The 57,671-nt window shown below is 58.8% G+C and carries 47 protein-coding genes and 3 pseudogenes (1 of these 50 running past the window's edge); 30 read left to right on the top strand and 20 right to left on the bottom strand.

The genetic code is table 11. The annotated features are described in order from the left end of the window. The 5 genes from WCA85_RS28520 to WCA85_RS28500 form a co-directional block, all read left to right on the top strand. Window positions 1–537, top strand: partial view of a histone deacetylase family protein gene (locus WCA85_RS28520; protein WP_424068216.1) — the 3' portion only. It extends 495 nt beyond the left edge of the window; the window shows 537 of its 1,032 coding nt (coding positions 496–1,032); its start codon lies off the left edge, out of view; it ends in the stop codon at window positions 535–537. A 217-nt stretch (window positions 538–754) separates the two neighbouring features. Next, window positions 755–1,132 (top strand): VOC family protein, encoded by a 378-nt coding sequence (locus WCA85_RS28515; RefSeq protein WP_424068215.1) that lies wholly within the window; start codon window positions 755–757, stop codon window positions 1,130–1,132. Window positions 1,133–1,460: 328 nt separating this feature from the next. Then, window positions 1,461–3,257, top strand: a complete 1,797-nt coding sequence (locus tag WCA85_RS28510) for a S9 family peptidase (RefSeq protein ID WP_424068214.1) — start codon at window positions 1,461–1,463, stop codon at window positions 3,255–3,257. Between the two features lie 144 nt (window positions 3,258–3,401). Beyond that, a complete protein-coding gene (locus WCA85_RS28505) occupies window positions 3,402–5,075 on the top strand; it encodes an FAD-dependent oxidoreductase (protein ID WP_424068213.1) in 1,674 nt (557 codons plus the stop codon). Window positions 5,076–5,295: 220 nt separating this feature from the next. Next, window positions 5,296–5,604 (top strand): DUF4148 domain-containing protein, encoded by a 309-nt coding sequence (locus tag WCA85_RS28500; RefSeq protein ID WP_424068212.1) that lies wholly within the window; start codon window positions 5,296–5,298, stop codon window positions 5,602–5,604. Between the two features lie 27 nt (window positions 5,605–5,631). Here the strand turns inward: WCA85_RS28500 and WCA85_RS28495 are convergent, their stop codons facing one another. Next, window positions 5,632–7,272: an AMP-binding protein gene (locus WCA85_RS28495; protein ID WP_424068211.1), complete on the bottom strand. Its 1,641-nt coding sequence runs from the start codon at window positions 7,270–7,272 to the stop codon at window positions 5,632–5,634. A gap of 260 nt (window positions 7,273–7,532) precedes the next feature. Here WCA85_RS28495 and WCA85_RS28490 point away from each other — a divergent pair, with 260 nt between their 5' ends. After that, complete coding sequence (locus tag WCA85_RS28490; protein WP_424068210.1) at window positions 7,533–8,666, top strand: AraC family transcriptional regulator; 1,134 nt, start codon at window positions 7,533–7,535, stop codon at window positions 8,664–8,666. A gap of 95 nt (window positions 8,667–8,761) precedes the next feature. Here the strand turns inward: WCA85_RS28490 and WCA85_RS28485 are convergent, their stop codons facing one another. Further along, window positions 8,762–9,973, bottom strand: a complete 1,212-nt coding sequence (locus WCA85_RS28485) for an MFS transporter (protein WP_424068209.1) — start codon at window positions 9,971–9,973, stop codon at window positions 8,762–8,764. A 62-nt stretch (window positions 9,974–10,035) separates the two neighbouring features. Continuing rightward, window positions 10,036–10,344 carry a putative quinol monooxygenase gene (locus tag WCA85_RS28480; RefSeq protein WP_424068208.1) on the bottom strand — a complete coding sequence of 103 codons (309 nt, stop codon included), beginning with the start codon at window positions 10,342–10,344 and terminating at the stop codon, window positions 10,036–10,038. A 280-nt stretch (window positions 10,345–10,624) separates the two neighbouring features. Between WCA85_RS28480 and WCA85_RS28475 the strand changes: the two genes are divergently transcribed. From WCA85_RS28475 to WCA85_RS28465, 3 genes are read left to right on the top strand one after another with little or no spacing between them, the layout of a single operon-like run. Beyond that, window positions 10,625–11,404, top strand: coding sequence for an acetoacetate decarboxylase (locus WCA85_RS28475; protein ID WP_424068207.1), 780 nt, complete (start codon window positions 10,625–10,627; stop codon window positions 11,402–11,404). Between the two features lie 22 nt (window positions 11,405–11,426). Then, window positions 11,427–12,209, top strand: a complete 783-nt coding sequence (locus WCA85_RS28470; RefSeq protein WP_424068206.1) for a 3-hydroxybutyrate dehydrogenase — start codon at window positions 11,427–11,429, stop codon at window positions 12,207–12,209. An 11-nt stretch (window positions 12,210–12,220) separates the two neighbouring features. Further along, on the top strand, window positions 12,221–13,474 hold the full coding sequence (locus tag WCA85_RS28465) for a DUF3734 domain-containing protein (RefSeq protein WP_424068205.1): 1,254 nt from the start codon (window positions 12,221–12,223) through the stop codon (window positions 13,472–13,474). A 92-nt stretch (window positions 13,475–13,566) separates the two neighbouring features. On the opposite strand, the gene WCA85_RS28460 is transcribed toward WCA85_RS28465, so the two are convergent. After that, window positions 13,567–14,868, bottom strand: a complete 1,302-nt coding sequence (locus tag WCA85_RS28460) for an Nramp family divalent metal transporter (protein WP_424068204.1) — start codon at window positions 14,866–14,868, stop codon at window positions 13,567–13,569. 251 nt (window positions 14,869–15,119) lie between these two features. On the opposite strand from WCA85_RS28460, the gene WCA85_RS28455 reads away from it, so the two are divergent. After that, the gene (locus WCA85_RS28455; RefSeq protein WP_424068203.1) at window positions 15,120–15,653 is read left to right on the top strand and encodes an ankyrin repeat domain-containing protein; all 534 of its coding nucleotides are present in this window, start codon (window positions 15,120–15,122) and stop codon (window positions 15,651–15,653) included. A gap of 110 nt (window positions 15,654–15,763) precedes the next feature. On the opposite strand, the gene WCA85_RS28450 is transcribed toward WCA85_RS28455, so the two are convergent. Further along, window positions 15,764–16,123, bottom strand: a complete 360-nt coding sequence (locus WCA85_RS28450) for a hypothetical protein (protein ID WP_424068202.1) — start codon at window positions 16,121–16,123, stop codon at window positions 15,764–15,766. A 205-nt stretch (window positions 16,124–16,328) separates the two neighbouring features. Further along, window positions 16,329–17,777: a catalase gene (locus WCA85_RS28445; protein WP_424068201.1), complete on the bottom strand. Its 1,449-nt coding sequence runs from the start codon at window positions 17,775–17,777 to the stop codon at window positions 16,329–16,331. A 333-nt stretch (window positions 17,778–18,110) separates the two neighbouring features. On the opposite strand from WCA85_RS28445, the gene WCA85_RS28440 reads away from it, so the two are divergent. Further along, on the top strand, window positions 18,111–20,990 hold the full coding sequence (locus WCA85_RS28440) for a sensor domain-containing phosphodiesterase (RefSeq protein WP_424068200.1): 2,880 nt from the start codon (window positions 18,111–18,113) through the stop codon (window positions 20,988–20,990). An 89-nt stretch (window positions 20,991–21,079) separates the two neighbouring features. Next, the gene (gene copM, locus WCA85_RS28435; RefSeq protein WP_424068199.1) at window positions 21,080–21,514 is read left to right on the top strand and encodes a CopM family metallochaperone; all 435 of its coding nucleotides are present in this window, start codon (window positions 21,080–21,082) and stop codon (window positions 21,512–21,514) included. Window positions 21,515–21,592: 78 nt separating this feature from the next. On the opposite strand, the gene WCA85_RS28430 is transcribed toward copM, so the two are convergent. After that, complete coding sequence (locus WCA85_RS28430) at window positions 21,593–22,903, bottom strand: MFS transporter (protein WP_424068198.1); 1,311 nt, start codon at window positions 22,901–22,903, stop codon at window positions 21,593–21,595. 261 nt (window positions 22,904–23,164) lie between these two features. Beyond that, a complete protein-coding gene (locus WCA85_RS28425) occupies window positions 23,165–24,259 on the bottom strand; it encodes a tartrate dehydrogenase (RefSeq protein WP_424068197.1) in 1,095 nt (364 codons plus the stop codon). Window positions 24,260–24,368: 109 nt separating this feature from the next. Between WCA85_RS28425 and WCA85_RS28420 the strand changes: the two genes are divergently transcribed. Continuing rightward, on the top strand, window positions 24,369–25,295 hold the full coding sequence (locus tag WCA85_RS28420) for a LysR substrate-binding domain-containing protein (protein ID WP_424068196.1): 927 nt from the start codon (window positions 24,369–24,371) through the stop codon (window positions 25,293–25,295). Window positions 25,296–25,391: 96 nt separating this feature from the next. On the opposite strand, the gene WCA85_RS28415 is transcribed toward WCA85_RS28420, so the two are convergent. Continuing rightward, complete coding sequence (locus WCA85_RS28415) at window positions 25,392–26,093, bottom strand: FadR/GntR family transcriptional regulator (RefSeq protein ID WP_424068195.1); 702 nt, start codon at window positions 26,091–26,093, stop codon at window positions 25,392–25,394. Between the two features lie 357 nt (window positions 26,094–26,450). Between WCA85_RS28415 and WCA85_RS28410 the strand changes: the two genes are divergently transcribed. The 4 genes from WCA85_RS28410 (at window position 26,451) to WCA85_RS28395 (ending at window position 31,550) form a co-directional block, all read left to right on the top strand. Then, entirely contained in the window at window positions 26,451–27,461 is a 1,011-nt protein-coding gene (locus tag WCA85_RS28410) for a zinc-binding alcohol dehydrogenase family protein (protein WP_424068248.1), read from the top strand. Between the two features lie 16 nt (window positions 27,462–27,477). After that, a complete protein-coding gene (locus WCA85_RS28405) occupies window positions 27,478–28,611 on the top strand; it encodes a mannitol dehydrogenase family protein (RefSeq protein WP_424068194.1) in 1,134 nt (377 codons plus the stop codon). A gap of 98 nt (window positions 28,612–28,709) precedes the next feature. Next, window positions 28,710–29,996, top strand: coding sequence for an MFS transporter (locus WCA85_RS28400; protein ID WP_424068193.1), 1,287 nt, complete (start codon window positions 28,710–28,712; stop codon window positions 29,994–29,996). A gap of 6 nt (window positions 29,997–30,002) precedes the next feature. Then, the gene (locus WCA85_RS28395; RefSeq protein WP_424068192.1) at window positions 30,003–31,550 is read left to right on the top strand and encodes a UxaA family hydrolase; all 1,548 of its coding nucleotides are present in this window, start codon (window positions 30,003–30,005) and stop codon (window positions 31,548–31,550) included. A 23-nt stretch (window positions 31,551–31,573) separates the two neighbouring features. Here WCA85_RS28395 and WCA85_RS28390 read toward each other — a convergent pair whose 3' ends face one another. Continuing rightward, complete coding sequence (locus WCA85_RS28390; RefSeq protein ID WP_424068247.1) at window positions 31,574–32,497, bottom strand: alpha/beta fold hydrolase; 924 nt, start codon at window positions 32,495–32,497, stop codon at window positions 31,574–31,576. Between the two features lie 393 nt (window positions 32,498–32,890). Here WCA85_RS28390 and WCA85_RS28385 point away from each other — a divergent pair, with 393 nt between their 5' ends. From WCA85_RS28385 to WCA85_RS28375, 3 genes are all read left to right on the top strand, one after another. Further along, window positions 32,891–33,532: a DsbA family oxidoreductase gene (locus tag WCA85_RS28385; protein ID WP_424068191.1), complete on the top strand. Its 642-nt coding sequence runs from the start codon at window positions 32,891–32,893 to the stop codon at window positions 33,530–33,532. 140 nt (window positions 33,533–33,672) lie between these two features. Beyond that, window positions 33,673–34,779, top strand: a complete 1,107-nt coding sequence (locus WCA85_RS28380) for an FAD-binding oxidoreductase (RefSeq protein ID WP_424068190.1) — start codon at window positions 33,673–33,675, stop codon at window positions 34,777–34,779. Between the two features lie 14 nt (window positions 34,780–34,793). Next, complete coding sequence (locus WCA85_RS28375) at window positions 34,794–35,489, top strand: M24 family metallopeptidase (protein WP_424068189.1); 696 nt, start codon at window positions 34,794–34,796, stop codon at window positions 35,487–35,489. A gap of 67 nt (window positions 35,490–35,556) precedes the next feature. Here the strand turns inward: WCA85_RS28375 and WCA85_RS28370 are convergent, their stop codons facing one another. Beyond that, window positions 35,557–37,041: a PLP-dependent aminotransferase family protein gene (locus tag WCA85_RS28370; protein ID WP_424068188.1), complete on the bottom strand. Its 1,485-nt coding sequence runs from the start codon at window positions 37,039–37,041 to the stop codon at window positions 35,557–35,559. 136 nt (window positions 37,042–37,177) lie between these two features. Here WCA85_RS28370 and WCA85_RS28365 point away from each other — a divergent pair, with 136 nt between their 5' ends. The 3 genes from WCA85_RS28365 (at window position 37,178) to WCA85_RS28355 (ending at window position 40,098) form a co-directional block, all read left to right on the top strand. Next, entirely contained in the window at window positions 37,178–38,602 is a 1,425-nt protein-coding gene (locus WCA85_RS28365) for an APC family permease (RefSeq protein WP_424068187.1), read from the top strand. A gap of 3 nt (window positions 38,603–38,605) precedes the next feature. Next, window positions 38,606–39,310, top strand: coding sequence for a glutamine amidotransferase (locus WCA85_RS28360; RefSeq protein WP_424068186.1), 705 nt, complete (start codon window positions 38,606–38,608; stop codon window positions 39,308–39,310). 113 nt (window positions 39,311–39,423) lie between these two features. Further along, a complete protein-coding gene (locus tag WCA85_RS28355) occupies window positions 39,424–40,098 on the top strand; it encodes a VOC family protein (protein WP_424068185.1) in 675 nt (224 codons plus the stop codon). Between the two features lie 59 nt (window positions 40,099–40,157). Here WCA85_RS28355 and WCA85_RS28350 read toward each other — a convergent pair whose 3' ends face one another. The 3 genes from WCA85_RS28350 to WCA85_RS28340 all read right to left on the bottom strand — a co-directional run bounded on the left by WCA85_RS28350 (window position 40,158) and on the right by WCA85_RS28340 (window position 42,971). Next, complete coding sequence (locus WCA85_RS28350) at window positions 40,158–40,526, bottom strand: nuclear transport factor 2 family protein (protein WP_424068184.1); 369 nt, start codon at window positions 40,524–40,526, stop codon at window positions 40,158–40,160. Window positions 40,527–40,856: 330 nt separating this feature from the next. After that, window positions 40,857–41,228, bottom strand: coding sequence for a response regulator transcription factor (locus tag WCA85_RS28345; RefSeq protein ID WP_424068183.1), 372 nt, complete (start codon window positions 41,226–41,228; stop codon window positions 40,857–40,859). A 342-nt stretch (window positions 41,229–41,570) separates the two neighbouring features. Next, window positions 41,571–42,971 (bottom strand): amidase family protein, encoded by a 1,401-nt coding sequence (locus WCA85_RS28340; protein WP_424068182.1) that lies wholly within the window; start codon window positions 42,969–42,971, stop codon window positions 41,571–41,573. A 298-nt stretch (window positions 42,972–43,269) separates the two neighbouring features. Between WCA85_RS28340 and WCA85_RS28335 the strand changes: the two genes are divergently transcribed. After that, on the top strand, window positions 43,270–44,301 hold the full coding sequence (locus WCA85_RS28335) for an alpha/beta fold hydrolase (RefSeq protein ID WP_424068181.1): 1,032 nt from the start codon (window positions 43,270–43,272) through the stop codon (window positions 44,299–44,301). Between the two features lie 81 nt (window positions 44,302–44,382). Here WCA85_RS28335 and WCA85_RS28330 read toward each other — a convergent pair whose 3' ends face one another. Continuing rightward, entirely contained in the window at window positions 44,383–45,216 is an 834-nt protein-coding gene (locus WCA85_RS28330) for an enoyl-CoA hydratase/isomerase family protein (RefSeq protein WP_424068180.1), read from the bottom strand. Window positions 45,217–45,783: 567 nt separating this feature from the next. Here WCA85_RS28330 and WCA85_RS28325 point away from each other — a divergent pair. From WCA85_RS28325 to WCA85_RS28300, 6 genes are all read left to right on the top strand, one after another. Further along, window positions 45,784–46,152: a BON domain-containing protein gene (locus WCA85_RS28325; protein ID WP_424068179.1), complete on the top strand. Its 369-nt coding sequence runs from the start codon at window positions 45,784–45,786 to the stop codon at window positions 46,150–46,152. A 184-nt stretch (window positions 46,153–46,336) separates the two neighbouring features. After that, the gene (locus WCA85_RS28320; protein ID WP_424068178.1) at window positions 46,337–47,377 is read left to right on the top strand and encodes a TIGR03571 family LLM class oxidoreductase; all 1,041 of its coding nucleotides are present in this window, start codon (window positions 46,337–46,339) and stop codon (window positions 47,375–47,377) included. A gap of 11 nt (window positions 47,378–47,388) precedes the next feature. Next, window positions 47,389–47,787 (top strand): DUF3331 domain-containing protein, encoded by a 399-nt coding sequence (locus tag WCA85_RS28315; protein WP_424068177.1) that lies wholly within the window; start codon window positions 47,389–47,391, stop codon window positions 47,785–47,787. 159 nt (window positions 47,788–47,946) lie between these two features. Then, window positions 47,947–48,606 carry a response regulator transcription factor gene (locus WCA85_RS28310; RefSeq protein ID WP_424068176.1) on the top strand — a complete coding sequence of 220 codons (660 nt, stop codon included), beginning with the start codon at window positions 47,947–47,949 and terminating at the stop codon, window positions 48,604–48,606. Window positions 48,607–48,781: 175 nt separating this feature from the next. Next, window positions 48,782–49,123 (top strand): response regulator transcription factor, encoded by a 342-nt coding sequence (locus WCA85_RS28305; RefSeq protein WP_424068175.1) that lies wholly within the window; start codon window positions 48,782–48,784, stop codon window positions 49,121–49,123. 517 nt (window positions 49,124–49,640) lie between these two features. Further along, window positions 49,641–50,681 carry a LysR family transcriptional regulator gene (locus WCA85_RS28300; RefSeq protein ID WP_424068174.1) on the top strand — a complete coding sequence of 347 codons (1,041 nt, stop codon included), beginning with the start codon at window positions 49,641–49,643 and terminating at the stop codon, window positions 50,679–50,681. A gap of 97 nt (window positions 50,682–50,778) precedes the next feature. On the opposite strand, the gene WCA85_RS28295 is transcribed toward WCA85_RS28300, so the two are convergent. The 5 genes and pseudogenes from WCA85_RS28295 to WCA85_RS28275 form a co-directional block, all read right to left on the bottom strand. Further along, a complete protein-coding gene (locus WCA85_RS28295) occupies window positions 50,779–54,657 on the bottom strand; it encodes a trifunctional serine/threonine-protein kinase/ATP-binding protein/sensor histidine kinase (RefSeq protein ID WP_424068246.1) in 3,879 nt (1,292 codons plus the stop codon). A gap of 246 nt (window positions 54,658–54,903) precedes the next feature. After that, window positions 54,904–56,193, bottom strand: a pseudogene (locus WCA85_RS28290) (serine/threonine protein kinase); the annotation flags it as partial. Window positions 56,194–56,605: 412 nt separating this feature from the next. Then, a complete protein-coding gene (locus WCA85_RS28285) occupies window positions 56,606–56,878 on the bottom strand; it encodes a hypothetical protein (protein ID WP_424068173.1) in 273 nt (90 codons plus the stop codon). A 71-nt stretch (window positions 56,879–56,949) separates the two neighbouring features. Further along, window positions 56,950–57,066: pseudogene (locus tag WCA85_RS28280) on the bottom strand (peroxiredoxin); the annotation flags it as partial. Window positions 57,067–57,249: 183 nt separating this feature from the next. After that, window positions 57,250–57,671, bottom strand: a pseudogene (locus WCA85_RS28275) (epoxide hydrolase); the annotation flags it as partial.

Genomic DNA, 57,671 nt, shown 5'->3' with positions numbered 1-57,671 from the left:
TTCTGCTATCTGAACAACGCAGCAGTCGCGGCGCAGGTGTTACGGGAACGATTTGGACGTGTCGCGATTCTCGATACGGACATGCATCATGGCCAAGGTGTGCAGGAAATCTTTTACGGCCGCGATGACGTACTGTATGTATCGATACACGGCGACCCCACCAACTTCTATCCGGTCGTGGCGGGTTACGAAGACGAGCATGGTGCGGGAGCAGGCGATGGCTACAACGTCAACCTGCCAATGCCGCACGGCTCCGGCGAAGAGGTGTTTTTCGAGAATCTGAATTCGGCATTGCGCAGTGTCCAGCGTTTTAAGCCGGATGCGCTGGTGCTGGCGCTTGGTTTCGATATTTACAAGGAGGATCCGCAAGCGATGGTTGCCGTGACGACCGAAGGCTTCGGACGGCTTGGCGGAGCCATTGGTGCGCTCAAACTGCCAACCGTGATCGTTCAGGAAGGGGGTTATCACATCGACAGCCTCGAGGCGAATGCGCAATCGTTTTTTACTGGCTTCGATTCACCAGCGGCCGATTTCTAAAAGAAGGTGGCCAGGTCGATATGAATCAAACGTAGCATGCAGCACTCGGGCGATAGCGGTCTTTCGTCACGGTCTGCGTGCCCGAGCAACTCCTGAACCGTGCGAGTGTCATCCCCTGACTTCCACCGGTGGCTACTTGTGGCTACGTGTGGCAACATCGCTGTGATCTCTAAGTCACGTTAGACCTCGCACAGGCCCACACACTTCAGGAGAGCTCATGTTCGACCACGTCAAATTCGGAGTCAGCGACTATGCAGCGAGCAAAGCGTTCTTCCTCAAGGCACTCGAACCGCTCGGCGTAGCTGTTGTCTCGGAGGGGCAGCCGACGTACGGTGTCGAGCTAAGCCCACCGGGGGGCAAAGCTTCATTGTGCCTGTACCAGACTGAGGAGAAGCCGGCGCATCTTCACCTGGCGTTCATGGCTGAGAATCGCCAGCAAGTCGACGCTTTCTATCGGGCGGCTCTTGAGGCGGGTGGCAAGGACAATGGTGCGCCTGGTCCGCGCCCGCGCTACCATGCGAACTACTATGCAGCTTTCGTCATTGATCCGGACGGGCACAACATCGAAGTGGTTTGCCACCAACCCGAGGCCTAGTCCTTCCATCGAGCGGACTCGCGAGGCGAGGCCGCCTCTCCAGAGCCAGGATCACTGCGTAACAAAGATTTCACCGAGCGTGACAATCTACCGCTAGCCGGTCATTTATTCCCTTTCTCCCACCTTTCTCCTTGCCATGAATTCAGATTATTCAGCCTCCTCGCCGGCAGCAGAATCCCCCAGTTGTGCTCCTTTTGGCAGCTGGAAGTCGCCCGTTACCGCCCAACTGGTCGTTGGTGAATCGATCCGGCTCGGGCAGCCCCGCATCGGCAGCGACGGCGTTTACTGGACCGAGGGGCGTCCGCAGGAAAAGGGCAGGAATGCAGTAGTGCGGCTTCGTCCCGATGGCGAGCTGGAAGAACTGACGCCGGCACCCTTCGATGCAGCAACGCGTGCCCACGAATACGGCGGCGGGGCACTTGCGGTGACTGCGGCTGGCGTTTTCTTCAGCAACTTCAAGGATCAGCACGTCTATACGGTCGATACCTCCGGCCAGCCGAAAGTGGTGACGAAGACCGATGGCCTTCGCTACGCGGACCTGATCGCCGATCAGGCTCGCGGACGTTTGATTGGCGTATGTGAAGACCACCGTCAAGCTGGCCACGAACCCGTCAATACATTGGCCAGCATCGATCTTGCGACGGGCGCGACCGAAGTCATGGCAGACGGTCACGATTTCTTTTCGTCGCCTTGCATGAGCCCCGACGGAACGCAGCTTGCATGGTTGACCTGGGATCACCCCAACATGCCGTGGGACGGCACGGAACTGTGGGTCGCGGCGATTGCGGCCGATGGCACACTCGGCAAGCCGCGTAGGGTTGCGGGTGGCAAGGCCGTGTCGCTGTTTCAGCCCGCATGGTCACCGGCTGGCGATCTGTATGTCGTATCGGACCGCAGCGGTTGGTGGAATCTGTATCGGGTACGAGGCGGCTCGTTCGACGCCGGACTCGCGGATGACGCGCTTGAGACCCTTCATCCGTTGGATGCCGAATTCGGCAAGCCGCAATGGATCTTCGGGATGACTACCTACGGCTTTACGCCAGACGGCCGCATCGTGTGTCTTTACCAGCAGGACGGCGTCACGCATCTGGCCGTTTGTGATCCGTCGACCGGCGCGTTCGAGGAGATTCCGACGCCGTACAGCACGATGCGCGACCTGCAGGTCAACGGGGAAAAGGTGATCTTCGTCGGCAGCTCACCGACCACCGGGGAAGCGATTGTCGGTCTCGATCTAGGCACTCAGACGTATCAGGTGCTGCGCAACTCGGACCGTGCCGAGGTTGACGCCCGCTACGTGTCAGTGGCCGAGCCGATCCGCTTTCCGACCGAAGGGGGGCTGCACGCACATGCGTTCTTCTATCCGCCTGCGAACCCCGACTTCAAAGGTCCGGAGCGCACCTTGCCGCCGCTCCTCGTGATCGCCCACGGGGGTCCGACCTCGGCCACCCATTCGGGGCTCAGGTGGCCGGTCCAGTACTGGACCAGTCGTGGCTTTGCCGTTGTCGATGTCGACTATGGCGGCAGCAGCGGACACGGCCGCGCTTATCGGCAACGCCTCGACGGGCAATGGGGCATTACGGACGTCAACGACGCGATCAATGCCGCGCGTTACCTGATCGAGCAGGGCCGTGTGAATCCGGACGCGCTTGCAGTTAGGGGCGGCAGCGCAGGGGGTTATCTGGTGCTGTGCGCGTTAGCCTTCCACGATTTTTTCAAGGCGGGCGCCAGCTACTACGGGGTGGGCGACCTCGAAGCCTTGGCACGAGACACCCACAAATTCGAATCGCGCTATCTGGATCGGCTGGTTGGCCCATACCCCGAAGCGCAAACCCTTTATCAGGCGCGTTCGCCGATCCATTTCGTCGAGCAGATGTCGAGCGCGATCATCCTGTTCCAGGGCGGAGACGACAAGGTAGTGCCGCCCAATCAGGCCGAATCGATCTATCAGGCGGTGCGCGCGAAGGGGCTGCCGGTCGCCCATGTGCTGTATGAGGCGGAAGGCCACGGCTTCAAGCGTGCCGAGAACATCAAGCATTCGCTGGAAGCTGAATTGTTTTTTTACGGAAAGATCTTTGGATTCGAGCCCGCTGACAAGATTGAACCGTTGGCGATCGAGAACATCTGAGGTAGCGGTCAGACCGTCGCGCTGCGTGTGCCGAATACGCGTATCGTGCTGAGTGAATGGTGCCCCGCAACTGGCGATATCATATCCACCGTGGATGCGATAGCTCTACGACGAGGCACGCGTATTGACTCGATGGAATCCGCCATGACCAAAGACTCTTCAGGTAAGCCCCACGAGCTGTCGTCAGGCGGCAGCCGCCACCATCAGATCTATCCCACGCTGGACGAAAAGCAGCTGGCGATACTGGAACGGTACGGCGAGCGACGCAAGCTTAAAGCCAACGACATCCTCTATTCCGAAGGCGACCGTCATACCGGGATGTTCGCCATTCTTTCCGGAACGATCGAGTCGACCAGAGGGTCCGTTCACGGCTCCCAATCGCTTGGCATCCATGGCCCCGGCAGTTTCACCGGCGAGGTTGGCACGCTCGCCGGGCGGGCTGCGGTGGCAACGACACGCGCTACCTCCGATTGCGAGGTCATCGACATCGATGAGGACTCCCTCCACGCGCTCGTGATCGCAGAGGCGGAGCTGAGCGAAACCATCATGCGCGCCTATATCCTGCGCCGGGTCGCTTTCATTCAAGGGCCACAAGTCGGCTTGATGGTGATTGGCAGTACGTCCTCGGCGCCGACACTACGCCTGCGCCACTTCCTGAGCCGCAACGCTCAGCCTTCGGCCTACTTCGATATCGTTGCGCACACCGAAGCCAAAGAACTCCTGACGCGCTATGGCGCAACGGAAGCCGACATTCCGGTGGTGATCACCTTGCAAGGCGTCGTGCTGACGCAACCCAGTCATAGAGCCGTCGCGGATGCAATCGGCTTGAGTCCGGACCGGCTCAATGGCGAGCACTTCGACCTCATTGTGGTGGGGGCGGGGCCAGCAGGGCTCGCTGCCGCGGTTTATGCCGCATCTGAGGGGCTAAAGGTGGCGGTTCTGGACGCCAAGGCGCCGGGAGGACAGGCAGGCACGAGTTCGAAGATCGAGAATTACTTTGGCTTTCCGACCGGTATATCGGGGCAGGCGCTAGCCGGCCGCGGCCTGTCTCAATGTCGCAAGTTCGGTGCCGAGGTCGGCGTGCCGATCGAAGCACTGACGATAGACTGTACGGACACCGAATCGTTTCACATTGGCCTGAGCGAGAGTGAGTCCGTCTACGCTCGCGCTGTAGTCATTGCCACGGGCGCGCGTTACCGGAAGCCAGACCTTCCTCGTCTTGAGCATTTTGAGGGCCGTGGCATCTACTACAGTGCGACCTTCATGGAGGGTGGGTTTTGCAACAACGAAGAGTTGATCGTGGTGGGCGGCGGCAATTCAGCCGGACAGGCCGCGGTATTCCTCGCGAGGTTCGCGCGTCATGTCCACGTCGTTGTCCGTGGCGACGGACTCAGTGCAAGCATGTCGGCGTATTTGATCAGGCGGATTAACGCGGCGGCCAATATCACGCTTCACACGCGCACGCAGATCGTCGAGTTATGCGGCGAGTCGAGACTTGAAGCGATACGGTGGGACCGGCAGGGGCAGAACGAATACAAACCCATTCGGCACGTTTTTCTGTTTCTCGGCGCCGAGCCCAATACGCGGTGGCTCGGCGATTGTGTCACCCTGGACAAGGATGGGTTTGTGCTGACAGGTGGCGACACCGGAAAGAACTGGACAGCAGAGCGGCCGCCGCATGATCTCGAGACCAGCCGGCCCGGCGTCTTTTCAGCGGGTGACGTGCGCAGTGGCTCCGTCAAGCGCGTGGCGGCTGCCGTCGGGGAGGGCGCGGCCGCCATTCAGGCTGTGCACCAATATCTTGCACGGGACCGGTGAGTGTCCGGACGCGTGGAAGCCTTGTCGCCCGTTCAATTGCTGGCCGTTTCCTTGGCGAGATTCGCCGCTAGTCAGTCGCTTTCCAGGGTTTACCCAAATACAGGAACAATCCCTTCCAGCCGCCCCCATTAATCTTAAACGCTCGCTTACCTACACTGTCGTTACTGATTTACGAACAGGGCTGTTCGTAGCAGGACAAAACATCTGGAGGTAAGAAATCATGAAGTCGCTCATTCAAGCTGTTGTGGTAGCCGCTGCCCTCGTCGCTCCGGCTATCTCGTTCGCGCAGACAAACGGCCCGCTCACCCGCGCGCAAGTGCGCGCTGAACTGGTTCAACTCGAACAAACCGGATGGCGTCCCGCCTCCGGCGCAGATCCGCGCTACCCGGATGACATCGAGGCCGCAGAAGCCAAGGTGGCTGCGCAGAACAATGCGACCGGCGTCGGTGGCGTGGTGAGCGGTTCGTCGGAAGCAGGGCGCCCGGCAGTGTCGAAGGCCGACTGGAACGCAATGTACAGCCACCCGTAACGGGTTGATCCGACGTACGGGCAAGCATCAAAGGTGACGAAGCTCTCGCCGCAAGATCTTGCCCACCACCGATTTGGGCAGGGCATCCACAAAGCGGACGATTTTCGGCACCTTGTAGCCAGCCATGCCGGCGCGACAGTGCGCAATGAGCGCTTCCGCTGTTACGTCGGCCCCTGGTGCTTTAGTGACGAAGAGCGTCAGCGCCTCACCCGTCTTGTCGTCCGGCACGCCGACGCAGGCGCATTCGGCCACGCCGGGGAACGCTGTCGCAACCGCTTCCACTTCGTTCGGGTAGACGTTAAAGCCTGAAACGATGACCATGTCCTTCTTGCGGTCGACGATCCTCAGGAAACCCTGTGCGTCGAAGACGCCGATGTCTCCGGTGCGGAAATAGCCATCCTCGGTAAATGCCGTCGCATTAGCCTCGGGGTTTTGCCAGTAGCCAGGCATGACCTGTGGCCCCTTCGCGCAGATCTCGCCAGGCTCGCCAATGCCGACCTCACGGTCCTCATCGTCCAGTAACTTCACATCGGTAGAGGGCACGGGAAGCCCGACCGTCCCGGTGAATCCGGAGACGAACTGCGGGTTGAACGTGAGAATGGGCGAAGTCTCGGACATGCCATAGCCCTCGCGGATAAAGTTGCCCGTTGCGCACTTCCACCGCGCCGAGACCACTTCGATGATGGCAGAGCCGCCGCCTGCGCATAGCTTCAGACGCGACCAGTCGACCTCCGCGAGACGCGGGTTGGCGACGAGACCGGCGTAAAGCGTGTTCACGCCGGTGAAGATCGTCGGCCGCGCGGCCTTCAGTGTTTCGATGAATGCGTCGCCATCTCGCGGATTGGCCACGAGCCAGTTCTCTGCACCGACCGAGAAGAAGGCGAGGAAATTCACCATCAGCGCGAAGATGTGATATAGCGGGATCGCGGTGACGATGACCTCTTCGCCGGGTCGCTGCGCATCGGGCATGAAAGCCTTGAATTGCTCGATGTTAGCGATGAGATTGCGGTGCGACAACGCGGCGCCCTTTGAGGCGCCGGTCGTGCCGCCGGTGTATTGCAGGAACAGCAGGTCATCGCCGTTGACGTCTACCGGATCCAGCTGAAGCGTCTCGCCCTGAGCGATTGCAACTGGGAATGCGATCGCATCGCGCAACGATGCATCGACCAGGGGCCCCGGGATCGCGGGGCCACCGCTCTTGCCACTGTCACCAAGGCCGACGGTGATGACCGTCCTGACACCCGTCTTACCGATTACTTGCGCCAGCGTGGGCGTGGAGCCGTTGTAAGCCACGACGACTTCTGCACCCGCATCGTTGAGTTGATGTTCGAGTTCGCGCGCCGTATAGAGCGGATTGACGTTCACCTGTACGCCGCCGATCCTGGCGATGGCTATGAACGCGATCGGAAACGCCAGCAGGTTGGGCAGCATCACGGCCACGCGGTCGCCTTTTTTGACGCCGACTACTTTCTGAAGATAAGTGGCGAACGCTAACGATGCGTGGGCGACATCCGCAAAGCTCAGTGTCTGGCCAAACGCGCGGAAGGCTGGCTTGGCGGCGAACTGGCGCATCGCCTCGTCCAGCAGCGCATTCACGGATGGATAACGGTCGGCGTCGATATCGGCGGGGACCGAGCCATAGGACTGGCTCCAGTGTCTCTTGATCATATTGGTTTCTCGCGCTAAGGCAGAGCATCTCATGGGGTACAACTATGGAGTGATAGTCGCACCTTGGAAATGCTCTACGCGGCCAAAACCATGATTGAAATGGACAAGCAGCGTCGTCGCGCGCAACGGCCAAGGTTCTGGACGGGCACTGCAAGCGAACGCCCGCGCTGTCTGTCAGGGTGAACCCTATGGCAGACACGGGTGATCGAGCGCAAAATCTCATACCCAGATTGGGTATCGTTTCGGACACAGGGCTCCCCATGCAGCGCAGCGCGGTTGGTCAAGCGCCGGCAATACGACATCACAGCAATCGATGGACGCAGGCGTCGTTCGCCATCGTCTTGCGCGAAAAACGTTTCTCTCCGGCCAAGCTCGCCGCGCTGATCGAGGTCGCCTCGCAAGCCGGCCTGGAAGCCAGCGTGGTGCTTGCCGGCACCGATCTGGACATCAACTCAATCGCCGACCCGTTCACGCTGACTTCGCCGCTGCAGTTTCTGAGCGCCGCGCGCAACGCGCTTCGCGAGTACAAGAAGTCGGACCTGGGCGTCCAGGTCGGCCGCCAGATGCATGCATCCAGCTACGGGATGTACGGTTATGCACTGCTATGCGCCGACACGATGGCCTCTGTGTTCGATACGGCAGTCAAATACTTCGAGCTTGCCAATGGAATGCTTGACCTTTGCTGGGAGACCCGCGAAGGCGTGGCGTCGTGGCTCTTTCCTCAGCAGGGAGAACTCCTGTTACCCGAGGTGGACGAACAGCTTTATCACTTCCTGGTCGACCTGCAATTTGCGGTGCATGTGACAGTAACCAAGGATGTGATGGGAACATGGTGCGTACCGGCTCACGCGGCCTTCACGCAGGCAGAGCCTCCACACGCCGCTGTGTTGGCCGAGGTGCTGGAATGTCCGCTTGCCTTCGGCCAGTCGCGCAACACGCTCAGCTACCCGGCGGCGTGGTTATCGCGCGCTCCTCAACTTGCCAACCCCATCACAGCGGCGCAGGTATCCACGGAGTGTGCCCGTCTGCTTGAAACATTGCGCTGGCAAGCAGGGGTGAGCCGGCGTGTCTATCAGGAGCTGATTAGAACGCCGGGTCAGTTCCCCGCAATCGAACAGATCGCAGAGAGCCTTTGTATGACTTCACGCACGCTTCGTCGCAAGCTGGAGGCTGAGGGAATGTCTTATAGTGAACTGCTGACGAGCGTGCGAAAAGCGCTCGCCATCGACTATCTGACCACCACCACGCTTAGCACCGAGGACATCGCCTTGACGTTGGACTTTAGCGATGCTGTGAGCTTTCGGCATGCCTTCAAACGGTGGACAGGAAAAACGCCAACTGAAGTCCGGCAAAATCGGCTGACTTTAGTTGGCGGACGGGAGGACGATCGGTGACTAAAGGTGATTACCGAAAACGCTCGAGCGTCTGCCCGAGCAGTTCCAGTCCCAGGTCAATCTCGTCCTCGTCATTGAGCAAGGCGCGTAAGGCCTCACACTGCGTCGGTCATTGCAGACCCGCGAGCTTCCCCGCGCACGAGTAGCAGCAGCGCGATCAGCACAAGCAGGATCGTCAGACCGGCGAAGAGGAGGGTAGCGCGCTGGATACCGGCGAACTGGACGGCTATGCCCAGTCCGATCACCGGAAGCGAGATTGCGACATAGAGTACGACGAAAAAGCTCGATGTCACTTCGGCTCGCCGGTCCGGTGGGCTCTTTGTCGTGAGTTCGCCCAGCCCCGCGCGCAGGCTGATTCCCTGTCCGATTCCAGCTAACGCGGTACCTATCAGCAGGGCGGCCAGCGAGCGTTCCGGGACACACAGTGCCACGCCCATCAAACCGGTAAGCAGACCGAAGCACCCGAAGGCTTGCCGCCAGTGCGGCGCAATGTACGCCTGTACGATTTGCCCAAGCGCCGAACATGCAAACAGCAAAAATACAATCGCGCCGACTACTACGCCACTGTGGTAGCCGAGCACGACCCGGATCAATTGTGGCGCAACGGCTGCAAAGAAGCCCACCACGACGAAGCCTGCGAATCCGGCTAACGCGGCAGGCATGAACACGCCACGTACCTCGGCGGGTAACGAGATTCTTTGAACGCCGAGTTTCACCCGCTGCGGAAGCTTCGCCGTTTCAGGCGCACTCCATACGCCAAATATGGCAAGTGCCACGAGCAGCAAATGCACGACATAAGGGGTCTGCGTTGGATGTGGCAGAAGTTCGACGAGTATGCCGCTCAACAATGGACCGCAGCCCAAACCCAACATGTTGGAAGCGGTCGCCGCGAGGGTGGCGTGCTTGCGCCACGCTGGAGGCGCCAGTTCAATCACCGCGACGGTTGCGGTTCCGGTAAAAATCCCAGCCGAGACACCCGATAGCAATCGGCCCAGCATGAGGCCGGATTGCCCGTGGCTCAGGAGAAACGTGACCGCCGACGCCGCTGACGCACACAAGCCGGCCAGCAGCATGCGCCGGCGCCCCAGTTGATCCGACCAGTTGCCGACAATTAGAAGCGCACCCAGGACACCAATTGCATAGCAGGCGTAAATCACCGTGATGACGGTTGCTGTGAAGCCATACTGCAGTTGATAGTATCGATAGACCGCCGTCGGCAGGGTGGTGCCCATCATGTTGATCAAAAACGCCATGACGACCGCCAGAAAGGCGGTGACCGATTGCTGCCCGGGATTGCTGGTATTCATCAAACTGTCCATTCATGCCTTGCTGGGATCCGGCTCACTTTCAAATACGCGAGTCGTAGCACCTAGCAGGCGTGGAGGACGTTGATGGCTCGCTTCGCGAGCAGTGGGGCGGTCTTGCGGGCGTATTCGGCCATATGCGAAGAGGCTGCATGCGCTTTCAACGCTTCAGCGTTTTCCCAGCGCTCGACTACGGCAAACGTATCGTTGCCGAGCGGCGTCTGAAAACCACCAAAATCGGGCACATCGACGACCGCTTCGTAACTGATGCAACCAGTCTCCGCCAGCACCGCAGGAAGGTTCTGGGCAAATAGCGCGAGCACAGCCTCCCGTTGACCGGGTTGAGCAGTGATGGTGGCAAAGACATGGATCATTTGGGCGTTCTCCGGTTATGGTTCGGCGGCATATCGCCGGCTGCCATGATAGCCGGGTTCGCTCGTGCATGCTGCGGAGCGGACTCGCGAGGATTCGTGGGCGCCGAACGAATTCATACCAAACGAAAATCCACACGCGGTCGCGCAATGCGCCCTTAGTTCCCTCGTCAGTGTTGCGTTCTCGTTAATAGTCTTTTTGAGAAATTTGCGTCCCTTTGCCGCTGCATTGCCGCTAGTATTCCTCGGCGCGGTATGCGCTCGCTAGTCAATAGGGATTTTCATGAACCTTGCTTCGATCCGCAAAGACGCCTTTGCGATGCCCGTTCACAATCCGGCTTATCCTCGGCCACCTTATCGCTTTTTGAATCGGGAATATTTCATCATTTCGTATGAGACCGATTTCGATGCCTTGCGTGCAATCGTGCCGGAACCACTCTATCCGGAGAATGATCTGGTGCATTACGAATTCATTCGCATGCCCGACTCTTCCGGTTTCGGTGACTACACCGAGAGCGGTCAAGTCATTTCCGTGCGCGACCAGCAAGGGCGCCTCGGCAACTACACCCATTCGATGTACCTCGACGACGAAGGCCCGATTGCTGGCGGTCGCGAGATCTGGGGATTCCCGAAGAAGCTCGCGCGGCCGACGCTAAGCGTCGACGGCAACGACACCCTGCTTGGCACGCTCGACTACGGCACGCAGCGCATTGCGACCGGCACAATGGGCTTTAAACATGTACCGCTCGATATCGAAACCGAGCGCAAGAAGCTTGCGGACACACCTAACTATCTGTTGAAGGTGATCCCGCACGTCGACGGTTCGGCGCGTATCTGCGAACTGGTGCGCTTCTATCTGCGTGATGTCTCTGTGCTCGGTGCCTGGACTGGCCCGGCCGCACTCGAACTCCATCCACACGCATTGGCGCCGATCGCTGATTTGCCGGTCAAGCGTGTGGTGTCCGCGCGCCATGTGATCGCCAATCTGACGCTGGATATCGGCGAAGTCGCGTTTGATTATCTAGCCACGACCGAGAGCATGAAGCTCGCGGCCAATCTATAAGTCTGCTGAAGAGGTAACGAAGATGTCGTTGAAGAATAAAGTCGCTCTCGTGACGGGCGCAGCAAGCGGTATTGGCGAACAGTGCGCGCGTAAGCTCGCGAGCCTTGGCGCCGCCGTGGTGATCGCCGATCTGAATCTGGAGAACGCGCAGAAGGTGGCGAGCAGCATCGTCGCAGAAGGCGGCAAGGCATTGGCCGTGACGATGGACGTCACGAACGAAGAAGCCGTGAATAGCGGTATCGAGCGTGCGGTGAAAGAGTTGGGCAGCATCGATGTGCTGGTGTCGAATGCGGGCATCCAGATCGTTGCGCCGATCGAAGACTATGCGTTCTCCGACTGGAAGAAAATGCTGGCCGTCCATCTGGACGGCGCCTTCCTCACCACCAAGGCTGCCATCAAGCATATGTATGCGGGCGGCAAGGGCGGCTCGATCGTCTATATGGGCTCCGTGCATTCGCACGAGGCATCGAAGCTCAAGTCCGCTTACGTGACCGCCAAGCACGGTTTGCTGGGTCTTGCGCGTGTCGTTGCGAAGGAAGGCGGTTCGCGCGGCGTGCGCGCGAACGTGGTGTGCCCCGGTTTCGTGCGCACCCCGCTCGTCGACAAGCAGATTCCCGAGCAGGCCAAGGCACTGGGTATCTCCGAAGAAGAAGTGGTGAAAAACGTGATGCTGAAGGAAACCGTCGATGGCGAATTCACGACGGTTGAAGACGTCGCCAATACGGTGGCGTTCCTTGCAGGCTTCGAGTCGACGGCGTTGACCGGGCAATCAGTCATCGTCAGCCACGGCTGGGCGATGCAATAAGGAGTTCGTGTATGCGCAGCAGCACAAAAAGAACAGACCGGCAGCCGGGCGCATTTGAGCTGCCGCGCTACGACGAAATTGCACTCGTGCTTCAGGGCGGCGGTGCGCTTGGCTCCTATCAGGCGGGCGTCTATGAGGGTTTGACGCAAGCCGGTGTAGAACCGCACTGGATTGCCGGCGTATCGATTGGCGCGCTGAACACTGCGATCATCGCCGGTAACGCGCCAGAAAAACGCGTGGAGGCACTACGCGGATTCTGGAATGCGATCTGCCATCCGCTTGACTGGTTGGGTAGCCTGGGCGCCTGGACGTTGCCCGGATTGGGCATGGAAGAAGCGTCGCGCAAGTGGGCCAGCATGTGGGCCGCAGGGCGTGCGCTGACGGAAGGTCAGCCAGGGTTTTTCTCGCCGCGCTTTCCGCTGCCTATGGCCGGATTCGGCAAGACAACGCCTAATGCCGTGAGCTATTACAACACGGCAGCGCTGCGGGAAACCTTGTTGAAGTTTGCCGACTTCGACCGTATCAACGATGGCGAGGTCCGGGTTTCAGTCGGCGCGGTGAACGTGCGGACCGGCAACCTGGTGTACTTCGACAACAGAAAGATGCGGCTCGCGCCGGAGCATTTCATGGCCTCCGGTGCGTTGCCGCCGGGCTTCCCTGCGGTTGAAATCGACGGCGAATACTACTGGGACGGCGGTCTCGTTTCCAACACGCCGCTCACTGAAGTGCTTCGCGACGCAGAGCACAAGGACACCCTGGTGTTTCAGGTGGACCTGTGGAGTGCGCGTGGCAACGCGCCGGGCGATTTCCTTGATGTCTCGGAGCGCGCCAAAGACATTCAGTATTCGAGCCGCACGCGGGCGATTACCAGCATGCTGGCTGACCGGCAGAAACATGCCCGTTTCATCAAGGAACTGCTGGCGCACGTCCCGCCGGAGGTGCTGAAATCAGACCCGTTGTTCCGGCTGGCTGAAGAGGTCGCGGACGGCAGCGCAATCAATGTCGTGCATCTCATCTACAAGAACAAGCCGTACGAGGGGCATTACAAAGACTATGAGTTCAGCGTCGATACGATGCAGGGGCACTGGGAGAGTGGTCTGGAAGATATCCGCGACTCGCTCTCGCATCGCGAGTGGTTCGACGTGCCAAGCCGCGAACAGGGCTTCGTGACGCATGACGTGCATCGTCCGGCGGATTCGGTGCCGCAGTCGGATCGTGACACGCTTGAACTGCCAACCGCAGTGGAAAAGAAACTCGCGGCTTGAGTGCCGGGTCTAGCCGTCCATCCTGAAGCGACTTTCAAATGATGGACGGCGGTGAGTGCGTGGCCATGAACCTGCGGCCGGTATTGACCGCCTCACAACCCGGGTATTGCGACACCAAAGGTCTGCAATAGCAACACCACATTCAGCGCCAGAATAACCACGGTTCCAAGGATCGCTGCGCCGGTCACCCATCTACGATTCGCAAACGGACCCATCACATCGCGGCGTGAGGTCAGGATCACCAGGGCGATCATGGGCACGGGTAAGGCGAAGCTCAACACGACCTGGCTATAGACGAGCGCGTTGGTAGCGTTCACACCTAGCGCGATCACGATGAAGGACGGCACCATCGTGACGAGTCGGCGAATCCAGACTGGCAGGTGCAGGCCCGTGAAGCCTTGCATGATCATTTGCCCTGCCATCGTTCCCACCACGGAGCTGGATACGCCAGATGCCAGCAGCGAGACGAGAAAAATGCCCGCCGCTGCAGTGCCGACCAGCGGCGTCAGGCTGTGATAAGCGGTTTCTATTTCGGCGACATCGGGATGGCCCGCGTGAAATGCACCCGAAGCCATGATTACCATCGCCATATTGACGAGCCCCGCTACCGTGAGGGCAATCAACACCTCAGCGTTCGAAAAACGCACCAGCTTGTGGCGTGCCGAATGACTTTGTGCCCGCGCGCGATTTTGCGTGAGCCCCGAGTGCAGGTAAATGGCATGCGGCATGACTGTCGCCCCGAGGATACCCACAGCGACAGACAGCGCGCCAGCACCGTGCAGTTGAGGTATCAAGCTCCCCGCTGCGACAGCCGACCAGTTGGTATGCACGATCAGCAGTTCGAGCACGTAAGACAATGCGACCGCCGCCACGAGGCCGCCAATGATCAGTTCGAGAGGGCGGAAGCCTTGCTTCTCGCCTGCAAGAATGGCATACGTCACGATTCCGGTGATGACCATCCCGAGCAGCAAGGGAATGTGAAACAGCAGTGAGAGGCCGATTGCGCCGCCGAGAAACTCGGCGAGATCAGTCGCCATCGCCGCGATTTCGCTCACGCCCCACATCCCATAGACCACAGATGCCGGAAAATGCTGACGGCTTAGCTCGGCGAGGTTGCGGTTCGTGACGATGCCGAGTTTGGCTGAAAGCGCCTGAAACAACATCGCAATCAGGTTTGCACCAAGCACCACCCAAAGTAACGAATAGCCGTACTTTGCGCCCGCCTGAATATTGGTGGCGAAATTGCCGGGATCCATGTACGCGATGGAGGCGACGACAGCGGGTCCGGCAAACAGCAGCTTTGAACTCCAGCGATGGTTGCGCCCGGCCAGCACGTCGGCGATGGCTCGCGATGTGCTCTCGCTCATTCCCAATTGTCCTTCAGCAGTGCTCATCTCGATCCTCCAGCCCAGGCAAGCGCACCAACGCTTTGGCACGAGCAAATAGTGCCGGGAATCCTGCGGAAAGAACAATTGATCCTTCCAATAATGTCGATTAGGGTTTCTCGCGTTCTCGAAGCAAATGAGAGGTATAAATGCTATCTATTGGAAAGAAACAGGCGCCGTTGCTATGATTTTCGGACCACTCGCGATTCACGGTAACTCGTGTCGTCATAGCGGGTTTTGTCGAAAACTCAGGAGGACACATGGAAGCTGCAGGTGACATGGCGGGGCATACAACACCCACTAACGATGAGATGCGTGAGGTGGCAGCGAGAATATTCGACTTCGCCCGCAACGGCGAAACGGATGCGTTACAGACTGTCATTGAACGGGGCGTGCCTCCGAATCTGCGTAACGAGCGGGGCGACAGTCTCATCATGCTGGCTGCCTATCATGGACACGCTGCGACGGTCGGCAAGCTGATGGCGCTGAAAGCAGATCCCAACCTGACGAATTCGATGGGACAGACGCCCTTGGCAGGTGCGGCGTTCAAGGGATTTGCTGAGGTGGTTCGCGTACTGCTCGACGGGGGCGCTGATGTCGAAGGGCCATCGCCAGACGGCAGAACCGCGCTGATGATTGCCGCGATGTTCAACCGCACCGATATCATTGATCAACTGCTTGAGCGGGGTGCCAATCCAGATGCTCAGGACGTCAATGGCGCCACGCCACTGGCGGCTGCCCGGTTGACGGGTGCGAAGGACGCAATTGCACGGCTCGAGAAGATCAACGGCTGACTTGAACGGACAATATGGTCGAGCGGAGAGCAGGGCATATCTGCAAAGGGCTCGGCCAGAACTGGCACGCGTCAACATTGAAGGCCTTGCCCGCTTGTCAGCAAGCTGGATTAGCTGGAGTAGTAAAGCTGAAGAATGGTAAATCGGCGCGCACGGCCCTCAAGCATTTGCATCGCCGAAGCCAGATTGAGAATGACAAAAGGCTCACCCTGAGAGTCTGCGATAACGGGAGCGGGCAGCGGAAACTGCATGCGCTCGATCTGTTTTTCCCCTTCCAGATGGGCAAAGCCACGCGTGCGATTGACGGCCGCGGCGAGCCTTGCTCTAGTGACCGTCACATAGCGGAACCGTCCACCGAACTTCGCTTCCATCTGTTGTAACTCGTCGGCTTCAGGAGTGGCGATATAAACGCCCAGCTCTGTCTCGATCAGACGCCCCGGCGTCAGATGGGATACATACGCGGATTTCATGGGACCAGTTCCTCCACAAGTGCGATTGGTTCTCGCCCTGAAGTCACGCTGTAGCGCAGACCACACGCAACAGTCGCCCAGGATGGTACGTATTCATGGATTGTGCCCCTTTGTTTGAAAAAAAAGCCATGCGTCATCAGAAAACGATGATGCATGGCGAGCTTACGAGTACCGATGGAACATTTAACAGCGCGCGGCAGTTACATTAGCCGCGGAGCTTTTCGATTGCAGCGGCGACGCCTTGGCCGTATTCGGTGTCGGCAAGCGTGCAGTGCTTGATGTGCCGTTCCTGAACCGGACGTGATACTCCCGCAATGGCCCGCGCAGTGTTATCGAACAGCGCTTGTTTCTGGGCCGGTGACATCTTTCGGAACAGATCGCCCGCTTGCGAGAAATAGTCGTCGTCGACGCGATGGTTCCAGTGATCCGCCGCACCTTCGATCGACAACGGCGGCTCGCGATAATCCGGTTGCTCGGTCCATTCACCACGCGTATTGGGTTCGTACGCGATCCTGCTGCCGTGATTGCCGTCGATCCGGCCCGCGCCGTCGCGGTGGTAGCTGTTGTAGTTAATGGTCGCACGCGGGTAGTTCACTGGAATCTGTGCGTAGTTGATGCCGAGGCGATACCGTTGCGCGTCCCCGTACGAGAACAAACGCCCCTGGAGCATCTTGTCCGGTGAAAAGCTGATGCCCGGAACCACACTTGCCGGCGCAAACGCGGCTTGCTCCACGTCCGCGAACTGGTTGTCGGCGTTGCGATTCAGCTCGAATACACCGACTTCGATGAGCGGGTAATCGGACTTCGGCCAGACTTTGGTCAGGTCAAACGGATTCACCTTGCAGGCCGATGCCTCTTTCTCCGGCATGATCTGCACCGACATCGTCCAGCGCGGGAAATTTCCCGCTTCGATGCTTTCGTAGAGGTCACGATGATGAGACTCACGGTCCCGGCCGATCAGCGCGCCAGATTCAGCGTCCGTCAGGTTCTCGATGCCCTGTTGTGAACGGAAGTGGAACTTCACCCAGAAGCGCTCGTTGGCAGCACTGATAAAGCTGAACGTATGGCTGCCGAAGCCGTGCATATGGCGGTACGAGCGCGGAATACCACGGTCGCTCATGACGATCGTCACCTGGTGGAAGCTCTCGGGCAACTGCGTCCACCAATCCCAGTTACTCTCTGCGTTACGCATACCGGTGCGCGGGTCGCGCTTGACCACGTGATTCAGGTCAGGGAATTTCAGCGGATCGCGGATGAAAAACACGGGCGTGTTGTTGCCCACGAGATCCCAGTTTCCTTCCTCGGTATAAAACTTCAACGAGAAGCCTCGGATATCACGTTCAGCGTCCGCTGCGCCACGCTCGCCCGCGACCGTTGAGAACCGCGCGAACATCTCGGTTTTCTTGCCGACCTGCGAGAAGATTTTGGCCCGCGTATATTTCGTGATGTCGTTCGTCACGGTAAAGGTGCCAAATGCTCCCGATCCCTTTGCATGCATACGACGCTCTGGAATCACTTCACGATCGAAGTGTGCAAGCTTCTCAAGAAACCATACGTCCTGAAGCAGCGCGGGACCGTTGGGTCCGGCGGTTTGAATATTCTGATTGTCAACAACCGGCGCACCGAACACTGTGGTGAGAGGCTTCTTTTGCATACTCCGCTCCGTTTTCCGTGAGATAGACTTCGGTCCAACCGACGAATCGTCCTGTTCGTGTTGGAGTGGGTGAACAATATCAAGTCCTTGAACTTTCTTGAATTTGTCCTTTTCTACCATCGAGATAGGCGATTCCTAATGGAATGAGAAATTTCAATAGATTTCGCCTAACGCCGGTCCTAAGCCCCTCAAGCCTTGGCCGCCGGTGCCGTTAGCACGGTAAACCTGTCCATAAAACGGCCGGGCCGCGTGCGTCCGGGCAGAACGCAGACTACCGACAGACTATGAAGCGGGTTGAAGTGTTGGCCGTGCATGGCCGGAGTATGTTTTCCCATGGATGACGTTTCCATTGAACGGAACGCGAATGACAGCGTTGCCGCGCGCGCACCGGCGATCGAAGCCCAACTACGGGCGGCGCGCGACTGCGGCCGGCAGTGGGCTGGGACATGGGCCTGGTATCGCGCAGGCGAGGAGTTGCACCTCGCCGCACAGGGCGGCGACGCGTCGTTCGACTGGCCGCAAGACATCGCCGAAGGGCGGCTCACCCGGCTATGCTCGCTGCGCGGGTGGCTGCGCTGGCCTACAGGCCGTGGCGACAGTGTGCTCGGCTGGCTGGTCGCGCCCGCCGAATTCGCGGGCGACGAGTCCCTGCTGGAATTTGCCCGAAGTTTGGGCGAGCGAGTGCAGGCTGACGCCCTCGCGCGCGCTCAGAACACCCAGCGCGTGTTGTATGAGATCGCCTATCTGGCGAGTTCGGTACGCGATCGCGCGGAGTTTCTGCGGCGTGTGCACGAGCATCTCGGTACGCTGATCGACGCCGAAAACTTCTACCTCGCGCTTTACGACCGCAAGAGCGGCAAGATCACCTATCCGTATTATGTGGACGTGATCGACACCGATGTGATTGAGGCGGAAAACTACGACATCCTCAACCCGGAGCGTCTGTCGATGACCGCGTACGTGCTGACGACCGCTCAGCCGTTGTTCATCGATGCCGCGATGATGCGCGCGGCTGAGGACGAAGGCATCATCTGTCCGATCGGCGACCGTCCCGAGTTCTGGATGGGGGCCCCGCTGAAGAATGCCTCGGATGAAGTGTTCGGCATGCTGGCGATGCAGGTCTACGACGTCTCACGCATCTACAGCGCCGAGGATCGCGCGCTGTTTCTGGTAGTGGCGCGACACGTGGCCATGGCGCTCGATCGCATCCTGCACCGCGCGGATCTCGAGGAGCAGGTCGCCCGGCGCACGTCTGAACTGTCGCGCGTCAACGAGGCGTTGCGCGAAGGTATCGCGGAGCGCGAACGCGCAGAACACCTGCAAGCGACGCTCTTCCAGATCGCGGAGCTTTCGAGCCGTCCTGGCGACATGGTCGAGTTCTTTCGAAGCCTGCATCAAATCGTCGGAGAGTTGCTACACGCGCGCAATTTCTACATCGCACTCTTCGATACTGAAACGCAGCTCGTTTCGTTTCCCTACTACGTCGATGATCGTTTGCACGAGCCGCCGCTACCGCGCCTCGGACGACGAGGACTTACTGAATATGTGATCCGCCAGCGCCGCCCGTGTCTCATTGACGCGGACGGTGCATTACGCTTGATAGCCAAGGGCGAGATTGATATGAGCAGCGAGGGCGTGCGTCTTTGCTCATGGCTCGGCGTACCGCTGTTCGATGGTGACGACGTGCGCGGAATGCTCGCTGTTCAGAGCTACGAATCACTCGTGCGCTATACGCAGCGTGATCAGGAGTTGCTGACGTTCGTCTCGCGCCACATCGATACCGCGCTGTCCCGCCGGCGTGCCGCCGAGGCGCTGCATACGGCGAACGCAGAACTTGAAGCTCGCGTGCAGATTCGTACGCGGGAGCTGGATAACGCCAACGCTCGCCTCGTGCATGAAAATTCGCATGACGCGCTGACGCGCCTGCCCAACCGGAGCCATTTGCTGCAAAGTCTGGAGGCAGCGTGGGGCGCATATTGCGCGATCGGTCATCCGGTGACGGTGATGTTCATTGATCTGGATCGCTTCAAGTTCGTGAACGATAGCCTCGGCCATCATTGCGGAGACCTGCTGCTCGTGCAGGCGGCCGAGCGCTTGCGTGGCTGCTTGCGCACGACTGACTTGCTGGCGCGTCTCGGTGGTGACGAATTTGCTGTTCTCTCACCGGAAGTTCCCGTAAGCGATGCCGTCGCTATCGCGGAACGCATTCTCGCGGCATTCGACCTGCCGTTTGATATCGACGAACATGTCGTGTTCTCGTCATGCAGCATCGGCATCGTGAATGCCGACAGGCAGTACCACGGCAAGCCAGCCGATCTCCTTCGCGACGCCGACATCGCAATGTATCGCGTGAAAAACGCGGGACGCGACAGCTTCATGGTGTTCAACCATGAGCTGCGCCGGGAGGTGCTGGATCAGGTGGAGCGCGAGGGCGCGCTGCGCAATGCGCTCAAACGCGACGATGAACTGTTGCCTTTCTTCCAGCCGATTGTCGACGTAGCGACGGGCAAGGTTGTTGCGCTCGAGGCGCTGATTCGATGGCGGCAGCCTGATGGGCGCATCGTCGGTCCGGGCGAGTTCTTGCCGGGTGTCGAAGGGTTGCGGTTGATAGGACGCCTCGACCTTTACATGCTTACGCGTATAGCCATCATTCTTGCGAAGCCGCAGCACGCGAATTGGCCGCCTGTGCACGTGAACTGCTCGAGCTTTAGCATGACGCGTCCCGAGTTCGCCGACGAAGTGCTCGCGCTGTTGCACCGGCACGGTGTGGCGCCGTCGCGAGTGTGCCTCGAATTGACGGAAGGTGCGCTAGTGGCGGAACCCGAGCTCGCGCGCGACACGATGCAGCGTCTTGCGGACAATGGCATGTCGGTTGTGCTGGATGATTTCGGGGCGGGCTTTTCGTCGTTGAGTTACGTGCATCAGTACCGCTTCAGCGGTCTGAAGATTGATAAGTCGTTTATCTTCGAACTCACCACGAGCCCGCGCAGCCGCGCGATTGTGACGGCAATCGTGCGTATGGCGGAATCGCTTGGGCTCGCGCTTGTCGCGGAAGGTGTCGAGGATGCCGAGACGCTTGCCGTGCTGCGGGAAATGGGTGCGGCCCAGGCACAAGGTTATTTCTTCGACAGACCGATGCCGCTCGAAGCGCTTCTACGCTCGCCCCACTGGGAGCGGCTGACTTACCGGGCTGCGGAAATACCGGCTTTCTGACCCGGCGAAGAACTGTGGCGCTTGACATTCCAACGATTGGAAGGTTGACGATGGTGCACTCAAGTCATTCACCGATCAAGGAAGTCACAATGAAAGCCAACCGTTTGCTTGCTACCGCCTCTGTCGTTCTTGGAATCGTCACGTTTGGCGCCGCATTCGATGCGAGCGCGCAGCAATCCGGCGCGATGGCCAATGGCCAGATGAACATGTCTTCCGGACAAATGGCGATGCCTGCGCAAGCCGGTGGCACGACGTCTGCATCCACTCAGGCGTTCGAGCAGAACGCTGCGAACATGATGAAAAACATGAGCGCGCCCGGATACACCGGCGATACCGATGCGGACTTTGTGGCGCACATGATTCCGCATCATCAAGGCGCGGTGGACCAGGCCAAAGTGGAACTCGAGTACGGCAAAGATCCACAAATGAAGGCACTGGCGCGGAAAATCATCAAGGCGCAGAACGAAGAGATTGCCTACATGAAGCGGTGGCAAGCCAATCATAAAGAGAGTGAAGGGAAGTAACGGGGCGCGCGGCACTTGTTCTGGCCGCGCCCGCAAATGCGGTTGGCGAAGCTACGCGGATTGATCAATCCCGCGCATTCAGTGGCCGTGTCGCTCTCCGACCGCGATGGGCGCATGCTTCGACTGTTTGCTCAGCATCAGCGTGACGACAGCGGACACCGCCAGGGTTGCGCCGACCACGTACAAGCCCGCGGAGTAACTACCTGTCACGTTCTTGAGCCAGCCAATCACAAACGGACCAACGAAGCCCCCCAGATTGCCGACCGAATTGATCATCGCGATGCCCGCCGCCGCACCGGCGCCCGACAGGAACATGCTTGGCATGGCCCACAACGGCGCTTTGGCCGCGCTGATGCCGATGTTCACAATGACGAGAGCCAGAATGATCATCAAGGCTGTGGTGGCGCCGCCTGCCATGACAAAGCCAAGACATGCCACCACACAAGGAATGACGACGTGCCATGTGCGTTCCTCGGTGCGATCCGAATGCTTCGCCCATACGATCATCGCGACGACGGCGAGGATGCCTGGTACACCGGCCAGAAGACCCGTTTCGAATGAGCCGAATCCATACTGACGGATGATCAGCGGCGCCCACAAGCCGAGCGTGTACAACCCGGCCGAGGTGCCGAAGTAGATCAGTGCCAGCGCAAGCACTCGCGGATCGCGCAAAGCGCTCAGCGCGCCTGCAGTATGACCCGCATGCGACTGCTTCGCGTCGGCTTCCATTTTCATCTTCGCAGTCAGCCATTCACGCTCTTCGGGCTGAAGCCACTTTGCTTTAGACGGCGTGTCAGTCAAATACTTCAGCACGAAGAAGCCGAGGATGATTGCGGGCACCGCTTCGAGAATGTAGAGCATCTGCCAGTCGGCAAAACCGGCAATGGGATGCAGTTTCATGATCGCGCCAGAGAGTGGTGAACCGATTGCCGTGGAGATCGGCGCAGCGGCCATGAACCATGCCGCGGCCACCGCGCGTTGACGCGCCGGGAACCACAAGCTGAGGTAAAGAATGATGCCGGGAAAGAAGCCTGCTTCGGCAACGCCCAGGATAAATCGCAGCGCATAGAAGCTGTTCGGACCGACCACGAAGGCCGATGCAAACGACACCATCCCCCAGGTCACCATCACGCGTGCGATCCACCGGCGCGCGCCGACCTTATGAAGAATCAGGTTCGACGGCACTTCGAACAGAAAGTATCCGATGAAGAACAGTCCGCCACCGAGTCCGAATGCCGTCGGCGAAAGACCGATGGCCTTGTTCATCGACAGCGCGGCGAAGCCCACATTGACGCGGTCAAGAAAACTCACGAAATACAGCAACATCACGAACGGAATGATCCGCAGCATGAGCTTGCGGGTCACCCGGCTTTCGAGATCGGAAATCATTGTCTCCTCCTTGGAGGCTTGAGCCGTGCTCTATTCAGAATCGGATTCGGCATACCGTGCGCGTCGTGGCCGTCGAGTGCGGCGCGGGTTTGTTCGGCGCGCAGGCTGTTTAAATGTGATCGCTAATCAGGCGTGTCGACCGCTCCTGCCATCGCGGATATACCGGGAGGTACTGTGAGTTGCCGCGCCAGGACGAGCGGGTTCCCGGCCGCCGGATGGCGGCCTGTGAAGATCAGGCTCTAGCGGAGCCGCTTAAATTGCTTAAGCGGCGTTGGCTGCGGGCGCCGCAGCTTTCTCGATGAACGCGCAAACGGCGGCCGTCACTTGCGCAGTCGTTGCGGTGCCGCCGAGGTCGCCGGTATGCAGTGACTTGTCCGCGGTCACAGCCTCGACGGCTTGCATCACGCGCTGCGCGGCGTCGAATTCGCCGAGGTGTTCAAGCATCATGACGACCGACCAGAACGTGCCGACCGGGTTGGCGAGACCCTTGCCCATGATGTCGAAGGCGGAGCCGTGGATCGGCTCGAACATCGACGGAAAGCGGTGTTCGGGATCGATATTGCCTGTCGGTGCGATGCCCAGGCTGCCGGCGAGTGCGGCGGCGAGGTCACTGAGAATGTCAGCGTGCAGATTGGTGGCGACGATCGTGTCGAGCGTCGCGGGACGGTTGACCATGCGCGCCGTGGAGGCGTCGACCAGTTCCTTGTCCCATTTGACGTCCGGGAATTCCTTCGAGACTTCGAGCGCGATCTCGTCCCACATCACCATGGCGTGGCGTTGCGCATTGCTCTTCGTGATGACCGTCAGCAGCTTGCGCGGACGGGATTGCGCGAGACGGAACGCAAAACGCATGATGCGCTCGACGCCGGCCCGGGTGAGAATGGATACGTCCGTCGCGGCTTCGATCGGATGCCCCTGGTGGACACGGCCGCCCACGCCAGAATATTCGCCCTCCGAATTTTCGCGGACGATGACCCAGTTCAGGTCCTCAGGCTTGCAGCGCTTCAGCGGTCCATCGATGCCTGGCAGGATGCGGGTAGGGCGGACGTTCGCATACTGGTCGAAGCCCTGGCAAATCTTCAGACGAAGACCCCACAAGGTGATGTGATCGGGAATGTTCGGGTCGCCGGCCGAGCCGAACAGGATTGCGTCCTTGCTGCGGATGGCGTCGAGTCCGTCCGCCGGCATCATTACGCCGTGCTTACGGTAGTAGTCGCCGCCCCAGTTGAAGTTTTCGAAATCGAATGCGAACGACTTCGTGGTCTTGGCGAGGGCTTCAAGGACCTTCGCGCCAGCGGGTACGACTTCCTTGCCGATGCCGTCGCCAGGGATGGTTGCGATGCGATAGGTTTTCATGTCTCCGTCCTTCATGTGTTGGGTGTGTGAGGTAACTTTACCCATGTCTGGAAGCAAAAACCGATGCTAGACTCAAAGCATCTTTAACTTGAATTCACAAGTGAAAGCTATGAGCGATACCGTCCTCCCGTCTGATCTGAGCTTTTTCTCGACGCTTGCCGCGTCCGGCAGCCTGAGCGCGGCGGCGCGGGAGCTTGGCCTGACGGCAGCAGCGGTCAGCAAGCATTTGACGCAGATGGAGAGTCGCGCTGGCGTGGGTCTGATCAACCGCACCACACGCCGGATGATGCTAACGCCGGAAGGTGAGTTGTATCTCCAGCATGCGCGCAGGATTCTCGACGAGATCGATGAACTGGCCGAATTGCTGGGAACGTCGACGAGGAGTCCGAAGGGATTGCTGCGGGTCAACGCGACGCTGGGGTTTGGGCGCAGCCATGTTGCCCCCGCGATTTCGCGGTTCGTCGCGAAGTATCCGCAGGTCCAGGTTCAACTTCAGTTGTCGGTCACACCGCCGCCGTTGACGGACGATACCTTCGACGTCTGTATTCGCTTCGGCGAGCCGCCCGATGCGCGGGTTATCGCGCGGCGGCTGGCGGACAACCGGCGCTTGCTGTGTGCCGCCCCCTCGTACATTGCATCGCGCGGGATGCCGACGACCGCCCACGATCTTACGCGCCACAACTGCATCGGCATTCGCCAGGGCGACGAAGCGTATGGCGTGTGGCGTCTGACTTCGGGAAGAGGGGCGTCGCGCAAAACGGAAGCCGTGCGGATCAGTGGAACGCTGACTACGAACGATGGAGAAATCGCAGTGAAATGGGCACTTGAAGGACACGGCATTTTGATGCGAGCCGAGTGGGACATCCAGCAGTATCTGGCTGACGGTTCACTGGTCCGTGTATTGCCCGATCACGACACCCCGAACGCCGATATTTTTGCGGTGTATTCGCAGCGGCATCAGATGTCGAACCGCATTCGCGCATTTGTCGACTTTATCGCTCAGGACCTGCGAAGCGAAGCAAGTGCGCGAGCGTAGCGCGCTGTGGAGTTTTTGGCGAACGTTGAGCGCGAGTGCGCTGGGCACGATGGCCAACGGCGTGCTCACGCTGTGCGAGTAGCCTAGAAGGCATGCTCAGTTGCTATTACCTCGCGAGCCAACCCAGCGTGCCTCGGACGCTTTCAAATGCGCCCGCATCGCAGTTTGCGCTTCGAGTGCGTCGCGCGCTGCCAGTGCGGCCACGATCATTTCATGCTCATGCAGCGCCGCGCTCCATGTCGAGTCGTTTTCGGTTTGACGGCGCAACTTCTCCGCAATCGGTGCGTGACGCTCATCAAAGAGTTCGCCGACCAACCTCGTCAGGACCGGATTCTGCGCCAGTGCGGCAATGAAGAGATGGAACTGTCGATCCGCCACGACAGGCGATCCGCCCTCAACGATTGCACGACGCATCTCACCAAGTAATGCATTGAGCCGCGCGATGCTGTCGTCGGTCACGTGAGCGCAGGCAAGCGCCGCGACGCAGCCTTCGATTGCCGCGCGTGCCTGCATGATGTCGCTAGGGCTGTCGCCGATCTTGTCACGCAGCGCATCGGACATGGGCGCTGGGGATCCAACGAACAGACCGGAGCCCATTCTGATCTCGACCACACCCTGAATCTCAAGCGCAATGAGGGCCTCCCGAACGGAAGGCCGCGACACGTTCAACTGCTGTGCCAGGTCTCGTTCGGGCGGCAACCTGTCGCCTGGAGAGAGTTGATTGGCCGCAATATAGGCTCGGATCTGGTCTCCGATGAGGTGATAAAGGCGACGGGGCTGTACTGACTGAAGATCCATATCCGAAGTGTCTCAACGTTCACGAGCTTGAATTGGTCTGACCGGATACCTTGCAAACTTAAAGATTTTTGCGGGTTTACCCTTGAGAAATCGGCTGAATTGAGCCTTGATACTCCGTGTTTTCCCTTTGTTTTCGAAAGTGGCTTGACCAATTGCTGCCGCGAAAACTATTCTACCCTCAACAAAGCACCGTGTGCCGCGGTACTTCAGAAGCCATAAAACTAACCTGATGCGGGCGGCTGAACGTCGCGGCGCCTGGCGTTTTTGCGCATCGCAAGACACGGACATACGAGCCCCAATGCGGGGGCTTTTGTCTTGCGATCGACGCTGATCAATATCCTTGGAGGTATGTTAGTCATGCTGACGGTTATCTGTGAAAAGCCGGGAACACTTCTGTCCGAGACGCGCCAAACCCCTGAACGTATGAAGGGCGAGGTCTTGCTCAGAGTCCGGCGCGTTGGCGTGTGTGGTACTGACATGCATATCTTCACGGGAAACCAGCCCTACCTTCAATATCCCCGGGTGATGGGGCATGAACTGTCCGGCACAGTCGAAGCGGCCGACGACGATTCCGGCTTAGAGTATGGCGATCCCGTCTACGTGATGCCGTATCTTTCGTGCGGCAAATGTATTGCCTGTCGTAACGGCAAAACGAATTGCTGCGTGAACATTCAGGTTCTAGGCGTTCACCGCGACGGCGCAATGACCGAGTATCTGAGCGTGCCAGCCCAGTTCGTCCAGAAAGCCGAAGGCATTACCCTTGATCAAGCGGCCATGCTTGAGTTTCTTGCGATCGGCGCGCATGCCGTTCGACGCGGAGACGTGGGCGCAGGGCAGCGCGTGCTGGTGGTGGGCGCAGGCCCGATTGGCATGGCAGCCATGATCTTCGCGAAGCTTCGCGGCGCAACGGTGACAGCGCTCGACTCACGTGAAGACCGTCTAAGGTTCTGTTCCGACAAGATTGGTGTGGCAGCGTCAGTGTCGCTTGGAGACGCCGACGCGGAAAAACTGAGCGATCTCACCGATGGCGAGTTTTTTGATGTCGTGTTCGATGCGACAGGCAACGCAAATGCGATGCGTCGCGGTTTCGATTTCATTGCTCACGGTGGAAAGTACGTATTCATTTCCATCGTACGAGATGTCATTTCGTTCTCGGACCCGGAATTTCATAAGCGGGAAGCCACGCTGTTGGGTAGTCGCAACGCAACGCAAGAGGACTTTGACACGGTTCTAAAGGCCATGCGCGCTGGACTGATTCCTGACGAGGCCTTGAATACCCACCGTTTGCAACTCTCGACCCTTCCTGCCGATTTTCCCAAACTACTCGACCCTTCCGCTGGTGTCGTGAAAGCGATTGTCGAATGCTGACGGGCAGGAGTTGAGAATGACCGTCAAGACCTGCCCGATTCTCCAGTTTGGTACCAGTCGATTCCTGCAAGCGCACGTCGATCTTTTTGTCTGCGAAGCAGCACGTCGCGATCCGGATGATGCATTGGGAAAGATCGCCGTCGTGCAGACGACTACGAGTGCGCAGAGCCGCGCCCGCATCGATGCACTCCGTTCAACGGGGCGATATCCTGTCCGCATTCGGGGTTTGCGTCGCAAGGAGCCGGTCGATCTGAGCATTGAGTGCGATAGCGTCGCCCAGGCGTTCCACGCTGACGATGACTGGAGGACATTACTCCAGTCCATCCAGCACGACGTGAAAGTAATCGTCTCCAATACGGCTGATAGCGGTTATGCCCTGTTTCTCGAGGATAAATCTTCCAGCTTGACCGCCGAATCTGCACCTCGCGGATTTGCAGCGAAACTGGCCGTCTTGCTCCACGCACGTTACCGTGCTGGTGGCGACGCGATTACCATCCTTCCTTGCGAACTGGTTTCTCGCAACGGCGATGTCCTGCGTGACCTCGTGATCTCCGTCGCTCGCGACTGGCAAGCGGACGCGGGCTTCCTCAATTATCTGAGCCATGGTTGCATCTGGGTCAATTCGCTGGTCGACCGGATCGTTTCCGAAGCGATTGAGCCGGTTGGAGCGGTGGCCGAACCCTATGCCTTGTGGGCCATTGAACGTCAGGAAGGCATGATGTTGCCCTGTCGGCACGAGAGCATCGTGCTAACAGACAAGCTTGCCGATTTCGAGCGCCTGAAGCTGTTCCTGCTCAATCTGGGGCACACGATGCTTGCGGAGTCCTGGCTCAATACGAATGGCGACGCGAGTTCAACGGTGCTCGATGGTATGCGCAACGAGGCCTGGCGTTCTGCACTCGAATCGACGTGGAAGGACGAAGTGCTTCCGGTTTTCGACGCCCTTGGGCAGTATGAGAGGGCCCAAGACTATCTCAACGAGGTGCGCGACCGGTTCGAGAATCCGTTTTTGGCGCACCGTCTTGCCGATATCGCCAACAACCATCAAGAAAAAAAGCAGCGCCGTCTCAAGCCGGTCGTCGATCTGGCTGCGGAAATGGGTATACGGGTCGAGCAGAAGCGGCTCAGGGCAGCATTGGCCGGTAACTAGTTACGCGAGTGGTCCCCCTTGTTGTTAAATTAGAAGCGATCGGTCCAACCGGCGAGCCGGCAAGCGGAACCGTTAGCCATGAAGTAAAGGAGACAAGCATGCGCAATATGCGTTGGATTGTGATACTTCTTTGTTTTCTCGCGATCTCCGTGAATTACGTTGATCGCGCGAATCTCGCTGTTGCCGCACCGCAGATCCAGAAGGCGCTCAGCATCGGTCCGGCTCAAATGGGTTTGATCTTGAGCGGATTTTTCTGGACTTACGCGTTGATGCAGTTGCCGTTCGGCTGGTTCGTTGATCGCGTCGGAGCGCGTATCGCCTTGCCGCTCGCGGTCGGCTGGTGGTCGCTTTTCACGGCGCTAACCGCGAGTGTATCGAGCGCGGCTGCGATGTTCGGCTGCCGTCTGATGCTAGGTGTGGGCGAGGCTGGCGCATACCCTTCCTGTGCGAAGCTCGTCAGTCAATGGTTCAAGCCGGCACAACGTGCGTTTGCTACCAGTATCTTCGATAGCGGCTCGCGCGTCGGTTCTGCGCTCTCGATTCCTATAGTGGCCCTGATCATCGGCACGCTGGGCTGGGAAGCGTCATTTGTCATCACGGGCGCAGTCGGTTTCGTCTGGGTCCTCGGATGGTTTCTGATTTACCGGAATCCTTCACGCGGCGATTTGACGGGCGAGCCTGATGCTGTTTTGCCGCCGCAAACCGTACCGACTCAGAAAGTCACGTGGCTTTCGCTCTTCAAGCATCGAACCACGTGGGGCATGATGCTTGGCTTCTTCTGCCTGAATTTCGCCATTTACTTCTTTATCACCTGGTTCCCAAGCTACCTCGTTCAAACGCGTGGCTTCTCGTTGAAGTCGCTCGGCACATTAGGGATGATTCCCGCGTTGTTTGCCATCCCTAGCGGCTGGCTTGGCGGCTTTGTGTCCGATGCGCTGTATCGGCGCGGCTGGAGTCTCACGGCAGCGCGTAAAACCTGCATCGTGGGTGCCATGCTGCTCTCTTCGATCATTACGCTTTGTGCATTCACGTCGGATGTGTACCTGATGCTGGCGTTTTTCGCCATCGCCTACGGCAGCCTTTCATTCGCGGGCGCTAGCATCTGGGCGCTGCCCGGAGATGTTGCGCCGACACGCGATCACGTGGCGTCGCTGGGCGGCATTCAGAATTTTGCGTCGAATCTCGCCGGTATCGTCATCACGACTTTCACCGGCATGATGGTTTCAATGACGCATGGATCCTTCACGATTCCGCTGTGCGTCGCGGGAGGTTTCTGCTGTCTTGGTGCGTTCAGCTACCTCGTGATCGTAAAGAGAATCGAGCCATTTTCCATGGGCGGCGACAGCGACGCTCTCGCGGAGAGTCACGCCCATTCCCCGGTATAAAACATCATGTCTACTTTGTCAGCCGTATCGGACCGCGCAATCATTCGTCTGCATGCCAACGACGATGTCGTCATTTCAACGCGTCAGTTGATGTCGGGCGCGCGCCTCGAGTCAGAGAATCTCGTGGTTACCGGGCTTATCCCGCCGGGCCATAAGATTGCAACACGCGACATCGCCGCCGGTGAACCGGTGAAGCGCTACAACCAGATCATCGGTGTGGCGAAGGAAAAAATTTCGCGCGGCCAGCACGTCCACACGCATAACCTCAGCATGGCTGAGTTTTCGCGCAATCACGAGTTTGGCGTCGACCTGCATCCCACGGACTATGTTGACAGGCCGGCTACGTTCATGGGTATCCGGCGCCATGACGGACGCGTTGCGACCAGAAATTTCATCGGCATACTAACCAGCGTCAACTGCTCAGCGACCGTTGCAAGGGCGATTGCCGATCATTTTCGACGCGATGTCCGTCCGGATGCGCTCGCGGATTATCCGAATGTCGACGGGGTGATTGCACTTACCCACGGACTTGGTTGCGGGATCGATACGCTGGGCGAGGGCCTTGCGGTCCTGCGTCGCACGCTTGCAGGGTATGCGGTTCATCCGAATTTCTACTCGGTTCTGTTCGTCGGGTTGGGTTGCGAGACCAACCAGATCGCAGGCGTTCTGGATTCTGCCGGCCTGAAAGAAGGCGAGCAGATACGCGGCTTTACGATCCAGGACAGTGGCGGGACGAGAAAGACCATCGAGCGCGGCATCGAGATGGTAAAGGAGATGCTGGTCGATGCAAACCGGGTCAGCCGGGAACCCGTGCCGGCGTCGCATATTATCGTGGGTTTGCAGTGCGGTGGCTCCGATGGATATTCGGGAATCTCGGCGAATCCGGCCTTGGGGGCTGCTGTTGACCTTCTCGTGCGCAACGGCGGTACTGCGATTCTCTCTGAGACGCCGGAGGTCTACGGTGCGGAGCATCTGCTGACACGTCGTGCAGTGAGCCGGGAGGTGGGCGAAAAGCTGCTGGCGCGAATTGCGTGGTGGGAAGCTTATTGCGCAAGAAACGGCGCTGAGCTTAATAACAATCCGTCAGCGGGGAACAAGGTCGGCGGATTGACGACCATTCTTGAGAAATCGCTTGGAGCCGTCGCCAAGGGCGGCACAACGAATCTCGTCGAGGTCTATGAATACGCCGAGCGGATTGACGCCAAGGGCTTCGTCTTCATGGACTCGCCGGGCTACGATCCGGTGTCGGCGACGGGCCAGGTTGCGTCGGGCGCGAATGTTATCTGCTTCACGACCGGACGCGGCTCGGCGTACGGCTGTGCGCCGTCACCGTCCCTCAAGCTCGCGACGAATACCGCGTTGTGGGACAGGCAGGAGGACGACATCGATATCAACTGCGGCGGCGTCATTGACGGCACCACAACCATCGCACAACTCGGCGATGCGATATTTCAGCGCATCCTCGAATGTGCGTCTGGCGTCGCGTCCAAGAGTGAGGTCTACGGCTACGGGCAAAATGAGTTTGTGCCCTGGCAACTGGGCGTCATAACCTGATCGTCGAGAGCGGGCAACTGCGGTTATTCCGCTTTGGGCCCTGTCACTCGCCCAAGGAAACTGCGCATGAGCGCCGCGATCTCGTCAGGTTTCTCGTTCAGTGCAAAGTGGCCAGCATCGAGAATATGAACCTCAGCTTTCGGCAGATCGCGCTGATAGGCCGCAACTTCGGCGACCTGGAACGACGGGTCGTATTTCCCCCAGACGACAAGTGTTGGGGGTTGGTGCGCTCGCAGCCATGCCTGCCAGGCGGGATAACTGGCTACGTTGGTCTGGTAGGAGTAGAAGAGGTCAGTCTGTATGTCCGCCTCGCCCGGACGGCTCAGGAAGGCGAATTCGTCCGTCCAGAGGTCGGGGTTGATCGTCTCTGGATGTGGATTCGAGCCCACATGACGTTGTCGCGTCGAGGCCAGCGACAGGAAATTCTCGCGAAGCGCGGCCTCGTTTGCTGACCGGTCCTTCCAGAATTTCCTCCGCGTGTCCCAAAGCGGCCCCAGCCCGTCTTCGTGGCTGACCGCATTCTGTATGATCAGTGCGTCGATCCGCTCCGGATGCGTCACCGCAAGACGCATGCCGATGGGTCCTCCATAATCCTGCACGTAAAGCACATAGTGGTGAAGGCCCAAGGCTTCGGTGAAGTGCTGCGTGACTTCTGCCAGATGATCGAACGTGTACGAGAAGTCTTTAGCACTCGGGGCATCGCTGTGACCAAACCCAGGATAATCCGGTGCAATCAGATGGTATTGGTTAGACAGGCGTTCAAGGAGCGGGTCGTACATGCGCGACGAAGACGGGAAGCCGTGAAGGAGCAAGATGGTCGGCGCGTCGGGCGGACCGGCTTCCCGATAAAAGATTGACAGGCCGTCGACCTTGACGCTGCGATAGTAGACTGGCTCGTCTGTCGCGGTGTTTTGCGTCAGTGGCGCAGCATGAACCTGACGGGCCATTACTATGCTAAGGCAGGCAATGGCAACAGCAAGAAAACGCAGCTTGAACATGGGGGCTCCTTTTGACCTGACAGGAATCCTGAAGGATGCCACTAGCTTGCTGATAGCTTCCGAATGGTCATCTTAGCCAGGCAACTTGATCCGAACAAGTGATGAGGACATTCCCTTTGCCATGGCCAGCGAAACAATTCCATGGCCATGAGCCGCATGCGTGCTGGCACGGTGCCGAACCACATGATTGACGCACAGGAACAATTGAATTGCTGCGAGCGCGGTAATTCTGCGTTGAAAATCGCCGAGAATAATGCTATCTGCGATCTCATCCGAGACGTCGCGAGGCGCGAGTCCCGTCCTGTTTAACTTGCGCGTCGCCTTATCCTTATCAGGAAAGCAATGAAAAAGCCGCTCAGAATTGATTTTGTTTCCGATATCGCGTGCCCGTGGTGCGCTGTCGGTCTATCCTCGCTCGAAGTTGCACTCTCGCATCTTGGCGAGACTGTCGACGCCGAACTGGTCGTGCATCCGTTCGAACTGAATCCGAATATGGTCGATGAAGGCGAAGTCCTTATTGAACATATCGGCAAGAAATACGGGCGCACTCCGGCGCAGGTACTCCAGGCACAGGCCGAGCTTCGCGAGCGCGGAGCGAATGTGGGTTTTACCTTCGGCCAGCGTTTGCGCATCTATAACACCTTTGATGCGCACCGCCTGTTGCATTGGGCCGGCATCAAAGGCAAACAATTGCCACTCAAACAGGCGTTGCTCAAGTCCTACCATGGCGAGGGCAAATCCACGAGCGATCATGATGTATTGGTTGAAGCCGCGGAATCTGTGGGTCTTGACGGCGCAGAGGCGCGCGCAGTCTTGCAAGGCGGTGATTACGGCAACGAGGTTCGTGCGGAAGAAGAGCATTACCAGGCCATGGGCATCCATTCGGTGCCGTCGATCATTTTCAATAATCGCTACCTGCTGACGGGCGCACAACCTGTCGAAGCCTTCGAGCAAGCCATTCAACAGATGCTGGCCGAGGCGTAATGTGACCTCGACGGCGCAACTTCGGTTCGCCGTCGAGTCCTGAGTGCCTGCTCTGGACCAGTTGATTTTGAAAAACTGGAGGTTCGATAGGGTCCGTGATTCGCTAAGATTGCGGCGTGATCTTCAGCTACAGGCCGCACATGATTCGCTCGACCCTCGCGGAACATTTTGACGCAACGCGCTCCCGCGAAGCGGGGCTGGTCCACGGGCAGGTCGAACAGATCAAGCAGTACGGGCCTGCGGTAACGATACTCAGGATCCGCCTCGCGCAAGGCGAAGCTTTCGCCTGGTCGCCGGGACAATATATCGACGTGCTGGCTGACGACGGGCGTTTCAGGAGCTTTTCGCTCGCTCAGTCCCGCCTCCAGGACGGATGCATCGAACTTCATGTTCGCCGCATTCCCAACGGCATATTCAGCGACCGTGCAATGCGCACGCTCAGGCGCGGTGACAGCGTTTCATGGCGCGGACCGTTCGGTGATTTTGGCTGGCAATCCAGACCCGCAGCAGCACACGCGGTTTTCATCTGTACCGGGACCGGCTTTGCCCCGGTTAGAGCGATCGTTGACGCCACTTTGTCGGAGGCCTGGAATCGGCCGGTTTCGCTTTACTGGGGCGGCCGCGGGTCTACCGACCTGTATCTGCAGGATGTCGCCCGTGAATGGGCCAACTCGCACGACAACTTTCGCTTTGTTCCCGTGCTGTCGCGCAGCGTCGAAGGTGTCGACGATGGACGCTACGGGCGCGTGCAGCACGCAGTCATGGAAGACTTCGGTTCGCTCGCGGACGCTGACGTGTACGCATGCGGTTCGCCCGCGATGGTGGCCGATGTCCGCGACACGTTGATCGCGCAACGCGGTTTGCCCCCCGAGGCGTTTTTCGCCGATCCATTTGGCGAAATTGCAACGAAGCCGCCGTCCAGCCTGGGCGGCGACATTCGCGTCAAGGCCAATGGCATCGATCATCGGGTCTCAGCCGATCAAACCCTGCTGACCGCGCTACGCAGCTCGGGCGTGGAAATTTCCAGCATCTGCGGTGGCCGCGGTGCATGCGGGACGTGCCTGATCGAAATCGACGATGCGTCGTGTGCGACGTTGGCGCCGCCACGCGGCGACGAACAGGATTTGCTCGAATGCCTGCCCAACGTCACGGCCCGATCGCGGCTCGCGTGTCAGATACGGCTCGATCAATCGGCGAGCGGTCTTTCTTTGTCCATTCATTCAACCCCCAACCCCTGCAAACAATAACGGAGCATTTCCCCATGAGTACAGTCGACTTGACGGACCTCGAACGTGTCGGCGCTTCATTCGCTGCCGATACCATGCTGACCGTGCGGGACAAGACCCGCGCCGCAATCCATGCAATTGCCGGGCGATGCCATCCGGGCATGGTCGAGGAAGACGCGGTCGAAATGGCGAAGGACATCCTCAAAGCGGCCGGCATGCGGCGCGGCTGGCACGACGTCTACGTGAGGTTCGGCTCCAATACGACCAAGACTTTCGGTGCGCCGTCGGACCCTGGCATCGTGCTGGGCGCCGACGATATCTTCCTGATCGACATCGGGCCGGTCTGGGAGCAATGGGAAGGCGATGGTGGCGACACCTTCGTCACTGGCACGGATGCCGACATGGCCCGCTGCGCGCGCGATGCGAAAGCACTGTTCCATGAGGTCCGCGCCAAGTGGCGTGACGACAAGCTGACAGGCGAGGCGCTCTATCAATTCGCCGACCGTCGTGCAAGCGAACTGGGTTGGAAGCTTAACCTCGATCTGTCGGGTCACCGGATCTCCGATTTTCCGCATGCGGCGGTTTACGAAGGTCCGCTTGCCGAGGTTCCGTTCACACCTTCGCCGCTACTTTGGGTGCTCGAAATTCATATCCGGCATCCTGAGAAGGCGTATGGCGCATTCTTCGAAGACATGCTGCTGGACGATACGTACTTCTCAGACGAAGTCTGACGTCCGAAACGGATTTAATGAGGATGGCTAAAGGCGTCATGCAACGGCATGACGCCTTTGCCGCTTTCTAGTCGTTCAGGCTTTTCCAGCTTGCTGCCAGCCGCGTGACCGCTTCCTCGAGTTCGTGCTCGTCAAGGCTCGCGAAGCCTAGTCGGAGCCCCGAAGTCGGCTCGCCCGACATCGAGTAAGTTGCGCCTGGCAAGAGCTTCACGCCGTGCAGTGCGGCACGCGCGACCAGTTTGCCCACGTCAACGGTGTCGGCGAAACGCACCCAGAAGGCGAGGCCGCCATCGGGTACGTCGAACTCGATCGCCGAGCCGAAATGACGCTTTAGGAGGTCGGCAAACAATAGGCGCCGCTCGTCGTAAATGCGCAGCACCTTGCGCGCGTGACGGCGGATTTCGCCGGCTTCCATCATCTCCGCCACCGCGCGTTCGGTGGCTGGATCGCCCTGACGATCGATCAACAGGATCTCTTCAGCCACCCGATCGACAAACCGCTTAGCCCCCGCGATATAGCCGCTTCGCAAGCTCGGCGTGAGCAGTTTCGAAAGCGAGCCGATATAAGCCACCTTGCCCCATTGGTCCGCGCTTGCAAGCGGCAACATGGGACGATGCGAGAAGTGGAATTCGTGATCGTAGTCGTCCTCGATGATGGCGAAGCCAAATTGATCGGCCAGCGCGAGCAGCCTCAAGCGCCGTTCCGGCGGTAGCAGAACGGTCGTCGGAAATTGATGGTGCGGCGTCAGATACACGCAGCGAACCCGCTTGCGCCGGCAAATCTTCTCAAGATCATCGAGTCGCATACCCTTGTCATCGACATGGGCGGTGACGACCTCAACGCCGTTGGCGAGAAACGCCTCGCGCGCGGGCGGGTAACTCAATGACTCCAGCACAGCCGTGTCGCCGGGTTGCGTCAGCACCCGTGCGGCGATAAAGATCGCCATCTGGCTGCCGCGTGTCAGACAGATGGTTTCGGCGGTCGTGTTGAGGCCGCGGTCGGCGTTGAGCATCGCCGAGATCGAACTGCGCAGTGCCCAGGTGCCACGCGGATCGCCATATCCCAACTGATTGCCACGGCTCAACAACATCAGGCTGCGCCGATACGCGCGCGCCATTTCGTTGACGGGAATGAGCCGCGTGTCCGGCGCGCCGTCGTCGAACATCAGCTTGCCTGGCTCGGGCAACAGGAAATCGACGCGACTCTTTTGTCCCGGCAAGCGAAAGTCCGGTTCGTCGGGCACGCGTGGCGCTTCGACGGGGCGAAACGCGAACGCGGCCGGTTGCGCGGTCGGCAAACGGGGCGACACGAACGTGCCACGGGCACGTTCAGGCGTCAGCCAGCCCTGGGCGGTGAGTTCGTCGTAAGCCAGGATGACGGTTTTGCGATTGACCTCAAGCGAGTCTGCCAGATCGCGGCTGCCCGGCAGCGCGTCGCCCGGCTGGAGGCGCCCGCGGCGAATTTCTTCGATCAGGGCGTGAACGATCTGCAGGTAAGGCGGGGTTTTCTGATCCCGGTTGATCGTAATACCCATCTCCGACGGTCGCAGCATACTGGTCCACCCTTGTTTAATTTTCTGGATGATTCATCTGGTCCAACGGAATCGTAGCATCGGTTCACTGATAACGAAGCCCGAATCTTTATTCGCGGCACCCCCAATCCGTCGTCGTTGACCTCAAGGTGCATCCATGGAAAGCAATCCGCTTCGCGCCAACTGTCTGAATTTTTCGGAGCTGCTGGGCCAGGCCGTCGCACTCATTTCGCCGACCATGACGGCCGCGCTGATCATCCCGGTCATGTTCTCGAATACCGGCAACATGAGCTGGCTCGCTTACGCGTTGGGCACGGTGATGCTGTTGTTCGTCGCGTTGAACCTGAACCAGTTCGCGCGACGCTCGGCCGGCGTCGGGTCCATGTACGCGTACACCAGCCGGGGCTTGGGATTGACCGCTGGCGGTATCGCTGGATGGTCGCTGGTGTGGGCCTACCTGGGCATCGCGATGGCCGGCATGACCGGTTTCGCGGTGTTTGCGGGCAAGCTGACCGAGATGGTCGGCTTCAGTGTCTCGCCGGTTGTGTTCTTCGTGATCTGCGCCGCGGCGGCCTGGTACTGCGCGTGGAAGAACGTTCAGCTTTCGGCCGTGCTGATGCTCATTCTCGAGGGCGTGTCGATGCTGCTGATCATCGGACTGTGCGCCATCGTGCTGTCGCAGCATCATTTCGCCATCGATACCCGTCAACTGAGCTTGAGCGACACGCCGCTGTCGAGCATGGGGCTTGGCGTGGTGGTGGCGATTTTCAGCCTGGTGGGTTTCGAATGCGCGACGGCATTTGGCACTGAAGCCAAAAATCCGCTGAAGTCGATTCCGCGCGCGGTGATCTGGAGCCTGATCGTGTCGGGCGTGTTCTTTGTGTTTGTGACGTATGTCATGGTCGACGGTTTCAACGGTTATTCGACCACGCTGGACAAGATCGACGCGCCGCTCAACGTGTTGGCCGAACTCGCCCACGTGAAGTTCCTGCAGGTGCCGCTATCGCTGGGTGCCATGTTCACGTTCTTCTCGCTGGCGCTGTCGTGCATCAATGCAGGCGCGCGCGTCATCTTTGCAATGGGGCGTCACGGCCTCTTTCACGCATCGACGGCCGGCTCGCATTCGACCAACGCAACTCCACATGTGGCCGTGTCCGTGATGGCAGCGATAGCGTTTGCGGTGCCGACGATTCTCTGCCTCGCACACAATGCGCCGCTCGATATTTTCAACTGGGTCGGCACGCTAGCCGCGTTTGGCTTCCTCGTGCCTTATTTCCTGATCACGATTGCTGCGCCGGTTTATCTTGCGCGAATCGGCCAACTGCGCCAACGGGACATTGGATACTGTATTGCGGCCCTGTTGCTGCTGCTGATTCCGGCCGTGGGCAGTGTCTATCCGTTGCCGCCGGCGCCGGTGGTCTACTTCCCGTATCTGTTCCTCGCCTATCTGGCAGTCGGCATCGTATGGATCATGTCCTTTCACCGACGCGTCCCTGCGGCACGCAATCGAATCCGCGAGGAACTCGCCTCGACTCACGAGCCGTATCCGCTGTCGGCACCCCAGGCCATCAATGAGATTTAATGAATGAAACAGGTTCTCGCCATCCGTCACGTCGCGTTCGAAGATTTGGGTACGTTCGAAGCTGAATTCGCCGCTGCGGGCTACTGGGTCAAGTATGTGGAAGCCCCAACAGACGATCTGCAGAGGCTCGACATCTGCGCTCCGGATGTCGTCGTGATTCTCGGCGGCCCGATTGGCGCCTACGAAGACGACAGGTATCCGTTCTTGCGCCATGAACTTGCGCTGATCGAACGGCGGCTGAAAGCTGATCGCGCGTTGCTCGGGATCTGTCTGGGCGCGCAGTTGATCGCGCGGGTATCTGGCGCGCGCGTCTATCCGGGCGCGTACAAGGAGATTGGCTGGGGCGACGTGAGCTTGACGGAAGCCGGCGCTAAATCGGTGCTGGCGCCGTTGTCAGCGAAGCTGCCGGTGTTGCACTGGCATGGCGACTCGTTCGACTTGCCTCAGGATGCCCAGCGCCTGGCATCCACCGCGCTTTACCCGAACCAGGCGTTTTCGATCGGACCGCGCGTACTCGGATTACAGTTTCATCTCGAGGCATCTGCGCGGACGCTCGAGAGCTGGCTGGTGGGACATGCGGTCGAACTGGCGCACGCTGGGATAGACATTCAATCACTACGTCGCGATGCTCCCGATTCATCGTCTTACAGCCGGGAGATTTTGCGGACCTGGCTGGACCTTCCCGCTACTCTTGAAAGTTGCTCATGACTGTCTTTCCGGTTACCGCTTGATTGGGGTTGAGGTCTCCTGGAGACTCTCGCTTGTGCCGTACTTCGTTTGCTGTTCTCACCCCTGGATCACCCCATTGCGAGGAACCCGACATGAGCAATTCACAGACGGGCAGTGAAGGCGTGGCGGCGGCCGCAAAAGCGCAGGCGGTCGACATGAAGCTCGAGGTCGTTATTGTTCCGGTCTCGGACGTCGATCGCGCGAAGCAGTTCTATGCCAGCCTGGGTTGGCGGCTCGACGTGGATATAGCGAAGAGTGACCAGTTTCGGGTGGTGCATTTCACACCTCCGGGTTCGCAATGCTCGGTCCTGTTTGGCAAGGGCGTATCGACGGCCGAGCCAGGATCGGCGCAGGGGCTCCATCTCATCGTGTCTGACGTAGTGGCCGCACATGCGGAGCTTGTCGAGCGTGGCATCGATGTGAGCGAAGTCTTCCACGACGCTGGCGGCCTGTTCCATCGTGGGGATGAGGAAGGACGCGTGAGCGGTCCGCAACCAGAGCGGCGCAGCTATGGGTCTTTCGCCTCGTTTAGCGATCCAGATGGAAACGGCTGGGTTTTCCAGGAAGTGACCTCACGGCTCCCCGGAAGGGCGGATTCGCCTGTCACCTCGTTCACCTCCCCGACGGGGCTCGCTGGCGCGCTTCGTCGTGCCGCCGCCGCGCACGGCGAGCACGAGAAACTGACCGGCCAGCATGATGACAACTGGCCTGACTGGTACGCCGAATACATGGTCAGTGAGCAGTCTGGCGCACCGCGTCCGACATGAGCATGGGCGCAGTTATCCCTTTTGACACGCACGCCTTAACCGTTAGGTAACCAAAGTTATTAAGGTTGTGCGACGTTGGTCAACGTTTTCGTAATAATGAGCCAACGGCTTTCCTGCCGGATGAGGGAAAAATAATTGTAGTAATTGAAGCCCATCATTCTGACGTTTAGCCTGGCCGTCGCAAGATTTGCAGTGATGTCAATGCCAAGCAGATGCATGTCCATGGGTTCCCCTTGCTCTCTTGGGGACTTTCGGCTCGCCACACCAGCAAGATATTCTTCGATACTTTTATAGTAAGGGACGCCGTTCACTTCGCCCGCAACGACGGCCCGAGGATCGAAAGCCGTGCGCATTTTCTCGACTTGACCGTTGTAAAGACCGTCAAAGTACGTCTGGACCAGCGCTTCAATTTCCTGAATGTCTTTCATGGGAAGTGGTTCGTAGTGTGAGAGCAAAATTTGAGTTGAAAGTCGGCGCCCCGGCGCTATGCACAACGCCGGTGATACCCCCCAACCCAAAGGCAGTGAGCCTGATCGAGAAAGTTCGCCATTTGTGATGGTATGCGGCCGGGAATGATTCGATGACCGGCTTAGACTTCGACTGCGTCATCGGGTTGATGGTATAGCCGGCCGGATAATTTTCAAGTGAATGAAAGTGGTGAGGTGTGTCGTATATTTGAACGGCTGGAAACAGTCGCTTGCGGTTGCCCGAGAAAAGGCAAAAGGTTGGCGCGCTATCCGTACGAGCGCCTCGCCGACTTATTGAACTATTTCGGATACCCGTGCCAGCAATCTGGTGTCGTCCAGTGGTTTGGGAAAGAAATCAACGGCCCGTGTACCCGCTACTCTGGCAACGATGTCGGGCGTTGCGTGCGCTGTAATGAAGATTACCGGAATCCACCCAGCATGCCCGGTAAGGCGGTCCAGAAGCGTAAAACCGTCCATTTCCGGCATTTGCAGGTCTGCGATGACCAGGCGGAAGTTCGCCTGGCCGAGTTCGGAGAGCAGATCGTTGCCGCAAGCATACGTACGCACAGCCCAACCGCATGATCTCAGCAAGCTGGCTGCCGCCACTCTGACCGACTCGTCATCGTCCACAACCGCTAGAGTTGCAGGCAAGGAAGTATTCATCTTATGCGAAAGGTCGCCACTGAAATGGTCTGTCCGCGATGTGTTGACCGTAATCTGAACCTACACGGCTGGCAATTCCAGCGCAATCATACATTCGTGTTGATGTGGCTGCATGTGGATAGGCTGCAGGGATCTCTTAGCAGACGGTGTGCCCGGACCGCCTTTTTTCGCTAGCTAAAGGCGTTTGGACGTGTTTCAGGCAAATTTCGCTATCCCAAGCTTTTCTGCAACCTGTTGGTTTTTTCTGACGCGTCTTTCTGAACAGGTCGGACGCAGAGTGCGCCGCAGTCCGCTCCGACCGTGCGGCGCCTCGCTTAACCACTTCGATACAGAAAGCTTCCGCTACAAAATCGGGTCAATGGGAGAAATCGGTGTGCCGCGCGCCTCGATCGCTTTGCCTGCGAGCAAGCACAAATCCTCCCGAAAGTGATTCGCGACGATCTGTACGCCGACCGGCACCGATCCGACCATACCAGTGGACACGGTCAGCCCCGGCAGACCCATTGCCGGCAGCGCGCGCAGGGTGAGTTGCGCTTCCCACACACGGCGAAAGCCCTCCTCACCCTCGATGTCGAGTCCATCAGGGAAGGGCAATTCGGCGGAAACCGGCAGCAACAGCACCGGATACTTCGTGAGAAACAGACGCCATTGGCGGGTCAAGGTGGTGCGTCGGACCAGAGATTGGCTGATGACGTCGGCTGGCAGCGTCGCCACTTTGGCCCTGACCGCAGCGACAACTGCACTTGCCCCCGGATCGCCGTCACGGGCGACCGCCTCAGTCAGCGCCGCGAAACCATCGCCTAGCCAGAGGCGCTCCTGAACTTCGGCGGCCTCGCGTATCAACGGCGTGTCTTCGATCTCTTCTACTTTCCATCCCGCGTTGGCAAGCCGGCGTCCCGCGTCGAGGAGGGCGGCTTCGATCTCCGGTTTGATTTGCAGTCCACCTGGACGCAGGCAAATCGCAGCGTGAAGGGGCGCTTGCGGACCATCGAGCGGCGCCGGCGCCCACCAGGGATCGCGTAGATCGCGTGCCGACATGGCCATCAGTGCGACGCGGAGATCCTCAACGGTACGCGCCATCGGACCGGTAGACGACATCAGCTGCGCGCCGATCGGACGTTCCGGCGAGGATGCGTTGAACGCGGGAACGCGCCCAAAGGAGGGGCGCAATCCATGTATGCCGCATGCATACGCTGGGTAACGGATTGAACCGCCTATATCCGTGCCAAGCGCAAGGTGCCCGATACCTGCTGCAACGGCTGCGGCGCCGCCTCCGCTGGATCCCCCCGGCGTAAGTGACGGATCGCGCGGGTTGCGGGTCGCTCCGTGGACCAGGTTGCTGGTGAACCAGCGCAACGCGAACGTTGGCGAGTTGCTGCGGCCAAGCAACACGGCACCGGCTCGCCTGAGGTTATCGACAGCCGGGCTATTGACCTGAGCGATCAGGTTTTCTTGTAGCCGGGTGCCGTTTGTTGTGGCGAATCCCGCTTCATCTGTATTGATCTTGACCGTTACGGGGACACCTGCCAGCGGGCCTGGATCTTCGCCGCGCGCAATGGCCTGATCCACTTCGTCAGCTTGTGTGCGGACCCAATCGGGTCGATGTGCAACCACTGCGTTGATCTGCGGGTTGACAGCATCGAGCCTTTGGAGCGCGGACTCAGCGGCTTCCCGAGCTGAGACCTCCCGAGTCCGGATGCGTTGAGCGAGTTCGGTTGCGGACAAACGCCAAAGTTCAGTCACGGTGTCTCCTTGTTCAAGTAGGGTTTCATCACAGTCGCGATTGCTTGCCGGCAGCATCCGGCGTTGATGTATTTGAACCTGAGAACGTATCCGGCATGTGTCGCGAAGATAGCGCAAGTGCAATGTTTCGTGTCGGGAAACAGTCTGGATACATTGCGATACAACGGGTCGTGCGTAGTGGGCTATAAAGCATTCATTCCCGCTGTCGCACGGGTGTGAGAGGTGGTGCGGTTGGGAGCTGCTTATGCTGTTGACCTTGCATACCAGACACGTGAACCATCTTTGAGGAGAATCGACCATGCCGGACCGCATCAACATTCGACGCCGCCGTCTGCTGGGGACCACCATTGCGGGTGTCAGCCTGCTGGAGTTGGGCCTGAGCGGGCTCGTCCATGCGCAGTCGGTCGTAACGACGGGTGCGATGAAAACCCCATCGTTCGACAACCTTCGTCATATCAACGCGGGGACGCTGAGTGTCGGTTACGCGGAAGCGGGTCCGCAGAACGGACCGGTCGTGATCCTGCTGCACGGCTGGCCGTACGATATCTATAGTTTCGCTGAAGTCACGCCCTTACTCGCCAAGGCCGGCTACAGAGTGATCGTGCCATATTTGCGCGGTTACGGTCCAACGCGCTTCCTGTCGGCAGATACGCCGCGCAACGGGCAGCAGGCGGTCGTGGCGGTGGACATCATTGCGCTGATGGATGCATTGAAGATCGAGAAAGCAACCTTCGGCGGTTTCGATTGGGGCGCACGCACGGTCAATATCATTGCCGCGCTGTGGCCGGAACGTTGCAAGGGAATGGTGTCGGTAAGTGGCTATCTGATCGGCAGTCAAGAGGCCAACAAAAAGCCGCTGCCGCCGAAGGCGGAACTGGCCTGGTGGTATCAGTTCTATTTCGCCACGGAGCGCGGCTATGCGGGTTACGACGCAAACCGTCACGACTTCAACAAGCTGATCTGGCAATTGGCATCGCCCAAGTGGAATTTCGACGACGCCACTTTCGAGCGTACGGCCGAGTCGTTCGACAATCCGGATTACGTCGCGGTGGTGATTCATAACTACCGCTGGCGTCTGGGACTGGCTCAGGGCGAGCCGCAATACGATGCGTTAGAAGCGCGTCTGGCTACCTCGCCGAACATCTCGGTACCCACCATCACGATGGAAGGCGACGCGAACGGCGCTCCGCATCCGCCGCCGTCAGCGTACGCGAAGAAGTTCACCGGCAAGTATCAGCACCGGAATATCGACGGTGGGATCGGCCACAACCTGCCGCAAGAGGCACCGAAGGCATTTGCCGATGCAATGCTTGACGTCGTTCGGCTCTAGAGACGTAACAGCGTGCAATGCTCAAGAATGAGGGCGTTCGAAACGAACGCCTTCGCGCGTGACTCGACAACCCGATCGGGTTCAAAGGGTTCCGGTTATCTGATTGAGTCGTTGCTCGACATCGGGCGAAGTCTGTAGCCCCATCTCCATGAGTTTTGTAATGCGCCGCTGCGCTTCCGGTTGCTGCACCGAACCGATAAACGCTGTCCATTCGGCATTGATATCTGGGTCGCTGGGTAGGGTCGCGTGATTGACCAGGCGCTTGACGTTGCTAATGACCGATTTGTCGAAGGTTGCAATGCGCGACGCGAGTGCGTCGACGAAACCGTCCAGTTCGGAGTCCGGAAAAGAACGATTCACATAGCCGTACAGCTCCGCTAATTCACCATTGATGTCAGCGGCGCTGAGCACGACTTCTAGCGTGCGACCGCGCCCAATGAGACGAGACAGTCTTGCCATCGGGCCGCCGCCTGGGACAAAACCCGCTCCCACTTCGAATTGCGACAAGAACGCGTTTTCCCGGCTGGCGAAGCGCATGTCGGTTGCAAGCGCGAGTTCGCTGCCGACTCCTGTTGTACGTCCCCGTATTGAAGAGATCGACACCACCGGCGCGCGGGAAAGGCGCGCCAGCAAGTCGGGCAACGGATGCATGCCCGTTGGACCGGGCGCCAGACGGGTGGACTCTTCAAGGGGGCGTGTGAAGTCGTAATGGTTAAGGAAGAAGCCCGGTACCGTGCTCTCGAATACCGCGACTTTCACTTCGGGATCTGTTTCGAGCTCGACAATCACATCGCTTAGATCCGGGATCGTGGCAGGGCCAAAGATATTGAAGGGTGGGTTATCGAGCAGCACTTTCCAGTAGCTACGTGAGCGGCGCTCAATGCGAATCTGCTTGTGCTGGATATCTGTTTCCATTGCCACTCCTGGTTCGTATACCTAAGCGAATGTGAGCGTGGCGATCTTGCCGCGATCCCGTCAAACAGGAATGCCTGCGAAGGTCCGCAATCAGCTCACGGGGACTCTAGGATACGAAACGCAATCCCGTTTGCCGAGTTTCCGGCAGGAAAAGCACCTATTCCATCGGGAGGGGCTGTGGCGTGTCACGCATAACTGTTTTGACGGAGCAGGTATTTGTGTGCCCCATTCGTGAATCTAGAGTTAGCATGCGTGCTTGACGGGCATTTTCAGCAAGTGCCACCCGACATGCGCCTGCATCGCGCCCACAGTGTGGACTTCGTTGATCGGATTCGCGCGTTGCGATTCGCGACGCAACCATCACGGAACCGGGCAGCATGTCATGGACGCCCTTGAGTTTTTTTTAATGCCACTGTCAAATCAGCAAGCGATAGTTGTTTGCCTATGTACTGAAGATTCGACGCGGACCCTTGGCGTGCGGAGTGACCTGTGCGGGATCGGGTAGCGCCGTAGCTTTGGAGCCGCGATCTATACGGCGATTTGTCGTGGCCCAACCGGAGCGAGAAAATGAAGGTAATCAAGACATTCAAACTGATGGGCGGTGCATTGGTCGCCGCGATATCGATCAGTGCGTGGGCGCAGGCTAGCGATACTGGCGCGGCACCGGCGCAATCCAGCGCGGCGCCGACGAGCCATGGAAGTTCGAAGTCCGCGAGAAAGGCCAATCGGGTGCTGGGCAGGAAGGTTCTGGACGCACTCTCGAAGGCCGACGTTTCTACCACTGGAATCAACGCGGTTGCAAAAGGTGGTCACGTAACGCTGGAAGGTTCCGTCCTCGATCCGGCGCTAATTGATAAGGCCGGCCAGGTGGCGAAGGGTGTGCCGGGAGTCACCTCGGTAAAGAATGATCTGACCGTTAGGGAAGAGGGACAGTAACTCTTCCCGATCAGGTTGACCGAGGTGCGTTGACTAAATGACGGCCGGGGACGGCGCGAGTACGCAGTACGCCGTCTCTGCCGCGATCCCACTCTTGACCCGCAGTATCAACTGTTATTAGCGCGACAGCATTTTTCCCGGGCTGAAAATTTCGTACCCTGATTCAAAGCCCCAAGGAGATGCCATGGACATGTCGATACCCGTCGCCGATCACGATTACGTCGATAAGCTCAGTAGTGCCGTTTGTTTTGACTCACACCCCGGCTACAAGCGGGTGTTTCGGGAAGGCGAACTAACGGTCGGTCTTATCTTGCCGCTGGAAACGCATCCACATTCGCCGCAGCCGACCATGAAAGATCATGTCGAAATGGCACGGCTCGCAGAAGATATTGGCGTCGCCGCCTTGTGGGCGCGGGACATTCCTTTTTATGACCCGGCGTATGGCGACGTCGGCCAGATCTTCGAGCCGCTGATCTACATCGCGCATCTGGCCGCGGGCACAAGCAACATTACCCTTGGGACGGCAGGGATTGTTCTGCCGATGCGTGACCCGGTGCTGGTTGCAAAGCAGCTCAACTCGCTTGACCAGTTGACGGACGGGCGGCTGGTTGTGGGGATGTCCTCGGGCGACCGCGCGTCTGAGTATCCGGCCTTCGGAATTGATTTTGAAACCCGCGGCGAGCGCTTTAGAGAGGTGTTCAGCCTTTACCGGAAGGTCAGCGAGCGCTCGTTTCCCCGCTTCAGTTCGTCCCGCTTCGGCCAGTCCTCTGGCTCGCTGGATATGTTGCCGAAGCCACCGTACGGCCGCACACCGGCCATCGCGGTTGGCCGGTCCCAGCAGAGTCTGCAGTGGATAGCCGAAAACATGGATGGCTATCTCGGGTTCGTGCCAAACCCAGAGGAGTTGAAGAGCTTTGGGGAGAGTTGGAAAGCACTGATTCCGCATACGTCGAGTGGTGAGCACTTCAAACCACTCGCTTTTGGTGGATTTCTTTATCTTCATCCCAATCCTCGATATCCATTCAAGCGGATCAGAGGGGGATTTGCAATTGGCAGTCTGGCGTTGCGAGATTTTCTTGAGCGGGCGAGAGATGCCGGCGTGAGCCATGTTGCGTTGAACCCGAAAGTCACGCCGCGTCCGTACTCCGAAATTCTCGCCGAACTGGGCAGCATAGTTTTGCCGGCGTTTTCTGCCAACCAGGAGTTTGTCTCCGGCCTCCCTTGAGGATCAACACCATGCGTATTAGCGTAATCGATCCGTGGATGCAGACGATACGACAGCTGTTGCCCGCATCGCCTGCCATGGATGTCACCGATGAGAGGAGCACGCTGGTAAGACGCGCGCTATCTCCGTACTACGAAAAGCCTCTCAGCGTCAGCAGCTCGCCTCATCTGGTGGTCACGCTGATTGAACGGACCACCTCGTCTACCGTGATGATTGCATGGCGAGACTCGACGCGATGCTATTACGGCGAGCAGATCTGGCGCTCCGCAAGGGCAGCTGTTGCCGGGACATGCGCAATGAGTGGAGCGCAGATCAGGCGAGGGGATCGGGTCTTTCGTCCGCGACGTACGAAGCCTGTACCGGTTAATGCGGGCGCGATGATTCTTGCGTCTGTGATCGAGGCGTATTAGGCACTGTGGGCACGCCTGGCGAGTTGTGTGCTGCTCGCCGACGGGCGCGCCGGCTACTTCTTGTGCGCCAACAGGATTGAAAATTAAACGTGAATCCGCCTACTATAAGTGAAGGATCGCTGATAGATTACGGTAACCGATTTTCCCGAAGACTCGACGATGAAAAAGGACGACATGGGAACACATGGCCAGTCGCTGCCGGAGTCGCTTGTCTATGTGATCGATGACGACGAATCGGTCCGAAATGCGTTGGTGACGCTGCTTCGATCGGTTGGAATTGCGGTGCGGGCTTTTGATTCGGCCGATAGTTTTCTCGACGCCGAGATGCCAGACGTGCCGAGTTGCATGATCCTCGACGTTCGGCTGCGGGGCGCAAGCGGCCTGACCTTGCAGCAGAACGCTTTCAAGGACCGGATCCGTCTGCCGATCATATTTCTCACCGGGCACGGCGACGTCGAGATGTCGGTGAAGGCGATGAAGGCCGGCGCGTTTGATTTTCTGATGAAGCCGTTCAAAGAGCAGGATCTGCTGGACACCATCACAGCGGCCCTGAAAAGCGACAGGAATCTCAGGCAGCGGGAGCGACTCGTCGCAACGGTCCGTCAAGCCTACAATTCGCTAACACCTCGCGAGCGAGAGGTTATCTGGTTAGTCGCAGACGGGTTGATGAACAAACAGATTGCCGACCGCTTATGTCTAAGCGAGGTGACGGTCAAAATTCATCGGGCCCAGGCAATGCACAAGCTGGACGCCAACTCGGTCCCGGATGTCGTCAGGAAGCTGCAGCAGGTCGCGCCAGAGCGGGACGGCGCCGAGTAGCGCTGCGGTCTGCCCCTCCTAATACGTACCGGTACTAATATCATGCGAAGGTCTTATTGCCGGCGCGATCGTGCCCGGTTAGTTTGTCCTGAGGATTTGCCGTCCCAGCGTCACTCGGTAGACGACCTCTGGACTCGAAATGAGATTAAGGCGCTCTTCGGTAGTCATCGGGGTCGTGGACGACGACGAATCCGTTCGGTTGGCCACGAGCAGTCTTTTACGTTCTGCGAACTGGCAGGCTATCAGCTACGCGACGGCCGGCGATTTACTGAATGATCCGAAGCGGGGGAAACTGGGCCTAGTTATTGCCGACATGGAGATGCCGAGCATGAACGGCTTCGTTTTGCTCGACGCTATCAAGCAGTGGAAGCGGCCCATTCCCGTCATTTTCATCAGCGCTTATGCCAACCAGGATCTTGTTGAGCGATCGCATGCGAGCGGCGCCGCAGGGTTCTTCTCCAAACCATTGGACGACGCCGGGCTGCTTGCGCGAATCGACGAACTCGTGCGGAAATAGCATCCCCCACCGTTGTCTCTGACGGACCGTCAATTACCCCCTTCTTTGTCAGACCATTGCAGTCCTGATGCCGGGTGTTAGTCCGGCATGCAGGCTTGCGCACAAACGGATCGGCCGCGCTCAAGCCGAAGGGTGCGCGAGGCATCCGAACGTATTAAGTAAACATGCGACGGCACGACGATTAGCATCATATCGGACGATGGAGCCGGGCCCTGTTCGCAGTTATGCTTACTCCGTCGGCCTAAGCACTTAAAAGATATCTACTCCACTCTGGAGTCATCGAAGGCCGCGCCCGATCAATCGCATACCTTGTGATTGCGGGTATCACTGCAGCGGATCAGTAGGTCAGTCGTCGCCTTGTGTTTTCCCCGGGGGTATTTGCAGAAAAGATCGGCGCTTACTATCGCGCATGGATTGGTAACGGTTTTCAGAAAGGGTCCGAGTTGTTGGAAGGTCGTTATCTGTGACGGTTTTCGCGGCTCGATATTATCTTTATGAATTGCGAGTGAGGTGCGAGATGGATCAGCTTTACATGTTGAGGGCATTCGTCGCAGCCGCGAGGTATCAAAGCTTCAGCAAGGCAGCGGAGTCGCTGAATGTCACCACCGGATCGATATCGAAAGCGATTGCCAAGCTCGAAGCGTGCATTCAGACGCGGGTATTGCTAAGGACAACGAGATCCGTCGCTTTGACAGAGGCTGCCCAATCATATTATTTGAGTTGTTGCCGCTTGCTTGAAGAGCTCGACGAAGCGAATCGTCGCGTGACGCAAGAGCGTGAAATCGACAGCGGCAGGCTAAGGCTCATCGTGCATCCGATGCTGATGAGCGAGGTTTTTGCCCGATTGGTGAGCGGCTATCACGCGATTGCTCCCAATGTGAGCCTGGTTGTTTCCGTGCAGGAGGGGGCCGCAAATCTGTACGACGGCCGCTGCGACATGGCGATTCTTCCGCCCCATCTCGTCGAGCAATCTGCCGTGATTCGTCGCACACTGTGCAAGTCACCGCGCATTCTTGTCGCGGCACCGGGGTATCTGGAGCAATATGGCACGCCCCAAAACGCCTCCGATCTTGCCAATCACTTCCTCTTGCTCGACCCGGAGTCGAGGAAGAACGGCCTGGATTTCGTCGATACGCTTGAGGACGGTAGAAGCGTGAGCGTATCTCCCAAGTCCTCGATGGACGGTAACGAAATATTGCTACGGGCCGCGGCACTAACGGGGACCGGCATCGCCGCATTGCCGGAAACCATGGTCCGCGAAGACATAAAGGGGGGCTATCTCACGCATATCCTGCCTCGCTGGACGACCTCAGACGGCAACGTGGAAATTTGTCTCTTCTATTCGCATCGCGAACTACTTCCGGCGCGGCTCAGGACGTTCGTCGATTTCTGCATCGAATTTTTCAGGTCACCGGCGCGACACGGCATGATAGAAGCGAAATCGCTGTTGCAGCGAACGAACCGTATTGAAGACTACACGTTCGCGACCAATTGCGGCGCCGAGGCGGCAAGCGAGTTACATCGCTGGCATGGTGACCGGCAGACGTCCACCATGTAGCAATGGCGCGGGGGCTAGTTGAACGGCGGGTTGCTGCGTGGGTGACCTTCGAATGGCAAAATGAGCGGCACACGGACCGGCATGCGGTGCAGTCTCCTCACCGTATGCCGGTGCGCGATGCGCCACTGTGCGTCGGCAAAGTGAACTGAAAGATGGCGCCGTTCGGCGAATTCGCTGTCACCCACATTTTTCCGCCATGACTCTCGACAATCGAGCGGCAGATTGGTAGTCCCATCCCCAAACCGTCAGGCTTGGTTGTATAAAATAGCTCGAACACGCCTTCAAGGTGCTCGACGCCGAGTCCAGGTCCCGAGTCCTCAACGGCAATGTGAAGTTCGTCGGCTTCCAACCTGCTGGTCTTGATCAAAAGCGTTCGTTCGCTGGCATCCATCAGGCTCATCGCTTCGATCGCATTGATCATCAGGTTGAGCATCACCTGCTGGAGTTGTACCCGATCACCCTGAATCTGTGGCAGTCCGTCGACGAACTGGACGTCGACGTCAATATCGTACTTGCTTGCCTCGCCTCGCATGAATGGGATCAACTCAAGAATCAGCGCGTTGATGTCGAGCCCATCTTTGCGTTGAGGCTCTTTTTTGAAGAAGGCGCGAGTCCGGTCCACGATATTGCTGGCGCGCGAGCTATCCGCAACAATTCGGTTGAGCGCCAGACGCGCCTCATCCAGATTCGACGGTCGGGCCGCCAGCCAGCGCAAGGCAGCACTCGCATAGGCAGAGATCGCGGTAATGGGCTGCTTGACTTCGTGAGCAATAGAGGCTGACAGCTGCCCCATCGTCTCCACCCGGTTTGAGTGCGCCAATACCATTTGCAGGTCGAGATATCGGCGTTCGCTGTCGCGTGCTTCCTGCTGAGCCCGTTTCTGATCGGTCAGATCGAGCACGAAGGCTACGCCCTGATTCTTGCGATCCCCAAACGCGGCCGCGCCGATCAGCACGGGAACACGGCTGCCATCCCGTCGGTAGTATTCCTTTTCAAAAGGCTGAGCGATTTGGGTTGCACGCAATTCCGCCAACGCCAGTTGATCGCGGCTGCGCCACTCAGGCGGGGTCATTTCCGTCCACCGGATACGGCCTGAGAGAAGATCGTCCCGGCTGTAATCCAACGTGCGCAGAAAGGCGTCGTTGGCCTCGCTAATATGGCCTTTAAAATCATAAATGTGGATCCCAATGATATTGGAATCGACCAGGCGCCGAACCTTGGCCTCGCGCTCCTGGAGATCGGCATACAGGCGGGTGTTCTCCAGTGAGATTGCCGCCTGGGACGCCAGCAGGTCAAGCACTGCCGAGCGACGCGCGGTGAAAACATGCGAAGCGCTGGTATTCTCGAGGTAAAGGAGCCCGCCAAGCACGCCTTGTCTGACGAGAGGCAAGCAGAATACCGAGCGGGTTGCGCGGCTCGACAGGTAGTCATCCTCAGAAAATGGGTTGGGGCTTAATGCATCGTCGATAAGGACACTCGTTTGCGTGTGGATCACATAGCGCAGTATCGCTGCGGGCACGGCGGAGTGGGCGATGGGGCCTTGACTCAACACGATTCCGTCGCCGTTGGTACGTGCCTCGGCCTCGATGCGATACCCGTCCGCTTGCGGAATGATCAGCAGACCCCGGTCGGCGCCGGCCGTCTGTAGCGCTATCTTCATCAGGTGCTCGATCAGTCCGGTCAGTTCGATCTCGCTGGACAGCGCCTGGGAAGCCTTCAACAGCGTCTCGGCGTCGAACTGCCGCACGTCGGAGCGAAGCGTTGTCCTGCGAGCGGTCGCTTCCGGCACGGCGAGGCGGGGATATTGGGCGTCGAGTTGCGCGACCTTGCCGTCGGCCCCCCAAATCGAAAAGCATTGACGCGCGTTGCGCAGATACGCTTGAGCGTTCGTCTCGAAGCCGCGATCCAGATAGAAGCGGCCAGCAAGCTCATTGACGATGCCTTCGATGTGAGCAAAACCGCTTTCGCGAGCCGAATGCACCGCTTGCTCGTAAAGGCGCATCGCGTCAAGATCGCGGCCTTCCAGGCGCGCAAGCTCGGCTGAGACCAGCTCATGACGGTTGCGATAGTTCTCGGGACCGTGCTCAGCCCAAAGCGCGAAGTTCTTGAGTTTCGCCGTAAGAGTGCGCCTGTAGGCATGCTGCTGAAGGGCGGTCGCGTGAGGATAGAGGGCAGTCAGGGTGAGCGCATGAATGAAGTGATAGGTCGGCTCGATTGCCAGTGCCATGACAGAACTGAGGACCGCCTCCGCTCGTTCCGCAGCCTCTAGCGCGTCGGCGTACCGGCCATCAAGGAAGGCAAGTATGACCTTGATGATGCGATAGACGCCAATAGCACAGCCGAAATTAGATTTGATGATGGCGTCGAAGCAGGCCGCTTCATCAAATGAATCGTCGTTCAGTTGCAACGTCTCGGTCGTCTTACCCCGCAGACTGACGACGAACTGCCGCTCGACCCGGATCAACTCATACACCGCGTCGTTGTGGCTCTCCCGCATGAGCGCGGCGTACTTTTCTGCTACCGTCTGCGCGTCCTCGAGAGAGGTCCCTTTCTCGATCGTCTGCCAAACCGCGTTGAATGCGACGTTGCCTGCAAAAACGAGGTCGCCCACTTCCATGCACGCAGCGGTCGCCCGTTCGAGAACCGGCAGATTGGTGGCAATGTGGCCGCGCCAGAAATTGACATGGGCGCCGTGCAGGTGAAGCAGCTTGCCATTCAGGCGACGATTGCCGAACTTTTCGTTCAGCTTCAGCGACATTTCCGAAACTTGCACCGCGCTGGGGATATCGCCAATAAGCGAGACCAGCATTACCGCGTAGTTGCCGTAAGCAAAACTGGAATTCTCGGTATTGCCATGCTGCAACGAGAGATTGACCGCCTTGAGTGTGATGAGCGGGTAAAACGCGGGCCGCGCGGCGAAGGCGCAGTTCATCGCTTGAAGGAGTAGATTGACGATCGCACGTATTGCAGGATCCGTCGCTACCGGTATCTCGGCCAGCTCGCGGATGGGACGCCCGGCCCGATGGACGCGAACGTCCCGCAGTGCTTCGTCGACGGCTGCCTGGATGTCCTTTTCGTTCTCAGGAAAAGTGATACCGAAATCGCGGAGCGCAATCAGCGCGGCCGCGAAGCTCTCGTCATATCGTCCGGCGAGCTGATACAACTCTATGCGCAGGCTGAAGACCCTCGCACGATCGAGATTGGAACGTGCTTTCTCGAGCATCATGTCGGCCAGCGCGTCGGCTTTTGCGAAATCGCCGGCTAGATATTCGCACTCCGAAAACGCGAGATAAAGGTCGAAGGTGCTGTCGTAGCGCTGCGTCCACGCGTCAGGCGACAGCAGCGCTACGCCCTGCGCCAGATAGCTGCGAGCGGCCGCATACGCCGTCGAACTCATCGCGCGTGTGCCGGCAAGGAGGTTCAATGCAACGGCCTGCTCACGTTCCGTGTCAGTCACAATCAACGCCGCGCCGCGATTCAGATGGTTGACGACGTCGAAGATGGCATCTTCCAGCGCTTCTGGCGGGGTCCGCGACACCAGCGCGTGGGCGATCCGCAGATGAGCGGCCGCGCGCTCGTCGGCGGGGATAAGCGCGTAAGCGGCTTCCTGCACGCGATCATGTGCAAATTCATAGGCGTTGGAGTCGCGAAAGACGAGACCCGTACGTACGGCCTCCCACAAATTCGCGTGCATCGTCTCCTCAGAGCCGCCCTGAATCCATGACAGCTCGATAACTTCGGCGACGTTGCCGAGACACGCTAACTGCCCCAAGGCGTCGCGCGTCAGAGAAGGTAAGCGGCCCAGCTTCGCCGCCATCAGATCGGCGACGTTCTCGGTGAAACCCTTCGCGCGAATACGCGGCAGATCCCAGCACCACATCTCTGCGCGTTGGTCGAATGTGAGCAGGTCTTCATCGGCAAGTGTCGTCAAAAACTGAATCGTGAAGAACGGGTTGCCGCCCGTTTTCTCATGCACCAGTTGCGCAAGTGGCTGGGCCATCGCGCTGTCGCAATGAAGCGAATCCGCCACGAGTTGCGTGACGCTATCCGGCGTGAGCGGCGCAAGCGCGATTTGTTGCACCGTCCCTTCGGCCTCGCTGAACGACTCGAGCGTGCGCGCAAACGGGTGCGACGCATCAACTTCGTTGTCCCGATAGGCGCCGACCAATAGAACATGCCGCACGTCTGGATGCGTGACGAGGTGTGCGAGCAGGTCGAGCGTCGCCGTATCGACCCATTGCAGATCGTCGATAAACAGGGCGAGCGGATGCTCAGGCCGCGCGAACACGCTGAGAAACCGGCGAAACACGATCTGGAAGCGGTTTTGCGCTTCTTGCGGCGGGAGAACCGGTGCGGGTGGCTGCTCGCCGATGATGAGCGCAAGCTCGGGGATCAGATTCACCATCACCTGTCCGTTGGGCCCGAGCGCCTCCACAAGCGCGCACCGCCAAGGCTCGACCTCTGCGTCGGTCTTGCTCAGGAGGTTGCGTACGAGCGACTGGAACGCCTGTGCGAACGGCACATAAGGGATATCACGTTTGTACTGGTCGAACTTGCCGGACGCGAAAAGGCCGCGTGGCGGCACCAGCACCTTGTGCAACTCGTTGACGACCGAAGACTTGCCAATACCCGGATAGCCTGCGATGAGCACCAGTTCGGCACCGCCACCGGTCACGACTCGATCGAACGCCGCAACCAGTGCATCGATCTGGGCCTCGCGTCCGTACAGTTTTTCGGGGATCAACAACCGGTCGGACGCGTCGTGCATACCAGCCGGGAACGGGTCGATCCGGTGGTGCACTTCCCATGCCGCGAGACACGACCTGAGGTCAGCCTCGACGCCCGCTGCGGTCTGGTAACGGTCCTCAGCCGCTTTAGCGAGAAGCTTCATGACGATACCCTCGACCGCCTCCGGAATACCGGCGACGCGCTCGCCTGGCGGTGTTGGCCTGCGGGCGATATGGCAATGAATCCATTCCATCGCGTCCGAGGCCGTGAACGGCAACTCCCCGGTGAGCATCTCGTACAGTGTGACGCCGAGCGAATAGAGATCGCTGCGCGCGTCGATCGAACGGTTCATGCGTCCCGTCTGTTCGGGCGCCATGTACGCGAAGGTCCCGGCAACGATTTCAGGCGGCGCGGGCGGCTGATGTTCGTGAGGCAGTTGTGAGGCGATGCCGAAACCCGTGAGACGAACGTTGCCGCTTGCATCGACGAGAACGTTCGCTGGCTTGATGTCTTTGTGGACGATGCCGCACTGATGGACCTGGCGGATCGCGCCAGCAAGGTTGACGGCGATTAGCAAAAAGCGCGTGAGTTCAAGCGGACCAGCGAGCGCGCGATTGAGGGGCTCGCCGCTGTCGTCGAGAATCAGTATGGGAGGGACTTTGTTCCGATCGAGTGCAAGAGGCCGAGCCGCCCACCTGGAGTCGAGCAACGAGGCCAAACCATACTCATGTTCGAGACGCTTTACGTTTTGCGAATCAGGGCGCGCGCCGATAAGTGCGAGCACCGAAACCGGATTGCCTGGTTGCCGGGCACGATACAGCAAAAAGTCGCCGTCATCGTTAAGCGGCTCCAGGTCGTAACCGGTGAGATCCACGCTGAACCTCCGTGTTCCGCTGCGAACTTCGTTCGCGGCTAGTTTTCCACACTTCGCCGGTCCGTGGCTATCGCTTGTTCTTTAAGTTGCTAATAGTTGTTTGAAAAATGCGTGAAGGTGGGTTTTGCTACGGTGCGGTTCCACATTGTGGGTTTGGTGGGGCAGGTTTTCGATTCGTCAGAGCATTGACGCTTGAACTCTTGGATGCGCGGCGTATCGGCTATCGTCGTGGGGCGCCACATTAGCGACGTCGTCCACGAGCCTCAGTCGGCTCGTTCGCAAGCGGTCTGACGTGGACCGTCTGCGAACGAAAAGATGGAGATCAGTGATGTGCAAACAGGTTGTTCCGCGGCAGAACAGGTGTGCGGCTGCCCGATTGCGAACTGAACGTAGCCACGCCACCGAACGCGCTTTGTGCATAGCTGGTATCAGAGCGCTCTGCAGTGAGCGTCTGCTCGCTTTGACCGCGTTGCGAGGAAGGCGCACCGGCTGAAGCGGTATAGAAGGGTGCGGAACCGTAGCCGCTGGCAAACACGGGAGCGGCAGCGAAGGCGAAAACGGAGGCGAGCAGGGCAGAAATAAGTTTGGTGTTCATGATGGATATCTAATGGATGTGAAAACTAACGGTGATGTTCGAATCGGCGCGAAAGCCGCGGCGGTTTCGGCTTAAATGACGTTGATTAAAACGTCGATGCTTCCGCGAATTGCTTTGGAGTACGGACATGTTTTGTGCGCGGTATCGACCAGGGACTGGACGACGCTCCGCTCGACACCCGGCACACTTTTGCCGGTGTACAGAACCTTTTCAAGCTTGATCATGCGTATTCCTTGAGGAGACTTAGCTAGCGGTATGTAAATCGTATGCGATTAAATCGGACAATATGCATGATTCGTAAAATGATCTGAAATGTAAAGCGTGAAAGATAAAATCGTATGCGATGTAAATGGAAATAGCGCTCCGTATTCTTACGCTGAGCGCAGCGTGCGGAAACTGACGCGGACTTCGTCGGTGAACTCCTGCGGCTGTTCCCAGGCGGCAAAGTGGCCGCCTTTGGGCAGGCGGTTGTAGTGAATCAGCTTGGGATACGCCTTCTCTGTCCAGCTTTGCGGAGCGGCATAAATCTCGTCTGGAAACACGCTGACCGCAACCGGAATAGTGAGGTGCTTCGGGGCAAAGAAGTTGAGCTTGTTTTCCCAATACAGCCGGGCCGACGAGACGCCCGTATTCGTCAGCCAATACAGCGTGACGTTATCGAGAACATCGTCTCGCGAAAGACCCTCAGTCTGGCCATCAAAGACGCGTGCGATCATCGCCTGACTGGCGGCGTCGTGGTCGAGCATCCAGGCGGCGAGGCCGATCGGCGAATCTTCGATGCCGTACAAGGTCT

The sequence above is a fragment of the Paraburkholderia sp. genome (assembly GCF_049581445.1).
In the GTDB taxonomy this organism is placed as follows: Bacteria; Pseudomonadota; Gammaproteobacteria; order Burkholderiales; family Burkholderiaceae; genus Paraburkholderia.
This window is presented reverse-complemented; position numbering and strand designations above follow the sequence as displayed.

Bases quoted from the DNA above. Each gene is read 5' to 3' on its own strand.
- WCA85_RS28420 (WP_424068196.1), top strand. From the start codon at position 24,369: ATGAGCGATACCGTCCTCCCGTCTGATCTGAGCTTTTTCTCGACGCTT.
- WCA85_RS28370 (WP_424068188.1), bottom strand. From the start codon at position 37,041: ATGCTGCGACCGTCGGAGATGGGTATTACGATCAACCGGGATCAGAAA.
- WCA85_RS28515 (WP_424068215.1), top strand. From the start codon at position 755: ATGTTCGACCACGTCAAATTCGGAGTCAGCGACTATGCAGCGAGCAAA.
- WCA85_RS28405 (WP_424068194.1), top strand. From the start codon at position 27,478: ATGACCGTCAAGACCTGCCCGATTCTCCAGTTTGGTACCAGTCGATTC.
- WCA85_RS28390 (WP_424068247.1), bottom strand. From the start codon at position 32,497: ATGGCCCGTCAGGTTCATGCTGCGCCACTGACGCAAAACACCGCGACA.
- WCA85_RS28430 (WP_424068198.1), bottom strand. From the start codon at position 22,903: ATGATTTCCGATCTCGAAAGCCGGGTGACCCGCAAGCTCATGCTGCGG.
- WCA85_RS28310 (WP_424068176.1), top strand. From the start codon at position 47,947: ATGAAAAAGGACGACATGGGAACACATGGCCAGTCGCTGCCGGAGTCG.
- WCA85_RS28445 (WP_424068201.1), bottom strand. From the start codon at position 17,777: ATGCAAAAGAAGCCTCTCACCACAGTGTTCGGTGCGCCGGTTGTTGAC.
- WCA85_RS28425 (WP_424068197.1), bottom strand. From the start codon at position 24,259: ATGAAAACCTATCGCATCGCAACCATCCCTGGCGACGGCATCGGCAAG.
- WCA85_RS28480 (WP_424068208.1), bottom strand. From the start codon at position 10,344: ATGATCCATGTCTTTGCCACCATCACTGCTCAACCCGGTCAACGGGAG.
- copM (WP_424068199.1), top strand. From the start codon at position 21,080: ATGAAAGCCAACCGTTTGCTTGCTACCGCCTCTGTCGTTCTTGGAATC.
- WCA85_RS28490 (WP_424068210.1), top strand. From the start codon at position 7,533: ATGCAGCGCAGCGCGGTTGGTCAAGCGCCGGCAATACGACATCACAGC.
- WCA85_RS28365 (WP_424068187.1), top strand. From the start codon at position 37,178: ATGGAAAGCAATCCGCTTCGCGCCAACTGTCTGAATTTTTCGGAGCTG.
- WCA85_RS28360 (WP_424068186.1), top strand. From the start codon at position 38,606: ATGAAACAGGTTCTCGCCATCCGTCACGTCGCGTTCGAAGATTTGGGT.
- WCA85_RS28335 (WP_424068181.1), top strand. From the start codon at position 43,270: ATGCCGGACCGCATCAACATTCGACGCCGCCGTCTGCTGGGGACCACC.
- WCA85_RS28375 (WP_424068189.1), top strand. From the start codon at position 34,794: ATGAGTACAGTCGACTTGACGGACCTCGAACGTGTCGGCGCTTCATTC.
- WCA85_RS28485 (WP_424068209.1), bottom strand. From the start codon at position 9,973: ATGAATACCAGCAATCCCGGGCAGCAATCGGTCACCGCCTTTCTGGCG.
- WCA85_RS28465 (WP_424068205.1), top strand. From the start codon at position 12,221: ATGCGCAGCAGCACAAAAAGAACAGACCGGCAGCCGGGCGCATTTGAG.
- WCA85_RS28505 (WP_424068213.1), top strand. From the start codon at position 3,402: ATGACCAAAGACTCTTCAGGTAAGCCCCACGAGCTGTCGTCAGGCGGC.
- WCA85_RS28320 (WP_424068178.1), top strand. From the start codon at position 46,337: ATGGACATGTCGATACCCGTCGCCGATCACGATTACGTCGATAAGCTC.
- WCA85_RS28410 (WP_424068248.1), top strand. From the start codon at position 26,451: ATGCTGACGGTTATCTGTGAAAAGCCGGGAACACTTCTGTCCGAGACG.
- WCA85_RS28450 (WP_424068202.1), bottom strand. From the start codon at position 16,123: ATGAAATCCGCGTATGTATCCCATCTGACGCCGGGGCGTCTGATCGAG.
- WCA85_RS28455 (WP_424068203.1), top strand. From the start codon at position 15,120: ATGGAAGCTGCAGGTGACATGGCGGGGCATACAACACCCACTAACGAT.
- WCA85_RS28285 (WP_424068173.1), bottom strand. From the start codon at position 56,878: ATGAACACCAAACTTATTTCTGCCCTGCTCGCCTCCGTTTTCGCCTTC.
- WCA85_RS28325 (WP_424068179.1), top strand. From the start codon at position 45,784: ATGAAGGTAATCAAGACATTCAAACTGATGGGCGGTGCATTGGTCGCC.
- WCA85_RS28395 (WP_424068192.1), top strand. From the start codon at position 30,003: ATGTCTACTTTGTCAGCCGTATCGGACCGCGCAATCATTCGTCTGCAT.
- WCA85_RS28470 (WP_424068206.1), top strand. From the start codon at position 11,427: ATGTCGTTGAAGAATAAAGTCGCTCTCGTGACGGGCGCAGCAAGCGGT.
- WCA85_RS28330 (WP_424068180.1), bottom strand. From the start codon at position 45,216: ATGGAAACAGATATCCAGCACAAGCAGATTCGCATTGAGCGCCGCTCA.
- WCA85_RS28380 (WP_424068190.1), top strand. From the start codon at position 33,673: ATGATTCGCTCGACCCTCGCGGAACATTTTGACGCAACGCGCTCCCGC.
- WCA85_RS28460 (WP_424068204.1), bottom strand. From the start codon at position 14,868: ATGAGCACTGCTGAAGGACAATTGGGAATGAGCGAGAGCACATCGCGA.
- WCA85_RS28475 (WP_424068207.1), top strand. From the start codon at position 10,625: ATGAACCTTGCTTCGATCCGCAAAGACGCCTTTGCGATGCCCGTTCAC.
- WCA85_RS28495 (WP_424068211.1), bottom strand. From the start codon at position 7,272: ATGATCAAGAGACACTGGAGCCAGTCCTATGGCTCGGTCCCCGCCGAT.
- WCA85_RS28350 (WP_424068184.1), bottom strand. From the start codon at position 40,526: ATGAAAGACATTCAGGAAATTGAAGCGCTGGTCCAGACGTACTTTGAC.
- WCA85_RS28385 (WP_424068191.1), top strand. From the start codon at position 32,891: ATGAAAAAGCCGCTCAGAATTGATTTTGTTTCCGATATCGCGTGCCCG.
- WCA85_RS28355 (WP_424068185.1), top strand. From the start codon at position 39,424: ATGAGCAATTCACAGACGGGCAGTGAAGGCGTGGCGGCGGCCGCAAAA.
- WCA85_RS28400 (WP_424068193.1), top strand. From the start codon at position 28,710: ATGCGCAATATGCGTTGGATTGTGATACTTCTTTGTTTTCTCGCGATC.
- WCA85_RS28345 (WP_424068183.1), bottom strand. From the start codon at position 41,228: ATGAATACTTCCTTGCCTGCAACTCTAGCGGTTGTGGACGATGACGAG.
- WCA85_RS28440 (WP_424068200.1), top strand. From the start codon at position 18,111: ATGGATGACGTTTCCATTGAACGGAACGCGAATGACAGCGTTGCCGCG.
- WCA85_RS28315 (WP_424068177.1), top strand. From the start codon at position 47,389: ATGCGTATTAGCGTAATCGATCCGTGGATGCAGACGATACGACAGCTG.
- WCA85_RS28500 (WP_424068212.1), top strand. From the start codon at position 5,296: ATGAAGTCGCTCATTCAAGCTGTTGTGGTAGCCGCTGCCCTCGTCGCT.
- WCA85_RS28415 (WP_424068195.1), bottom strand. From the start codon at position 26,093: ATGGATCTTCAGTCAGTACAGCCCCGTCGCCTTTATCACCTCATCGGA.
- WCA85_RS28300 (WP_424068174.1), top strand. From the start codon at position 49,641: ATGGATCAGCTTTACATGTTGAGGGCATTCGTCGCAGCCGCGAGGTAT.